Origin of the sequence: Blastococcus sp. KM273129 (genome assembly GCF_021698995.1) — a bacterium.
Lineage (GTDB): Bacteria > Actinomycetota > Actinomycetes > Mycobacteriales > Geodermatophilaceae > Blastococcus.
Genome location: NZ_SSXB01000028.1, coordinates 1 through 43966 on the forward strand (window position 1 = coordinate 1; position 43966 = coordinate 43966).

The 43966-nt window shown below is 72.4% G+C and carries 42 protein-coding genes and 1 pseudogene; 30 read left to right on the top strand and 13 right to left on the bottom strand.

Translation table 11 applies throughout. The annotated features are described in order from the left end of the window. Positions 1–86: 86 nt before the first annotated feature. The 5 genes from E9565_RS10215 to E9565_RS10235 all read right to left on the bottom strand — a co-directional run bounded on the left by E9565_RS10215 (position 87) and on the right by E9565_RS10235 (position 4557). Positions 87–1151 carry a CpaF family protein gene (locus E9565_RS10215; RefSeq protein ID WP_236834906.1) on the bottom strand — a complete coding sequence of 355 codons (1065 nt, stop codon included), beginning with the start codon at positions 1149–1151 and terminating at the stop codon, positions 87–89. After that, a complete protein-coding gene (locus E9565_RS10220) occupies positions 1141–1905 on the bottom strand; it encodes a hypothetical protein (RefSeq protein WP_236834908.1) in 765 nt (254 codons plus the stop codon). The genes E9565_RS10215 and E9565_RS10220 overlap by 11 nt, the downstream gene beginning before the upstream one ends. A gap of 54 nt (positions 1906–1959) precedes the next feature. Continuing rightward, positions 1960–2643 carry an SAF domain-containing protein gene (locus tag E9565_RS10225; RefSeq protein ID WP_236834910.1) on the bottom strand — a complete coding sequence of 228 codons (684 nt, stop codon included), beginning with the start codon at positions 2641–2643 and terminating at the stop codon, positions 1960–1962. Next, positions 2640–3248, bottom strand: coding sequence for a hypothetical protein (locus E9565_RS10230; RefSeq protein WP_236834912.1), 609 nt, complete (start codon positions 3246–3248; stop codon positions 2640–2642). The genes E9565_RS10225 and E9565_RS10230 overlap by 4 nt, the downstream gene beginning before the upstream one ends. 856 nt (positions 3249–4104) lie before the next feature. Continuing rightward, positions 4105–4557 (bottom strand): helix-turn-helix domain-containing protein, encoded by a 453-nt coding sequence (locus E9565_RS10235; RefSeq protein ID WP_236834914.1) that lies wholly within the window; start codon positions 4555–4557, stop codon positions 4105–4107. Between the two features lie 563 nt (positions 4558–5120). Here E9565_RS10235 and E9565_RS10240 point away from each other — a divergent pair. Together E9565_RS10240 and xerC are read left to right on the top strand one after the other, a co-directional pair. Next, complete coding sequence (locus E9565_RS10240) at positions 5121–5318, top strand: excisionase family DNA-binding protein (RefSeq protein WP_236834916.1); 198 nt, start codon at positions 5121–5123, stop codon at positions 5316–5318. Between the two features lie 312 nt (positions 5319–5630). Then, positions 5631–6764: a tyrosine-type recombinase/integrase gene (xerC, locus tag E9565_RS10245; RefSeq protein WP_236834918.1), complete on the top strand. Its 1134-nt coding sequence runs from the start codon at positions 5631–5633 to the stop codon at positions 6762–6764. Positions 6765–6870: 106 nt separating this feature from the next. Here xerC and E9565_RS10250 read toward each other — a convergent pair whose 3' ends face one another. From E9565_RS10250 to E9565_RS10260, 3 genes are read right to left on the bottom strand one after another with little or no spacing between them, the layout of a single operon-like run. Next, entirely contained in the window at positions 6871–8109 is a 1239-nt protein-coding gene (locus E9565_RS10250; protein ID WP_236834920.1) for a nucleoside phosphorylase, read from the bottom strand. Beyond that, on the bottom strand, positions 8106–9476 hold the full coding sequence (locus tag E9565_RS10255; protein ID WP_236834922.1) for an MFS transporter: 1371 nt from the start codon (positions 9474–9476) through the stop codon (positions 8106–8108). Before E9565_RS10255 ends, E9565_RS10250 begins: the two co-directional genes overlap by 4 nt. Beyond that, a complete protein-coding gene (locus tag E9565_RS10260) occupies positions 9473–10141 on the bottom strand; it encodes a metalloregulator ArsR/SmtB family transcription factor (protein WP_236834924.1) in 669 nt (222 codons plus the stop codon). The genes E9565_RS10255 and E9565_RS10260 overlap by 4 nt, the downstream gene beginning before the upstream one ends. An 83-nt stretch (positions 10142–10224) precedes the next feature. On the opposite strand from E9565_RS10260, the gene E9565_RS10265 reads away from it, so the two are divergent. The 3 genes from E9565_RS10265 to E9565_RS10275 all read left to right on the top strand — a co-directional run bounded on the left by E9565_RS10265 (position 10225) and on the right by E9565_RS10275 (position 13275). Continuing rightward, positions 10225–11589 carry a rhodanese-like domain-containing protein gene (locus E9565_RS10265; protein WP_236834926.1) on the top strand — a complete coding sequence of 455 codons (1365 nt, stop codon included), beginning with the start codon at positions 10225–10227 and terminating at the stop codon, positions 11587–11589. Further along, on the top strand, positions 11586–12848 hold the full coding sequence (locus E9565_RS10270; RefSeq protein WP_236834928.1) for an MFS transporter: 1263 nt from the start codon (positions 11586–11588) through the stop codon (positions 12846–12848). The genes E9565_RS10265 and E9565_RS10270 overlap by 4 nt, the downstream gene beginning before the upstream one ends. A gap of 73 nt (positions 12849–12921) precedes the next feature. Then, the gene (locus tag E9565_RS10275) at positions 12922–13275 is read left to right on the top strand and encodes a DsrE/DsrF/TusD sulfur relay family protein (RefSeq protein ID WP_236834930.1); all 354 of its coding nucleotides are present in this window, start codon (positions 12922–12924) and stop codon (positions 13273–13275) included. A gap of 537 nt (positions 13276–13812) precedes the next feature. On the opposite strand, the gene E9565_RS10280 is transcribed toward E9565_RS10275, so the two are convergent. The 3 genes from E9565_RS10280 to E9565_RS10290 all read right to left on the bottom strand — a co-directional run bounded on the left by E9565_RS10280 (position 13813) and on the right by E9565_RS10290 (position 18152). Then, positions 13813–14910, bottom strand: a complete 1098-nt coding sequence (locus E9565_RS10280; RefSeq protein ID WP_236834931.1) for an acetate/propionate family kinase — start codon at positions 14908–14910, stop codon at positions 13813–13815. Continuing rightward, complete coding sequence (locus E9565_RS10285) at positions 14907–17348, bottom strand: phosphoketolase (protein ID WP_236834933.1); 2442 nt, start codon at positions 17346–17348, stop codon at positions 14907–14909. The genes E9565_RS10280 and E9565_RS10285 overlap by 4 nt, the downstream gene beginning before the upstream one ends. A gap of 102 nt (positions 17349–17450) precedes the next feature. Further along, on the bottom strand, positions 17451–18152 hold the full coding sequence (locus E9565_RS10290; RefSeq protein ID WP_236834935.1) for a universal stress protein: 702 nt from the start codon (positions 18150–18152) through the stop codon (positions 17451–17453). Between the two features lie 215 nt (positions 18153–18367). Between E9565_RS10290 and E9565_RS10295 the strand changes: the two genes are divergently transcribed. From E9565_RS10295 to E9565_RS10360, 15 genes and pseudogenes are all read left to right on the top strand, one after another. Beyond that, the gene (locus tag E9565_RS10295) at positions 18368–19393 is read left to right on the top strand and encodes an HAD-IC family P-type ATPase (RefSeq protein WP_255725928.1); all 1026 of its coding nucleotides are present in this window, start codon (positions 18368–18370) and stop codon (positions 19391–19393) included. Continuing rightward, positions 19330–19734 carry a hypothetical protein gene (locus E9565_RS10300; RefSeq protein ID WP_236834939.1) on the top strand — a complete coding sequence of 135 codons (405 nt, stop codon included), beginning with the start codon at positions 19330–19332 and terminating at the stop codon, positions 19732–19734. The genes E9565_RS10295 and E9565_RS10300 overlap by 64 nt, the downstream gene beginning before the upstream one ends. 102 nt (positions 19735–19836) lie before the next feature. Then, on the top strand, positions 19837–20910 hold the full coding sequence (locus tag E9565_RS10305; protein WP_236834940.1) for a cation:proton antiporter: 1074 nt from the start codon (positions 19837–19839) through the stop codon (positions 20908–20910). A gap of 92 nt (positions 20911–21002) precedes the next feature. Further along, positions 21003–21500, top strand: coding sequence for an NAD(P)-binding protein (locus tag E9565_RS10310; protein WP_236834942.1), 498 nt, complete (start codon positions 21003–21005; stop codon positions 21498–21500). Positions 21501–22699: 1199 nt separating this feature from the next. Beyond that, entirely contained in the window at positions 22700–22933 is a 234-nt protein-coding gene (locus tag E9565_RS10315; protein WP_236834944.1) for a transcriptional regulator, read from the top strand. A 163-nt stretch (positions 22934–23096) separates the two neighbouring features. Next, entirely contained in the window at positions 23097–23750 is a 654-nt protein-coding gene (locus tag E9565_RS10320) for a V-type ATP synthase subunit D (protein ID WP_236834946.1), read from the top strand. After that, on the top strand, positions 23747–24127 hold the full coding sequence (locus E9565_RS10325) for a hypothetical protein (protein ID WP_236834947.1): 381 nt from the start codon (positions 23747–23749) through the stop codon (positions 24125–24127). The genes E9565_RS10320 and E9565_RS10325 overlap by 4 nt, the downstream gene beginning before the upstream one ends. A gap of 1 nt (position 24128) precedes the next feature. After that, positions 24129–26180, top strand: a complete 2052-nt coding sequence (locus E9565_RS10330; protein WP_236834949.1) for a V-type ATP synthase subunit I — start codon at positions 24129–24131, stop codon at positions 26178–26180. 14 nt (positions 26181–26194) lie between these two features. Further along, on the top strand, positions 26195–26416 hold the full coding sequence (locus E9565_RS10335; protein WP_236834951.1) for a F0F1 ATP synthase subunit C: 222 nt from the start codon (positions 26195–26197) through the stop codon (positions 26414–26416). A 1-nt stretch (position 26417) separates the two neighbouring features. Then, complete coding sequence (locus E9565_RS10340; RefSeq protein WP_236834953.1) at positions 26418–27035, top strand: V-type ATP synthase subunit E; 618 nt, start codon at positions 26418–26420, stop codon at positions 27033–27035. Next, positions 27032–28447 (top strand): V-type ATPase subunit, encoded by a 1416-nt coding sequence (locus E9565_RS10345; protein ID WP_236834955.1) that lies wholly within the window; start codon positions 27032–27034, stop codon positions 28445–28447. The genes E9565_RS10340 and E9565_RS10345 overlap by 4 nt, the downstream gene beginning before the upstream one ends. Next, a complete protein-coding gene (locus E9565_RS10350; RefSeq protein ID WP_236834956.1) occupies positions 28444–30246 on the top strand; it encodes a V-type ATP synthase subunit A in 1803 nt (600 codons plus the stop codon). The genes E9565_RS10345 and E9565_RS10350 overlap by 4 nt, the downstream gene beginning before the upstream one ends. Then, positions 30243–31664, top strand: coding sequence for a V-type ATP synthase subunit B (locus tag E9565_RS10355; protein ID WP_236834957.1), 1422 nt, complete (start codon positions 30243–30245; stop codon positions 31662–31664). Before E9565_RS10350 ends, E9565_RS10355 begins: the two co-directional genes overlap by 4 nt. 12 nt (positions 31665–31676) lie before the next feature. Then, a pseudogene (locus E9565_RS23530) lies at positions 31677–32057 on the top strand (sodium:calcium antiporter); the annotation flags it as partial. 13 nt (positions 32058–32070) lie between these two features. Beyond that, a complete protein-coding gene (locus E9565_RS10360) occupies positions 32071–32619 on the top strand; it encodes a hypothetical protein (RefSeq protein ID WP_236834958.1) in 549 nt (182 codons plus the stop codon). 191 nt (positions 32620–32810) lie between these two features. Here E9565_RS10360 and E9565_RS10365 read toward each other — a convergent pair whose 3' ends face one another. Beyond that, positions 32811–33662: a GreA/GreB family elongation factor gene (locus tag E9565_RS10365; RefSeq protein ID WP_236834959.1), complete on the bottom strand. Its 852-nt coding sequence runs from the start codon at positions 33660–33662 to the stop codon at positions 32811–32813. Positions 33663–34158: 496 nt separating this feature from the next. Here E9565_RS10365 and E9565_RS10370 point away from each other — a divergent pair, with 496 nt between their 5' ends. The 6 genes from E9565_RS10370 to E9565_RS10395 all read left to right on the top strand — a co-directional run bounded on the left by E9565_RS10370 (position 34159) and on the right by E9565_RS10395 (position 40714). Beyond that, positions 34159–35154, top strand: a complete 996-nt coding sequence (locus E9565_RS10370) for a carbamate kinase (RefSeq protein ID WP_236834960.1) — start codon at positions 34159–34161, stop codon at positions 35152–35154. 17 nt (positions 35155–35171) lie between these two features. After that, positions 35172–35861 carry a cysteine hydrolase family protein gene (locus tag E9565_RS10375; protein ID WP_236834961.1) on the top strand — a complete coding sequence of 230 codons (690 nt, stop codon included), beginning with the start codon at positions 35172–35174 and terminating at the stop codon, positions 35859–35861. After that, entirely contained in the window at positions 35861–37816 is a 1956-nt protein-coding gene (locus tag E9565_RS10380) for a gamma-glutamylcyclotransferase (RefSeq protein ID WP_236834962.1), read from the top strand. The genes E9565_RS10375 and E9565_RS10380 overlap by 1 nt, the downstream gene beginning before the upstream one ends. A 315-nt stretch (positions 37817–38131) precedes the next feature. Then, complete coding sequence (locus E9565_RS10385; RefSeq protein ID WP_236834963.1) at positions 38132–39640, top strand: NADP-dependent isocitrate dehydrogenase; 1509 nt, start codon at positions 38132–38134, stop codon at positions 39638–39640. Beyond that, positions 39637–40113 (top strand): hypothetical protein, encoded by a 477-nt coding sequence (locus tag E9565_RS10390; RefSeq protein ID WP_236834964.1) that lies wholly within the window; start codon positions 39637–39639, stop codon positions 40111–40113. The genes E9565_RS10385 and E9565_RS10390 overlap by 4 nt, the downstream gene beginning before the upstream one ends. A gap of 13 nt (positions 40114–40126) precedes the next feature. After that, on the top strand, positions 40127–40714 hold the full coding sequence (locus tag E9565_RS10395; protein ID WP_236834965.1) for a copper chaperone PCu(A)C: 588 nt from the start codon (positions 40127–40129) through the stop codon (positions 40712–40714). A gap of 213 nt (positions 40715–40927) precedes the next feature. Here E9565_RS10395 and E9565_RS10400 read toward each other — a convergent pair whose 3' ends face one another. Then, positions 40928–42046, bottom strand: coding sequence for a calcium/sodium antiporter (locus tag E9565_RS10400; RefSeq protein ID WP_236834966.1), 1119 nt, complete (start codon positions 42044–42046; stop codon positions 40928–40930). A 61-nt stretch (positions 42047–42107) separates the two neighbouring features. Here E9565_RS10400 and E9565_RS10405 point away from each other — a divergent pair, with 61 nt between their 5' ends. The 4 genes from E9565_RS10405 to E9565_RS10425 form a co-directional block, all read left to right on the top strand. Then, positions 42108–42428: a monovalent cation/H+ antiporter complex subunit F gene (locus E9565_RS10405; RefSeq protein ID WP_236834968.1), complete on the top strand. Its 321-nt coding sequence runs from the start codon at positions 42108–42110 to the stop codon at positions 42426–42428. Beyond that, positions 42425–42700, top strand: a complete 276-nt coding sequence (locus tag E9565_RS10410; protein ID WP_236834970.1) for a monovalent cation/H(+) antiporter subunit G — start codon at positions 42425–42427, stop codon at positions 42698–42700. Before E9565_RS10405 ends, E9565_RS10410 begins: the two co-directional genes overlap by 4 nt. Beyond that, on the top strand, positions 42697–43662 hold the full coding sequence (locus E9565_RS22945) for a DUF4040 domain-containing protein (protein ID WP_304505903.1): 966 nt from the start codon (positions 42697–42699) through the stop codon (positions 43660–43662). The genes E9565_RS10410 and E9565_RS22945 overlap by 4 nt, the downstream gene beginning before the upstream one ends. Then, on the top strand, positions 43659–43966 hold a 308-nt coding region (locus E9565_RS10425; RefSeq protein ID WP_236834972.1), incomplete at its 3' end, for an NADH-quinone oxidoreductase subunit K. The genes E9565_RS22945 and E9565_RS10425, both read left to right, overlap by 4 nt.

Here is a 43966-nt window from a genome sequence, read left to right on the forward strand (position 1 = left end):
ACCCAGGTCCCGGCCCACGCACGCCCACCCACCGAAACCAAGATCAAGAAACCGTCCCCTGCACTACCGACTCCGAATCGGTGGATTCAGGCTGAGCGGGCGTGCAGGGTGCAGGCCGAGCCGCCCTCCCCCGCCTCCATCACCTCGATCAGCGGCCACGCCTCCTCGCCGCGGACCTCGCCCAGCCACACGCGGCTGACGTTCATGACCAGCGCCTGCTCGACCAGCTCGGTCAGCGTCACCTCGCCGAGGCGGCGGCCGTCGGGGCCGCGCTCGCCGGTGCCCTCCCGGGCCTCGAACGGCACCACCCGCGGATGCCGGTCGGGCAGCTCGTGCAGCAGCAGCTCGAAATGCTTCTCGATCGTGGCCAGGTGCTCCTCGACCGGCAGCTCGTTGGCCAGCGCCCGCAGCATCAGCGTCTTGCCAGCAGCCTGGGCGCCGGTGACGACGATGTTCTTGCGCGCCCGCACCGCCGCCCGCAGGAACTCGGCCAGCGGCCGGTCGATCGCCCGCAGACTCACCATGTCGTCGAGGTCGACGTTCCGGATCCGGTGTCGGCGGATCACCAGCTGGGGTCGCGGCACCGTCTCGATGACTGCGGCCAACCGGGACCCGTCGGGCAGGCGCATGGTGAGCAGCGGGCTGGCTGTGGTCAGCGTCCGCTCCGCGCGGCCCAGCCGAGCGGCGATGTGCTGCAGCTGCCGCACCAACTCCTCGTCCGAGTCGGCGATTGGGTCGACGCGGACGTCCCGGCCGTCGGCGTAACCGATCCACACGTTGTCGTACCCGTGAACCTCGATGTTCTCCACCAGCGGGTCGTCCACGTAGGGCTGCAGCCGGCCCAACCCGAACTGGGCGGCGAACACCGCCTCGGCGATCACCCGCTCCTCGGTCGGCGTGGGAACCACCTGCCCGGCGCGCATCCGCTGCCGGACCAACTCGTCGACGCCTTCCTGGACGAGCGTGCGGGCCAGCTCCTGCTGCGCCATCGTGCTGAGCGTCGGGCGACGCTTGAGCTCCTCGGCCAGGGCCGTCGCCGTTGCCTCGTGCAGCCGACGCACCAGCGTCCAGTCCACTGCCACCGGTGATGCGTCGGCTTGTCGAGGCACGGTGCCGGCGCTGAGCAGGTCGGTGGTGAGGTCAGCGGACACGGCTGCCCCCGAACGTGGTCGCGGCCGCAGGCACGGGCGCCGGCGGTGGTGTCAACCTGGATTCGTGCGCCGTGGCCAACTCGACCAACCGGGTCGCGACCGTCCGCGCGGCTCGTAGCAGCGGCGACTGGGTGAACAGCCGGCCCGACGGCGCGCCGTCGCTGAGCACTGCGGCCGCCTTCGGATCCCGCGGCAGCGAACCGACCGAGGGAACGCCGAGTGCCTCGCTGATCTCTCGCTCGCCGTACGGCTCCCCCGGCCCGATCACCAGCGCGCCCAGCATGCCGGGGCACGCCTCCCGCCCTCGGAGTTCGGCAATCGCCTGCGTCGCCGCACGCACGGCGCGAAGCGTCGAGCCGGTGGCCAGCACGACGGCGGCGGCCCGTTCGACCACGGCGGCCGGGAAGTGCTCAGCGCGCCGCCGCCCGCAGTCGGCCACCACGTCCACGGCGCCGTCCTCCACCGCCGCCAGCACGGAGGCCAGGCGATTCCAGTCCACATGTCGGGCGCCGGCCGGGTCTGCCAGGCCGGGTAGGAGCCGCACACGCCCCTCGGGGTCGAGCCGCAGCAGCTGGCTGTCCAGATGCCGGGCCGGCCCGCCGCGCCTCGCAGCGAGCTCCAGGTCGGCGAGCCCGCCCGCGAACGGTTCGCCTCGGCCGTACCCCGGCAATACATCCCCGCCGGCCGGATCCAGCTCGGCCAGGACCACGGGGCGAGGCCAGGACAGCGCCAGCGCCAGCCCGCTGGTGGTCACCCCGGGTGCTCCCTTGGCCGAGCAAAGCGCAATCAACACGGCAGCCGTCCCGCCCTACTCGCCGGCCACCACGACGATGGCGATCAGGCCGGCAGCGGCGCGGGCGGCAACGTCCGGCCCGTCGGCCGCGTCGACGAGCACGTCGACGACCCGCAGCCCGTCCGTTCCGGGAGGGCCGGACTTCACCACGGTCGCTTCCACCACGCTCGGTACTCCTTCGGTTGTGGCTGGAGCGCCGCCTGCGGCCACGGGCACCAGGAGGACGTCGTCGCCCGGGCGCAGCGGGGTCGTCGGTAGCTGCACGAGGGACACGCCGACCCCGATGAGCTGCTGGCCGGGCGCCGGGAGGCGCTGATCGGTCAGGGCGTTGCGGGTGAGCAACGACCCCGGCCTCAGGGTGGTCGCCGCGACCAGGCCGATCACCTGGTCACGGTCGACGTACGGAATGGGCTCCAACGCCGGATCGGCCGAGATCCTTGCTTCTACGAGGTCGGCAGCGGTGAGGGTCTGCCCCCAGGGCACCTCGCGCCCGATCGCGATCACGGCGGTCGTCTGACCCAGCGACGTCGCCAGATAGGTCGCCCCAAGGGCACCGAGCACCACCATGCTCACGGCCAATGCCAGGAGAGCCGGACGGCGCCGGCGACGAGGTGGCGGCAGCACTGGCGCACGAGGCAAGCCATGCACTTCCGCCGGAGAGGGCGCTGCGCCGGTCGTCGGCGGCTGGGTCCGGGTCATCGGCTTCCCTCGTCCTGATTGAGGACGTGCAATTCACCGACGAACAACTCCGCCGAAGAGGACAACTCCAGCGTCTCGGTGCCCGACAACCCACCACCGGACCAGGTGATCGCCCACGTGCTCGTCGCGGTGATAGGCCACGGGCCACCGCCGGGCATGTGTCGACTGGACGCCTGCGCATACACGTGGCCGCAGTCCGGAGATGCGCCTTCGGTGCCCTGCACATATGGCGTCCCGAGCCCGCAGGTGACGATGCGCCCGTCGCCCATGTTCCAGACAACCTGGCTGACCCGAGCCTCGGCGGTCACCGTCACGCCCCCTGCCGAGGCAGAGGCCCCGACAGGGCCAGTCGTCTCTGCGGCGCGTTCGACCCACATCCACACCGGTAGTCCGACCAGCCCGCCGGCGGAGGTCGGCGGCGGCGCCATCCCGATGTCCGGCGCCTTCAGGTTCATGGACGCGATCGCCTGCTGCGCGAGGAGGCGAGGGTCCACCGTCGGGGCGCCGGGCGCTCCGGCCCCATTCGACAGAAAGATCAGGCCCGTCCACAGGCCGGATCCCAAGCCCGCCGGCCGGGTGCCCAATCCAGGGCTGAGGATCTGCAACCGCTCTCGTGCAACTCGGCGGGGACGTCTGTCCGACCGTCGGCTGCTCGCGGCCAGGGCTGCCGTCGTTGTCCCCACCGGGGCCTTGTCCGGGGGACGTCGCCTGGGCCTCGTAGCGCGTGACAGTGATGTCCCAGACGTACCGCGGCGGAGTCCCGGGGGGCACGACCTCCCCCGTCTCGACCCTGACCACGCGCGTGCTCTCGCTGTCGTAGCAGCCGGTGATCCTGACGGTGGGCCCCTCGGGAGCCGTCAGGTCGACGTCGGCGACCTCCAGGTCGACGGCGGTGTCGCCTTCCTGGCGGAGCCCGAGCGCTGCGTAGTCCCGTACCGCCGTGACGGCGAGCAACGCGGCCGGGTCACCCGAGAATCGCCGGATCTCCGGCTCCCAGTCCCTGGCGCCTGGGTCCTTCTTGGCCGCGTCCGTGACGCGCAGCATCTCGTTGACGACCACGGTGGCAGCTGTTGCCGCCTCGTCTTCGGGGGGCGGCGCGTTGCTCGTGGCAGGTGCGGTCGTCGAAGTCTGCGCGGACGAGGACGCCGTTGCGCTCGGCGCCGAGCCCTCGGAACCGGCCTCGCCCGCCGTGCATGCGACGAGGGGCAGCAGCGCAAGGAGCGCCCCAGCCGCCCATCGCCGCCGCCTGGTCATCGCGACTGTCCTCGCCGGGTCGGCAGACCACGCTTTGGCAGGAGGATGACTGCCAGCGGTCGGCGACCGAGTCCTGAGGGCACGCCGTCCCATGCCGCACCCGTCTTCGTCGTGCGGGCCATGGACACCTCCCCCGGGCAACGTGCGCGGGAAATTACCACCGAGCACGTCCGGGGAGGCAGGCTCTTTCTCCAGTAATTCTCCAGTTCAGCCCTGGAAAGTCGCCGTGGCCGCGTGGTCTCTACGAGAGCGGCGGACGGCCGCCTCCAGGCGCGGGATGTCCACCCCGAGAACCTGGCTGATGGCGGCGAACACCTTGGGCGAGGGATCCACTCCGGGGCGGCCGTCCTCCAGACGCACGTACGTCATGACCGACAAGCCGGGTCCAGTCACCTCGTTCGTGGCAAGTCCGGCCGCCAACCGCAGAGCTGCCAAAGGCGGGTCGTCCCGCTCAACGTCGAGGAGATACAAGGCGTCGACGCCCAGCGCGGCCGCCAGCCGCGGTACGAAGCGGGGTCGCGGACGCTCGAGTCCCGCCTCCCAGACCCGGATGCGCACCGGACTGGAGAGCTCCAGTTTCGTGGCCAGTTCTTCTCTGGTGAGGCCGACGGCCTCACGGGCAGCCTGCAGGCGGTCGCCTCGAAGCAGCGGCCGCGCCACGGCAGCTCCCCATCACCCGATCAGTGGACACCCGCCCCGTGGCGCCGAACCCTAAAGCCCGGTGCCCGCCTCGATGCGACAAGCGCCTCGTCACCGGCGCGGCGCGGCCGTGCGTCGCTGTGCGACCCGGACCCGGACCCGCAGAGGGATGTGCATCAGCCGTGGTCGGAGACCCGGTGTCGGATCCTCCCGTTGTCCAACGCGGCTCTCGTCCAACTGGAGGACTTCTGCAGAGATCCCGACAGACTGCGCAGTTGCCTCCGAAACGGACTAGGGACGAACTGGAGGACGGCGTGATCGACGGTGCCGACACTCACGAGACGGCTGTGCGCAGCGCCTGCCCCGTCACGCCGAGGCACCAAGCCGAGGTACCAGGACTGCAGGAAAACCGGAACCGTCCACCGAAGACTCTCGGCCATGAAAGCCGCAGCGCAGCCGCAGCCGCGGCGGCATCCGTGCCGGCCTCGGGGTACGAGGGTCGGTGACGCCGGCCGCAGCATCCGCGGACGTCCCCTTCTCGGTCAGCAGGTCGGTTCCTGATGCCTGGGACGACCTCGAAACGAGTGGCGTCGCCTGAACAGCACAATCAGCTGCTGACCGTCGCCCAGGCCGGGGACTACCTGGGAACAGGCGAGCGCTTCATCCGCCGGCTGATCGCTCAACGGCGGATCACCTACGTCAAGCTCGGCAAGTACGTCCGGCTCCAGCGCTCGATCCTCGACGAGTTCATCGAGGCCGGACGTGTCACGAGTGAGGACTAGCTGGACTCGTGCCGCACACCGGCAGCGACCGTGGGGGGCGCGCCTATGCCGGGCCGAAATTCTCGGCGGTCACCACGCCACTTGGGCGCCTGTCCCTGCCGTCGGCAACCACGGCGTGGGGGTGGCGATTCTGCGGCCCCTCCACCGACCTCGCTCCCACCGCCCGCTATTGCCGCGGCGAGCACGTCGTCCTAAGTACGTCAAGCCCCCCGATGAGACTCGTGGAAGGCCATCGGTCGATCGGCGTCGCCGCCTCAACTCGGTCGGCAATCGCCCGACAGTCGCCTCAACCGAAGGCACGGGGAGGCTGACGTGAGCCGAAGGACCTGGGGCACGGTTCGTCGGCTCCGCTCGGGGCGCTATCAGGCCCGCTACACAGATCACACGGGCAGGCAAGTCTCGGCGCCGTCCACGTTCGCGACCAAGGCCGACGGCTACAGATGGCTCGCCAAGACGCAGACCGAGCTGGACTCGGGCCGCTGGATCGACCCGAAGGCGGGCAAGGAGCCGCTCAAGGTCTATGCCGAGCACTGGGTGGAGACCCGCCTCGTCCGTGGCCGGCCACTGGCCCCTCGCACGGCCGAGCTCTACCGAGCACAGCTCAGGAACCACATCGTCCCGGCCCTGGGATCGACGCCCCTTCGCCAGCTGGAGGCCTCTTCTGTCCGGGCCTGGTACGGGAAGCTCAGCGGCCCCGCCGGACCGGGTCAGGTCACAGCGGCCAAGTGCTACCGACTGCTGCGCGCCATCTGCACTACGGCTGTCGACGACAATCTCATCGCTCGGAACCCGTGCTCCATCCGTGGAGCAGGGCAGGAACGCTCCAGCGAGCGACCGATGTTCACGCTCGCTCAAGTCCAGGCGCTCGTCGATGCCGTCGAGGATCGCTGGCGAGCGCTGATCCTCCTGGCCGCGTGGACAGGCCTCCGCATCGGGGAGCTGTCGGCGCTACGCCGGGAGCACCTCGACCTGGAGACAGGCACCGTGAGCGTGAAGGCCGCCGTCGTCGACGTGATCGGACAGGGACGCTCCTACGGCCCGCCGAAGTCGGCCGCTGGCCGCCGAGCGGTGGCGATTCCGCCGCACATCATCGGCGATCTGGAGCACCACCTCTCGAGGTACGCCCAGCCCGGCCCGCACGGGCTGGTCTTCGTGGGGCCGAAGGGCGGACCGATCCGGCGCAACAACTTCGCCTCACGGGTGTGGGCTCCCGCAGCAGAGGCGGCCGGACTCCCGGCCGGCTCGCACCTGCACGACCTGCGCGGATGGGGCGCCACCATCGCCGCCCGGCATGGAGCCACCACCAAGGAGTTGATGCACAGGCTCGGGCACGCCTCCCCCGCGGCCGCGCTGCGCTACCAGCGCGCCGAGCAAGAGCGAGACGCTGCTCTGGCCGCTGCGATGAGCGCAGCAGTCCGGCAATCCGGAGAAGCCTCCTCCTCCTGACTGCCATCAAGCTCGAGTCACGGAAGGTCGCAACACCGTCCAGCCGACGGCAGGGTCGGTCCGGAGGCGAGCGTCACTTGGGGTGTTCAGAAGGCGACGGGGAGTTCTACGACGCCGTAGATAAAGGGAGAGTCGCCGCCAGGCGAGCTGATCCTCCGGGACGGTCCGGGAACCGTCGGAAGAGCACGGGGAGGACGATGCGCAGTTCCAGACGGGCGCGTTCAGCGCCGACACAGCGGTGCATGCCGTGACCGATTGCCAGGTGTCCGCCGCCGGTTGGGGACCGGGTCGGGTTGAATCGATCGGGCTCGAGGCCGGCCCAGCGGGGTCGCGGTCGGCGCCGCTGAGGGACACCGATGAGCGGCCGCCAGCACGCGGCCGGGCATCGGTACCGGCGCGCACCGCCCAGAGAACCCTTTCGGCCGAGGGACACGTCAGGCGAGGACGGCGCGGCAGGTTGAGCGTCCGCTCCGGTCAGCTCGCCGCGTGATCCGCCTCGGTGGTCGTGGTCAGATGCCACGCGAGCAGAGGCGACCCGGAGCGAGGCCAGGGCGCCGTCGGCTTCCCCCTTGTCGAAGTCGTCGCCGCTGACGGCCATCGTGTTGGTGACGTGGGCGAGGCAGATGACGGCGCGATGCCGGGCGGCGGCATAGGCGTACAGCGCCGCCGCCTCCATCTCCACGCACACGCAGCCGGCTTTACGGGCCCGGGCCAGATCGGCAGCGGTCTCCCGGTAGGGCGCGTCGGTAGTCCACGACGTGCCGGTGAACACCCGCTGGTCGGACCTCGTCAGCGCGCCGGATGCCGCTCGAGCGAGGTGCTGCGGCAGGTGACTCCATTCCCCCGGGGGCTGGTAGTGCGTGCTGGTGCCCTCGTCGCGGCGGGCGCGGTCGATGAGGACGAAGTAGGGCGGGTCGGCCAGCGGCGTCAGCTGCCCAGCAGAGGTGATGCTCAGGACCAGATCGGCGCCGCTGGCGTGGAGTTGTTCTGCGACCAGCACCGCGAACGGCGCGCCCACGGCCATGCCAACGACGCCGAGGTCGCCGTCGACGTCGCCGTGGCGGCCGGCACCTTGGAGCTCGGTGACCCACATGTCGGTGTGGTAGCAGGCCCAGCCGGGGTGCCGGCGGCCGGCGCCGGTGGCAGCCAGGTGGCGGACGATGTCGCCGTCGGGGTCGAGCAGGCAGACCCGCGGGACCGGGAGGTCCGGCAGCTGCTTCTGCCGTCGGGCCTCGCGCAGGAGGTTGGCCGGCTGGAACACCGAGGGCTGGTCGTAGGCGGTGTGCTGCAGGAGCGGCAGGTCGCCGTCTCCGTTCCCGGCCGCGGACTGGTGGCTCCTGCTCATCGCCGCGGCACCGGGTGCGCCGCCATGTCGGACGCAAGCGGCTGCACGCGGGCCCTCGGCTGTGCATGGCGCGCCGGCCGTGCGGGGCGGAGTGCGACCAGGACCACGACGAGGGCCAACGCCGCGCCGACGAGGCTCAAGGTGGCGTAGCTGGTCGCTGCGGTGACCATGCCGCTGGCCATGCCTCCCGTGGCGCCGGCGAGGGCGACGGCGAGGTCGACCCGCCCCTGGGTGCGTGCGCGGAACGCCAACGGGACGGCGGCGGTGACCAGCGTGGTGCCGCCGAGCAGGCCGAGGTTCCAGCCCAGCCCCAGCAACGCCAGGGCCAGCGCGAGCACCGCGGCCGACCCGCCGGGCGCGCCGGCGGCCAGCCCACCGGCGGCGAGCAGGGCCAGGCCGCCGGCGGCGAGCACGGGACGGGCACCGTAGCGGTCGGCGAGGCGACCGGTGACCGGGGAGGGCAGGTACATGGCGCCGATGTGCACGGCGATGACCAGGCCGGTGGCGGCCAGGCCGTGGTGGTGGTCCCGCATGTGGATGGGGGTCATCGTCATGACGGCGACCATGACGACCTGGGTGAGGACCATCGCGGTCGTACCCAGCCGCAGGCCCGCGGTGTCCCAGCGACTGGCCGCCGCCACCGCTGCGGCGGCTCCGGGCGTGTCGTCGGCGGGCCGGTCGGCGCGTGCCCCGGCCAGCGCCTGGGCAGCGAGCAGCGGATCGGGGCGCAGCCAGATCAGCAGCACCAAGCCGGCGGCGGCGTAGGCGACGGCGGCCAGCAGGAACGGTCCGCTCAGCGCCGGCAGGCCGAGCGAGGTGGCCAGGTCGCCGGTCGGTCCGACGAGGTTGGGTCCCGCGACCGCGCCGACGGTGGTGGCCACCAGGATGCTGCTCATCGAGGCACCGCGGCGCTCGGCCGGGGCGAGGTCGGCGCCGGCGTAGCGGGCCTGCAGGTTGGTGGCGGTGCCGGCGCCGTAGACGAGCAGGCTGGCCAGCAGCAGCCAGATGCTGCCCAGCGCGGCGGCGGCGACCACGCCGGCGCCACCCAGGGCGCCGGCCAGGTAGCCGGCGGCCAGGCCGGGGCGGCGGCCCGAGCGCTGGCTGAGCTGCCCGACCAGCAGCGCCGCGCCCGCCGAGCCAAGGGTGAACAGCCCGGCGGGCAGGCCGGACAGGCGGGTGGAGCCGAGCATGTCCTCGGCCAGCAGCGCACCGACGGTCACCCCGGCGGCCAGCCCGGCGCCGCCGAGCAGCTGAGAAACCATGAGCACGCGCAGGCTGCGGCGGTGCAGCGCCGCCACCTCGACCGAGGCAACGTCGACGGTCACCCCGCCGCGGACCGCGTCGCTGGTGGAGTCGCCGGCGGTCATGCCGACGCACCGACGACGGGCAGGCCTGCGGCAGCCCACTCGGGCAGCCCGTCGACCAGCCGCAGCGCCGGCCGGCCGGCCGCGGTGAGGGCGCGGACGGCGGTGTCGGCGTAGGCGCACAGCGGCCCGCGGCAGTAGGCGACGACCGGCTGCCCGGCGGGCAGGTCGGCCAGCCGGGCCTCGAGCTCGTCGGGAGGCACGTTGACCGCGTCCGGCAGGTGGCCGGCGGCGTACTCGGCCGGCGGGCGCACGTCGAGGACCACGACCTCCCCGGCGCGCATCCGCGCCAGCAGCTCCTCGCGGCTGATCTCGGCCAGCTGCGAGCGGTCCCCGAGGTAGGCCGCGGCGAGCTCGTCGATCCGGGCGACGTGCCCGCCGGCGACCTCCCGCATCGACCGCCACAGCGCACCGACCGCCTCAGTGGCCAGCGAGTAGTACACGCGGGCCCCGTCCCTGCGGGTGCGGACCAGCCCGGCGCGCAGCAGGACCTGAAGGTGCTGGCTGGTGTTGGCCACCGACTGGCCGATCTCGGCCGCGAGCTCCTCCACACTGCGCTCGCCCTGGGCGAGCACGTCAACGAGCTCGGCGCGGCGACCGTTGCCCAGTGCCTTCGCCACCGATGCGAGCGCGTCGTAGAGCGCGTCCTTCGCCTGGCGGTTCCCCATGCCACCCCTTCGTTCAAGTTATCGCTTGACACTCTACGCGGATGGCGGGACAGTTCAAGCCATCACTTGAATGAGGAGGCGGCATGGCTCCGGAACTGGTTCCGGTCGTGGACGGCGGGCTGGGCAACACCACGTGGATGGTCGACCTCGGCGACGGCCGCGCCCTGGTCGTCGACGCGTCCCGCGACCTGCGCGCGGTGCACGCCGCGGCGCACGAGCGCGGGCTGACCGTCGCCTACGCCGCGGACACCCATCTGCACGCCGACTTCCTCACCGGGGCGGTGCAGCTGGCTGCCGACGCGGGCGCGCAGGTGCTCGCTTCGGCCGCCGGGCACCGCGAGTTCCCGCACCGCGGGCTGGCCGACGGCGACGAGGTCGACCTGGGCGGGCTGACACTGCGGGCGCTGGGCACGCCCGGGCACACCGACGAGCACGTGTCCTACCTGCTGGCCGACGGCCGGACGCCGGTCGGGGTGTTCACCGGCGGGTCGCTGATCGTCGGCTCCGCCGCCCGCACCGACCTGGTGCACCCCGACCGCACCCAGGAACTGGCCCGCGCCCAGTACGCCTCGATGCGCCGGCTGGCCGAGCTACCCGACGAGGTGGCCGTGTGGCCCACCCACGGCGCCGGCTCGTTCTGCTCCGCTCCACCCGGGGCGGCGCGCAGCAGCACCATCGGCCAGGAGAAGGCGACCAACCCGCTGCTGGTCGCCGCGGACGAGGATGCCTTCGTCGCCCAGCTGTTGGGCTCGTTGGGCAGCTACCCGGCCTACTTCGCACGCCTGGGGGAGATCAACCGCCGCGGGCCGGCCGTCCTCGACACCGCATCGGTCGGCAGGCTGGCGCCGTTGCCGGTGAACGACGTCGACCGGCTGCGCCGCGACGGGGCCGTGGTGGTCGACATCCGCCCGGTGCCTGACTACGCCGCCGGGCACGTGCCCGGGGCGCTGTCGATCCCGCTGCGCGACCAGTTCGCCAGCTGGCTGGGCTGGCTGGCCGACCCCGACCGGCCGGTGGTCCTGGTCGCCGCCCCCGAGCAGGACCTCGCCGACGCGGTCTGGCAGGCGGTGAAGATCGGCTACGAGCAACTGGTCGGCGTGCTCGACGGCGGCATGGAGGCCTGGGCCGCCGCGGGGCTGCCGGTGGCTCGCACCGAGCTGGTGGGGCCGGACCGGCTGGCCGGGCGCCGGATCCTCGACATCCGGCAGGACGCCGAGTTCGCCGCCGGCCACGTCCCCGGCGCCGAGCACGTCGAGCTCGGCGCGCTCTCCGCCGTCGCGGACCGGCTCGAGAACGGACCCACCGTGGTGATGTGCGGCCATGGGGAGCGCGCCGCCGGCGCGGCCAGCCTGCTCGAGCGCGCCGGCCACCGGGATCTCGCCGTGCTGGTCGGCGGACCCGAGGACTGGGCCCGCAGCAGCGGCCGGATGCTGGCCGTGGGTTCGTGACCGCCGGCACGTCGGCACCGATCCGGCTCGGGCTGCGTGAGAACGCTGCCCAGTTCGCGCTGCTGGTCGCCGTCAACGCCCTGGTCGGCGGCATGGTCGGCCAGCAGCAGACGGTGCTGCCACTGCTCGCCGCCGACGAGTTCGGGCTGACCGGCTACACGTTCATCTTCACCTACGTCGCCGCGTTCGGGATCACGAAGGCGGCGGCCAACTGGTTCGCCGGCACTCTGTCGGACCGCTACGGCCGCAAGCCCGCGCTGCTGGTGGGCTGGCTGTTCGCCGTCCCCGTGCCGCTGATGCTGATCGCAGCCCCGAACTGGGGCTGGGTCATCGCCGCGAACGTGCTGCTGGGTATCAACCAGGGGCTGACCTGGTCCACGACCGTGGTGATGAAGATCGACCTGGTCGGTCCGAAACAGCGCGGCCTGGCGATGGGGCTCAACGAGGCCGCCGGCTACGGCGCCGTGGCCGTCACCTCCCTGGTCGCCGGCTACCTGGCCGAGCAGTTCGGCCTGCGCCCCGCGCCGTTCCTGCTCGGCCTGGCCTACACCGCCCTGGCGCTGCTGCTGTCCGGCGTGTTCATCAAGGAGACCCGCGGCCACGCCCGCCTCGAGGCCGGCCAGCACAGGCCCCGGGCCGACGGGATCCACGACCACCTGCACGGGGGCCTCACCGACCGGCAGATCTGGGCCCAGACCAGCCTGAAGGAGCCCGCGCTGTCCTCGGCCAGCCAGGCCGGTCTGGTGAACAACCTGAACTTCGGCCTGTCCTGGGGTCTGTTCCCGCTGCTGTTCGCCACCGCCGACCTGCCGATCGGCCAGATCGGCCTGCTCTTCGCCCTCTATCCCGGGGTGTGGGGCGCCGGGCAACTGATCACCGGCGCCCTGTCCGACCGGATCGGGCGCAAGCACCTGATCACCGCGGGCATGACCACCCAGGCCGCCGCGCTGGCGGTCATCGCCGCCTCCGACGGATTCGCCGGCTGGGCCATCGGCACCGTGCTGCTCGGGGCCGGCACCGCGATGGTCTACCCCACCCTCCTGGCGGTGATAGGCGACGTCGCGCACCCGGCCTGGCGCGGCCGCGCCGTCGGCGTCTACCGCGTCTGGCGCGATCTGGGCTACGCCGTCGGCGCGGTCCTCGGCGGCATCGTCGCCGACCTCGTGAGCCTGCACGCCGCCGTCTGGACCGCCGCCGCCGTCAGCGCCGTCTCCGCCCTCGTCGTCGCCACGCGCATGTACGAGACCCACCACCGGTGACCGGCGATCGTCCCTCCCGACCCGGGGCCCCTGCCCCTGCCCGCCGACGGGCCCGACCCCGGAGGCTGGCCGCATGACCCGCGTCCTGCTCATCGTCAACGGCCCCGCATACGGCGCCGACGAGACCTACAACGCCCTGCGCCTGGCCATCGCCCTCGCCGAACGGGACGACACCGAACCGACCGTCTTCCTCATGGGCGACGCCGTCACCTGCGCGATCTCCGGCCAACACACCCCCGACGGCTACTACAAGCTCGACCGCATGCTGCACAACTTCGTCCGCAAGGGCGGCGCTCTGCTCTGCTGCGGCACCTGCCTGGACGCCCGCGGCCTCACCCCCGACCGGCTCATCGCAGAGGCCAAGCGCTCCACCATGGCCGAGCTCGCCGCCTTCACCGTCGAGGCCGACCGGGTGCTCACCTTCTGACAAGCTGGGCACCACATCGCTGGTGAGCAACCCGGCGCAACAGACGAGGGGGGGCGACCGCACGGTCCCCCCGGATGGGCAGAGGTCCCCGCTCGCCGGGCCGAGGACACAGTGATCCCCTAGTGGGGACTGCCGCGGCCACGGAGGAGCTGGGGCCCTTGCCCCCCGCTGATGAGGCGGCGCAAAGGCATTCTCAAGGCACGGCCGGTGACCTATCGGGGACTCGCCAGCGAGAACGCCGCCAAAGGGACACAGCCTTCCTAGCTGGCCATGCCGGTTCGATCCCGGTCACCCGCTCCAGGATCTGACCAGCTCGTATGCCCGTCTGCGCAGCTCGGGCGCGCAGCGCCGCTCCCTCCGTGCCTCAGCGGTGCTCCCCCCTGTTGACCGCTGACCACCGGCTTTGGCCGGTGCTTACGTCGTCGATCCGCAGTCGTTCGGCCCGGGCATCGAGGGAGCGGTCGACCGCTACGTCGCGATGACGCGGGCGACCCAGCGCCTCGTCGTCCTGACCAGTGACCGACGGGGTGGCCGGGGTCAGCTGCCCAGGACGGCCAGCACCTGACGGCGGATCTCGACGTCCTCCCGCGCGGTGACGACGACGGTGCGCGCGGCGGCGCCCGGCGCGCTGATGTCCCCGTCGGTGGTCGTGGCCCGGTTGAGATCGGGGTCGACGGCGAGCCCGAGGTGGCCCAGCTCCGCGGCGACCGCCTCCCGCACCTGCCAGGAGTGCTCACCGACGCCGCCGGTCATCACCAGCAGGTCCAGGCCGCCGGCGGCCGCGGTCATCGCCGCGGTCTCCCGCACCAGGCGGTGCAGGTAGACGTCGAAGGCCAGCGCGCAGTCGGCGTCCCCGGTTGCCCGGCCGGCCAGCACGTCGCGGAGATCGCCACCCGTGCCGGACAGGCCCTTGAGGCCGGCGTGGTGCTCGAGGACGTCGGCCAACTCCAGCTCGGGGACCTGCCCGTGCTGGAGCAGCCACAGGATCAACCCCGGGTCGACGGTGCCCGGGCGGGTGTTCATGACCAGTCCCGCCAGCGGGGTGAACCCCATGGTGGTGTCGACCGAGACGCCACCGCGGACGGCGGACAGCGACGCCCCGGCACCCAGGTGCGCCGAGACGATCCGCAGCTCCCCGTTCGGGCGGCCGACGATCTCCGCCGCCCGGCGCACGGCGTAGGCGTGTGACAGGCCGTGGAAGCCGTACCGCCGCAGCCCCCAGCGCTGGTTCCACTCGCGGGGCAGCGCGTACGTGCGCGCGGCCGGCGGCAGGGTGGCGTGAAACCCGGTGTCGAAGGCGGCCACCGACGGGATCTCGGGCAGGAGGTCGCGCACCGCGCGGATCCCGGCCAGGGCGCGCGGGTTGTGCAGCGGCGCCAGATGGCTGATCGAGTACAGGTAGGCCACGAGCAGGTCGTCGATCGGCGTTGCCTCGCTGTGCCGCGGCCCGCCGTGCACCATCCGGTGCCCGACGGCGTCGACCGGACCACAGCCGCCGAGGAACTCCGCCAGCGGCTCGAGGTCCCCCTCCCCCTGCCAGTTCTCGACGGTGGTGCTCGCGGTGACGGCCCCACCGGTGTCCAGCCGGGCGAGCTTCAGGCTGCTGGACCCGGTGTTGACGACGAGGACCCTCACGCCTCGGGCTCCCGCAGCGGGCCCGGCCCGCGGGTCGTCGGTCCGGCCTGGGCCGACCACGCCCAGTCCCGGATCTCGGGCAGGTCCTGGCCGTGGATGCGCACGTACTGCCGGTGCTCGGTGATCATGTCGCGCAGCCGGTCGCGGGCGTGGGCCCCGACGGCGCGCAGCCGCGGGACGCGGTCGATGACGTCGATGGCCAGGTTGTAGCGGTCCATCCGGTTCATGACGCAGATGTCGAAGGGCGTCGTCGTCGTGCCCTCCTCCACGTAGCCGCGCACGTGGAAGTTGTCGTGGTTGGTCCGCCGGTAGGTGAGCCGGTGGATCAGCCACGGGTAGCCGTGGTAGGCGAAGATCACCGGCTTGTCGCGGGTGAAGTAGGCGTCGAACTCCCGGTCCGACAGCCCGTGCGGGTGCTCGCGGTCGTCCTGCAGCCGCATCAGGTCCACGACGTTCACGACCCGGATGCGCAGGTCCGGGAACCAGCCGCGGAGGATCTCCACCGCGGCGAGGGTCTCCATGGTCGGCACGTCACCGGCGCAGCCGAGCACGACGTCGGGCTCGGCGCCGGCGTCGGTGCTGGCCCACGGCCAGATCCCGATGCCCTTGGTGCAGTGCTCGACCGCGGAGTCGATGTCGAGGTACTGCAGCGCGGGCTGCTTGCCGGCCACGATCACGTTCACGTACTGCTGGGTGCGCAGGCAGTGGTCGGCCACCGAGAGCAGCGTGTTCGCGTCCGGCGGCAAATAGACCCGGATGACGTCGGCCTTCTTGTTGACCACGTGATCGATGAAGCCCGGGTCCTGGTGGGAGAACCCGTTGTGGTCCTGCCGCCACACGTGCGAGGTCAGCAGGTAGTTCAGCGACGCGATCGGCCGCCGCCACGGGATGCCGTTCGTCGTCTTCAGCCACTTGGCGTGCTGGTTGAACATCGAGTCGACGATGTGGATGAACGCCTCGTAGCAGGAGAAGAAGCCGTGCCGGCCGGTGAGCAGGTAGCCCTCCAGCCAGCCCTGGCAGATGTGCTCGGAGAGCACCTCCATGACCCGCCCGTCCGGCGCGAGGGAGTCGTCGCCGGGCAGCCGCTGCGCCATCCAGGCGCGGTCGGTGACCTCGAGGACGGCGCCGAGCCGGTTGGAGTTGTTCTCGTCGGGGGCGAAGACGCGGAAGGTCGTCATGTTCGCCCGCATCACCTCCCGCAGGAACTCACCGAGCACCCGGGTCGACTCCACCGCGCCCGTACCGCGCGCCTCGACCGGCACCGCGTGCTCGCGGAAATCGGGCATCCGCAGCGGCTGCAGCAGCTTCCCGCCGTTGGCGTGCGGGTTGGCGCTCATCCGCCGGTCGTGGGCGGGATGCAGGTCCCGGACGGCGGGCACGGGGACGCCGTCGTCGTCGAACAACTCCTCGGGCCGGTAGCTGCGCAGCCACTCCTCGAGGACGGCGCGGTGGGCGTCGTCCTCCCGGGCGTTCTTGAACGGCACCTGGTGCGAACGCCAACTGCCCTGCACCTGCACACCGTCGACGACGTCCGGGCCGGTCCAGCCCTTGGGCGAGGCCAGCACGATCATCGGCCAGCGCGGACGCTCGGTCGCGCCCTCCTCGCGGGCCCGGCGCTGGATCTCGGCGATCTCGTCCAGGCAGCGGTCGAGGGTCGCGGCGAAGCGCTGGTGCATGTCGGCCGGGTCGTCGCCCTCGACCAGGTAGGGCGCGTGGCCGTAACCGCGCATCAGCTCCAGCAGCTCCTCCCGCGGGATGCGGGCCAGCACGGTGGGGTTGGCGATCTTGTAACCGTTGAGGTGCAGGATCGGCAGCACCGCGCCGTCGGTGACCGGGTCGGCGAACTTGTTGGCGTGCCAGCTGGCCGCCAGCGGGCCGGTCTCGGCCTCGCCGTCGCCGACGATCGCCCCCACGACCAGGTCGGGGTTGTCGAAGGCGGCGCCGTAGGCGTGCGTGAGCGCGTACCCCAGCTCGCCGCCCTCGTGGATCGACCCCGGCGTCTCCGGCGCGACGTGGCTCGGGATGCCACCGGGGAAGGAGAACTGGGTGAACAGCCGCCGCATGCCCGTCTCGTCCTGGGAGACGTCCGGGTAGTAGTGGCTGTAGGTGCCCTCCAGCCACGCGGCCGCGACCGGGCCCGGCCCGCCGTGCCCCGGGCCCATCACGTAGATCATGTCCAGGTCGCGGGCGGTGATCGCCCGGTTCAGGTGCGCGTAGACGAAGTTCAGCCCCGGCGTCGTCCCCCAGTGACCCAGCAGCCGGGGCTTGATGTGCTCCGGCCGCAGCGGCTCGCGCAGCAGCGGGTTGCCCATCAGGTAGATCTGGCCCACCGACAGGTAGTTCGCCGCCCGCCACCACGCATCCAGCGCGGCCAGTTCGTCGCCGGAAAGCGGATCCACCGACTCAGAGGCCCGGAAGACCTTCGTCACCTCAGTCACCACCCGGCGCAGGCTAGCCGTTGTCCGTCGCATGCCACCCAACAACGTCGCGCATCCGTCCCCGGGGTGACCGAACGGCAGACTCTGCTCGTGGCGTCATGATCAGTTCGCCTCGGCGACTCCCCAGCGCGCTGGTCCATGGGCAGTGCCCGCGCGTCGGGACGCCGGTCCGGCGAGAAGCACCGGGATCGTCGCGCGTCGCGTCAGTGATTCCGCCACGCTGCCCAGTAGCCGGTGGGACAGGCCCCGGCCGCGGCGGCCGATGACGAGGGCATCAGCCTTCTCGGCCTCGGCGGCTTCGAGCAGCACGAGGTCCGGTTGGCCGCAGAGGACCTCGAGCACGGGTGCGGGTCCGTCCGGCGGGAGCCACCCGGCCCGATCCGCCAGCAGGTCGTGCCACTTCTGCTGGGCGTCGCCACCGAACTCTCCGATGCTCGGGTCGGCGACGGCTGCCAGGACGATGCGCGCACGTGCCGGTCCGAACAGCGCCGCCACGTCGCGCACGGCCCGGTCGGACTCCGCCGAGCCGTCGACACCCACGAGAACGACCACCTGGCCCGCGGGAACCGCACCCTCGACCTGACCCGCGGGAAGCGTGCCCGCGACGGACGTGCGCTCGAGCACCCGGCTGCCCCGACGGCCACGCTCGATCGCGATGGGCACGAACAGCGGCCCGAGTACGGCTCCGAGGAAGTACCAGGCGCCATCGCGGTATCCGTGCCGGCCGAGAAACACGAGCGCAGCCCCGAGCCCGACCATCGACCAGAGCCGCACGACGAGGATCGCGAACAGCACGGTGGGCATCTGCGCGTCCTCCCGAGGTGGACAGGTCGCATCCACCCTTGTCCGCCGGCCACCAGCCGCCCAGGGTCGACGGTCGCCGAACCGCGGGACGATCGCCCGACCTGTTCCCGGTGACGGCGATCGAACACCTGATGGTCGGAGGACCCTGCGTTCGGTCCTGAGCTCCGGGACGAAGGTCCCTCCCCCGGCGCAGCGGCTGCCGACGAGGCTGCAGCATGGCTTCGCCGGAACGGACGCTCCTCACGCCCCCGCGCGGCGACCACCACGAGCTGCCGGTGCACGAGGTCGTGCTGCTGCTCGAGACCGACCACGAGCGCGGTCTGGGTCTCGACGAGGCCGCGCTGCGGCTGAAGCTGGAAGGCCCGAACGCGCTGCCACGGGTCGACCGGCGGGGTCCGCTGGTCCGCTTCCTCGTGCAGTTCCACCATCCGCTGATCTACGTGCTGCTGGCCGCCGCGGTCGCGACGCTGCTGCTGGGAAAGGTGGTCGACGCCGGCGTCATCCTCGCCGTGGTGCTGATCAACGCGGGAATCGGCTTCGTGCAGGAGGCGCGTGCGGAGCAGGCCCTGAGCGCCCTGATGGCGATGGTGCGCACCCAGGCCACTGTGGTGCGGGACGGGGTGCGGCACCGCATCTCCTCCGAGGACCTCGTCCCGGGGGACGTGGTGGTCCTGGAGACGGGCGACCGGGTGCCCGCGGATCTGCGGTTCGTCACCGCACACGAGCTGCAGATCGACGAGTCCGCGCTGACCGGTGAGTCTGTGCCGGTGGAGAAGGTCCCGGTGGCGCTGCCCGCCGAGACCGCGCTGGCCGATCGGGCCAACATGGCGTACTCGGGTGGCCTGGTCACCCGCGGTCGCGGCCACGGGATCGTGGTGGCCACCGGTGCCGACACCGAGATCGGGCGCATCCATCGGCTCGTCGGTGAGGCGGAGGTGCTGCAGACCCCGCTGACCCGCACGATTCGGCATCATCGTGTTCACGGTCGTCGAGGTCGAGAAGTGGCTGCGCCGTCCGCGGCACGCGCGGCGCGCGGCACCCGCCCGCCCGCACCGCCCGCCGGCACCGGCGGAACCAGGAGGGCGCCATGCCTGACGTACGCGTGCATGCTGAGCGACTGCAGGGGATCGGCTGGCGCTACAGCCTGCCGGCGGACCAGGGCAGACAGGTCGTGGTCGTGCTGGAGGACCGAGGTCCCACGCACCTCGTCCTCGTCGACCCCCGGCTGGACGAACCGCTGACGACCGTCCGGCTACCCGCCGAGCACGCGTCCGTCCTGGCTGCCCTGCTCACCGGAGCGCGCTTCACCCTCGAGACCGCCGAGGCCGTTCCCACGACGACGCAGGACGAGGCGGAGGTCGTCGTCGAGACGGTGACGATCGCCAGCGGCTCCCCGGCGCTGGGCCTGGCTCCCGACGACATCGTGAGGCGGCTGGGCCCGGACGCAGCTCTGCTCGGTGTGATCTGCGATGCGACCCCGCAACTGGTCGAGAACGACGAAGGCCGAAGCGTCCAGGCCGGCGACAAGCTCGTCGTCGCCGCCCGCCGCAGCCGTCTGGACCGACTCCGGGACGCCGTGTGAGCCTCGGCGCTCGCAGGCGTCGCACGGACACCGTCCCCGTCGGCCGCCAGGACCGTTGCCCCCCGCCCACCAGCGACGGTCGAACGGCCGAGGAGGCCACCCGTGTTCGAACACGAGTTCCACGTCATCGCCGCACTCCTGGCGGTGGCCGCGGTGGTCGCCGCGGCCGCGGTCAAGCTCCGCCAGCCGCTGATCATCAGCTTCATCGCCGTGGGCATCCTCGTCGGCCCGGTCGGTCTGGGCTGGGTGGATGGTAACGACCAGGTCGCATTGCTGGCCGAGCTGGGCATCGCCCTGCTGTTGTTCCTGGTGGGGCTCAAGCTCGACCCGCACCTCATCCGCACCACCGGGCCGGTCGCCGTCGCCACCGGTCTCGGCCAGATCGCGTTCACGTCGATCATCGGGTTCGGGCTCGGGCTGATGCTGGGGCTCTCTCCGGTCGAGGCGCTCTACGTCGCCGTCGCCCTGACGTTCTCCAGCACGATCATCATCGTCAAGCTGCTGTCCGACAAACGCGAGATCGACCAGTTGCACGGCCGCATCGCCATCGGCTTCCTCATCGTCCAGGACATCGTCGTCGTCCTCGTGATGATCCTGCTGACCGCCTTCGGCACCGCGGAGCAGGGCGATAACCTGGTCGCCGATCTGGCGCTGGTCCTCGGCAAGGGTGTGCTGTTCGTCGGCGGCATCCTTCTCGCGATGCGGTACCTGCTGCGGCCGGCGTTGGGCTGGATGGCCCGGTCGAAGGAGCTGCTGGTCCTCTTCGCCCTCGCGTGGGGCGTCGCGCTGGCCGGCCTCGGCGACTGGCTGGGCTTCAGCATCGAGGTCGGGGCCTTCCTCGGCGGCATCTCCCTGGCCGCCACCCCCTACCGAGAGGCGATCGGCTCCCGGTTGATCAGCCTCCGGGACTTCCTGTTGCTGTTCTTCTTCATCGACCTCGGATCCCGGCTGGACTTCACCGACGCCGCCAGCCAGCTGATGGCCGCCACCGTGCTGTCGCTGTTCGTGCTGATCGGCAACCCGCTGATCGTCCTGGTGATCATGGGGCTGATGGGCTACCGGAAGAGAACCAGCTTCCTCGCCGGACTCACCTCGCCCAGATCAGCGAGTTCTCTCTGGTCCTGGCGGCTCTCGGGCTCAGCCTGGGGCACATCACCGCGGACACCGTTCGGCTGATCACTGTCGTCGGGATCGTCACGATCGCCCTGTCGACGTACATGATCCTGTACTCGGCACCACTCTTCGCACGCCTGGCGCCGATGCTGTCCGTGTTCGAACGCAGTCGGCCGCGGCACGGGGAGGACTCCGGCGAGGGCGCCGCCGCCGTCGATCTGGTGGTGGTCGGGGCCGGCCGCTACGGAGGCCGGCTCGTGCGGCAGCTGCTCGCTCGTGATGTCCGTGTCCTCGTCGTCGACACCGACCCGCAGGTCCTGGAGGACATCAGTGAGGAGGGTGCCCAGACCCTGTACGGCGATGCCGAGGAGCCAGAGCTGATCTACGCGCTGCCGCTGCACGGCACATCCTGGGTGGTCAGCACCGTGCCCGACCGGTCGGTCAGCCTGGCACTGCTGCACGGGCTCGAGCACGCCGACTACGCCGGCTCGGTCGCGCTCACCGCGCACAACGACCACGATGCCGAGCGGCTCGAGGCCGCCGGGGTGGACGTCGTGCTACGACCGTTCCACGCGGCCGCCGACAGCGGTGCGGCCATCCTTCTCGACAAGGCCGGGAGACGGGCGGGCCGGGACGTCAGCGAGGCCGAGTGACGCACCGGCTCCTTCCACGCATGGCCCCGGAACAGCGGCCCTCCGCACGACAGCCCGGGGCCTCTGGTCCCACTCCTGGCTCGATGAGATGACGTCCCAGTCAACCGTGGTGTAGCGCGCTCACCGGATCGGTCATCGGTGGAGGAGCAATGCCGTGGGCAGGGCCGGCGTCGGCAGCGAAGCGGTGAGCGCGGGCAGAGGAGGCATGGTGCGCACCGCGCCACCCGGCGAGCACGCCGATGATGGCCAGGTCACAGCGGCGTCTTCAGCTCGACGCCCAGACGTCGAACAGCGATGGTGGTCGCATTCGGCTCGACGTAGGCGCGCACATGACGGTGTCGTGGCCGCGTTCGACGACGTTCACGACGCGGACCCCGGGTCGCGAGAGCGTCCACCCAGGATCTGCCCCGCCGCCTGGAGCCCTGCGCGTGCCCTCGGGCCGCTGGCCGGCGACATGCGGCGCCAGGACGTGCACGGACCCGCCGGCCGGGAGGCAAGGATCCGGCCACGCGTGGCCTCGGGTCTCCCCCTGCTGGGCGGACGGCCGGAACGCGCGAGCGTTCACGGCCCTCGGGCGGTACTCCTGCCCAGCGGGCGACTGCCGCGATGAGCAGGACGGCGAGCACGAGCCAGATCAGCACGGAGAGCGCCGTGGCCAGGTCGGCGGTGCCGCCGGGGATCGGCGTCGAAAGGTCGATCATCGCCGGCCTCCTCGCACCCGTGGGCTTTCGGCAGGAGCCGGAGCACGCTGACGGCGATGGTCGTCGCGGATGTGGAGTTCGAGCATCGTTCGGTGACCGAAGCGGAGTCCACACAAGGGACACTGGTAGGCCATCGCGCAACCACCTCTCTGCGGGGAGATGGACGATACTAGCGAAATGTTAATCGCGTAACAACTTGCACATATGGTTTATTCGGGCCACACTTCCCTTGCTCGCCCGCAAGCACCGGCCGTCACCTCATCCGCGTGAGGCCTTGGCCGCCCCGCGGCCTTCCGACGGCGGGCGTCGGACAAGCCCTCCACGGGGACAGACCGCGCCAGCGCCAACAGCGCACCGGGAGGCCCGACCATGACGGAGACTCAACAGGGGCCGGCGCAGCGCGATGCCGAGCAAGCACACGGGGCCGCCGGCCGACCGGACCGCCCGTCGGCTCGGTCATGGACCTTGTTGACGCATCACGCCCGCCTCCTACTGGCCGTGGCCGAACGACCGGACGCGCGCGTCCAGGATCTGGCCGGCGTCGTGGGGGTGACGCCTCGCGCTGCCCTCACCCTGCTCCGAGACCTCGAGGACGCCGACCTTCTTCACCGCGTGCGAGTGGGTCGTCGGAATCGCTACACCATCCACCCCGACGCCCGCGTAGGTAGCGAGGCGTGCGATGTGCGCACCGTGCGCCAGTTCCTGGCGGCGTTCAGCAGCGACGAGGCGTAGACCTCCACCGAGTCGAAGCCCTTGACAGACGAAGCGTGTTTCGTGTTTGATGGATCGCATACCCCGCTGACCGATCGGCTCCACTCCAAGCTCCGATGCTGCTCTCGATGAGTGTCAGGAGCAGCGGCACCTGGAGCCAGCACTCGACCCACCTGGAGGCCCCGTGGACGCACCGAGTGCCACCCGCAGCGAGCTGTTGGCCCGCCGCCGTCGGGCCAACCTGGCCGTCCAGGGCCGTGACCTGCTGCAGGACAAGCGCACGGCGCTCGTGCGCGCCTTTCAGGCACGGAGCACGTCACTGCTGCAGCGCCTGGAAGAGCTGGCCCGCGATGCCGCGCAGGCGCACCGCCGGCTCGACCGGGCACGCGCCGAACTCGGGACTGGGGCCGTCGAGTCGGCGTCCTTCGCGGCCGCCGGCCGAATCGGGGTGCGGCTGACCGACTCCGCTGTCGCCGGCGTCGTGGTCGTCGATGCCGAGCACGCCGAGGTGCGGCGGGCGCCCGGCGCCCGAGGCTACGAGACCACGCTCGTCGACCCGCACGTCGACGCGGCTGCCGACGCCTTCGAGGAGGAGGTCGATGCGCTGCTCGACCTCGCCGCGCTGGAGCTGACCGTGCGCCGGCTGGCCGGGGAGATCGCCCGCACCACACGGCAGGTCAACGGCTTGGAGCACGTGGTCATCCCGCGGCTGCGCGGCGAGGCCCGCCGTATCGCGTTGGCGCTCGACGAACGTGAGCGCGAGGAGATCGCTCGCCTCAAGCGCGCCCGGACGCAGGCGCGACGGCGGGGCCAGGCGCGCTCGAGGAGCAGTCGATGAGTACCGAGTCTCTCCGAGCCGTCCGGGAGCTCGAGCGCGAGATCGGCGAGCGGCTGTCCGCCGCCCGCGCCTCCTCCGAGTTGGCCGACCGGGCCGCCGCCGAGGCGCGGATTCTGCGCGAGTCGGCGACCGCCGAGGCCGAAGAACTTGCGCAGCGCCGGGTGACCGAGTTGGTCGCCGCGGCCGAGCAGGAGGCCCTTGCCGTGCGGGCCGCGGGTGAGCGCGCCGCGGCGCTGCTGCGCGAGGTAGCCGCTTCCCGGCTGGACGCGGACGTGGCCGACCTGCTCGCCAGGGTCGCTCCGGGTTCGCTCGAGGACCGTCTTCCGGCGGAATCCCCGACGTCCGACGCGCTCACTCGCCATCCTCGAAAGGATTGACGTGCTCGTACCCATGATCCAGCTGGAGATCCTCGGCCACCGGGAGCAGCTGGACGACGTCCTGCGCCGGCTGCAGCACCTGCGCGTCGCCGAGGTGAGCGAGGCCCCCGAATCACCGAGCGCACGGTTCGAGGCACCCGATCCAGCGGCCGGGGCGGATGCCGAGCCGCGCGAGCTAGCCGGCCTGCTGGACCGCGTGGAGCGGCTGCTCACCCTGGCGGAACCGGTCGATCCGTCGCCGCTGCTCAACGCTCCCGACGCCGTCGAGCCGTCCACCGTGGAGCTGGCCGAACTCGTCCTCCGCGAGGAGAACCGGCTGGCCGCGGGCCTGTCGACGCTGGAGGAGCTGCAGATGGAAGCGGACGCGCTGCCGCGCAGCGCAGCGTCCCTCACCGCTCTGCTGCCCCTCGTGCCAGAGTTGGCCGAGCTCTCCGACACCGAGCTCGCCGAACTGCACCTGACCACCATCGCGCTGATGCTCGACGACCCCGGCAGGTCCCTCACCGGCGAGCTGCGCGCCGAGCTGGAAAGCACCCTCGGCCGGACGTTCCTGCTCGTAGCCGCGCCGGTCGACGACACCACCGTCGGCTGCCTCCTGCTCGTGCCCAGCAGCGCCACCGCCGAAGTGGAGACCCTGCTCGGTCGCGACCACATCGCCCGGCTGAGCCTGCCGGGGGCCTACCCCCTCCGGTCCCTCGCCTCGACTGTGGCAGCGATGCAGGAACGCCTCGCCGCGCTCCCCGCGGAGCTGGCGGCCGCCGAGCGGTCCATCCGCGAGACGCTGGCACCCAGGGTGCGAGAACTGCGTCTGGCGCGCGGCACGCTGACCGCGCGCCTGGAGCGGCTGGGAGCCGCCGGCCAGGCCGACGTTGGCGCCCGGACGTTCGCGCTCCGCGCGTGGATTCCGAGGTCCCGGTCCGCCGCGGTGGCCGGTGCCCTCTCCGGGACCGACCGGCCGGTCGTGGTGAGCGAGCTCCGCGCCAGGGACCGCGCCGGAACACCGCCGACACTGCTGCGCAACATTCGAATCTTCCGGCCGTTCGAGCGGCTCGTCGGGTTCCTCTCGTGGCCGGCCCAGGGCGGACTGGACCCCACCGGCCTCATGGCGGTGGTCCTCCCGCTGCTCTTCGGAATGATGGTCGGGGACATCGGCTACGGCCTCCTGCTCGTCGCCGCCGGATGGGGCATCCGCCGCCGCTGGGGGACCCGCAGCGGGCCCGCCGACGACGCCGGTCGCATCCTGGTGGCCGGCGGGTGGTGGTCGACGATCTTCGGCGCCCTGTTCGGGGAGCTCTTCGGCGACTTCGGCCGTTCTGCGCTCGGCATGCCGGCGTTGTGGTTCTACCGCGGCGGCCCGGACGCTCTCGAGCCCCTGCTGCTGTTCGTGCTCGGCGTCGGGGCCGCCCATGTCGTTCTCGGCCTGCTGCTCGGCCTGTGGACGGCGGTCCGAGCAAGGCACGCGGGTCATGCCGTCGAACGGCTGGGCACCCTGATGGTGCTCTTCGGCCTCTTCGCCGTCGCCGGCGTCGTCGTGGGGTTCCTGCCGGGTGGCCTGATGACCCCGGCCGTGGCCGCAGTGGTGGTCGGCATCGTGCTCGCCTCGGTGGTGCACGGGACCCTGGGGTTCTTGCTCGGCCCGCTCGAGATCATCGGCACGATCGGCAACATCCTTTCCTACCTTCGGCTGGCCGCAGTCGGCCTGGCTTCGGTGTACCTGGCCATCGTGGCCAACGAGCTGGCCCGTCAGGCGCCGATCGTCCTGGGGCTGCTGATCGCGGTCTTCTTCCACACGCTCAACCTGGCGCTGGCCGCCTTCAGCCCGATGGTCCAGGCGCTGCGGCTGCACTACGTGGAGTTCTTCAGCAAGTTCTACGAGGGCAACGGTCGCCCGTTCTCGCCGCTTGGTGCCGGGCTGCCCGCCCCTCCGGCGAGCACGCCGCCCCCCCCTTCGACCGGCGGAGGCGGAACCGCCCGCGCCTCCGCCGATCCCGGCACCGGCGCAGCCGGTCGCCGGTGCCGCAGCCGAACCAGCCCGGTCCTGACCAACCCCTAGAACAGGAGATCACCATGGAAATCGGACTGCTCGCCATCGGCGCCGGCCTCGCCGTCGGGCTCGCCGCCCTGGCCGCCGGCATCGCCCAGGCCCGCATCGGCGCCGCGGCGATGGGGGCCATCGCGGAGAAACCGGAACTGACCGGCCGGGCGATCCTGTTCGTCGCGCTGCCCGAGACCACGGTCATCCTGGGCTTCGCCGTCGCCGCGATGATCATCCTGCTGCTCGGCGGCTGACGTGAGCCTGACCGATCTGCTCCGCTCCCTCGACGGGGACGCTGCGGCCGAACTCGACCGGGTACGTCGAGCGGCCGAGGACGAGGCCCGCCGCATCACCGGCGAGGCGCGGGCCGACGCGGACGCAGTTCGGGCCGCGGCCCTCGCCGACGCCCAGGCACGAGGCACGCGGACCGCGAACCGCGTGCTCGCCGAAGCTCGGGCCGAGGCGGCCGCGCACCTGCGTACCGCCCGGGAGCAGGCCCTGCACCAGGTACTCGAGCGAACGCAGGACCGGTTGGCCGTGGTGCGGGAGAGCCCCGGCTACGGCGGGCTGCTGACCCGGTGCCTCACCGAGGCTCTCGATGCCCTTGCCGCGCCGGTCACCGTACGGGTGGACCCCCGGGACGGCGATCTCGCCCGGGAGCTAGCCGCCAGACAGCGGGGCGGGCTGGAGGTGCGACCGGACCTCGAGACCTGGGGCGGCTGCATGGTGACCGACGCCGGTGGCCGGTTCATCGACAACACCCTCGAGGCGCGGCTGCAGGCCGCCTGGCCCGGCCAGCGGGCGGCCATCGCCGCGCACTGGTCCCGCCCCGCCACAGCCGACGGCGGACCTCCGACACGAGGTCGGCGATGAGGCGTCCGGATTTCGTCATGGGCAACACCCGGCTCCGGGCCCGCCGGGCAGCCCTGCTCGACCGCGAGCAGGTCGCCCGGCTGGCCGGAGAGGACCTCACCGGCCTAGCGGCACACCTACGGGCCACGGTGTACGGGCCCCTCCTCGCCCCCGGCCCGGTCAGCCGCCAGGCGCTACTGGCCGCAGTCGAAGAACGTCGACGGCACGCGCTGCGAGGCGTGGGCGACGTGTACCGCGGTGAGGCCGGGCAAGTGGTCGGCGCGCTGCTGGCCCGCTACGACCTGGCCGACACCCTGACGCTGCTCCGCGGGGCGGCGCACGACCTGCCCGACGACGAGGTGCTGGCCGCCCTGCACGGTGTCGGCGCTCTGACCCCGGCAGCCGCCCGACACGTCGTGGCCGAGGAAGCTGAGGCGGTCGTGCACCGGCTGGCCGCCGCGCGGTTGCCCGATCCGGAAACCGCCACGGCGGCACAGCAGGCTTGGGACCGCTACCTGCTGCACGACGATCTCGCCGAGTTGGAGGCGGCGGTCGCCCGGGTCGCCATGGCCCGGAGCGAGCGGTTGCTGTCCGAGGCTGGTCTGCCGGTGGCCCCGCTGCGTCGATTTCTTGCCGCGGAGCGGGACGCGGCCAACCTGCTGGCGGCGCTGCGCGTGAGCCAGAACGGCTCCGACCCAGCCGACATGCGGGCACACCTGCTTCCTCCCGGGGCCATTCCGACTCGGACCCTGGTGGCCGTCGGCGGCGGCAGCGACCCGATTGCTGCCGCGCCGCCGGCCTGGCGGTCCGAACTCACCCGGGCCGTCAACACCGGCGACCTGACCGGACTCGGCCAGGGGCTCGAACGACTCCTGCTCGCGGAGGCCGTGCTCGGATTCCGCACCGGAGACCCCCTCGGCGTGGCGATCCCCCTGGCTTACGTCGCCGCGGTCGAGGAGGAGGCCCTCGCCCTCCGCCGGCTGGTGACCCAGGCTCCCGCCGGCGAACCGGCGCCCCCATCGGTTCCCTCCGTCGGGGCTGGAACGGGCAGGAGCGCTCCGGTGCCGGCGTCCGCGCCGCCGGAGGGGTGGCCCGGCGACTTGCTGGCGATCGTCCCGGACGAGACCGCGGCCGGTTTCCGGCTGGCCGGCACCCGGACCGTCGCCGAGCGCGATCCCGCCGTCGTCCGAGAACTGGTCGACGCCGAGCTCACCGGCGGTTTCGGCGGGGTGATCGCCGTCGCGGAACGGACCTGGGCCGCGCTCCCGGCATCCGTCCGCACGGAGTGGGCAGCCAGCACCGTCCCCCTGATCATCCCACTACCCGTCGAGGACGACACCGCGGCCGGGTCACGGCGGGCGCGCATGCAGGAGCTACTGGCCCGCTCCGTGGGCTACGAGATCACGTTCACGCCCGAAGGAGACCGGACATGACCGCCGACATCGCACCGGCAATCGAAGAGGTTCGGGCGCACCTCGGCCGACTGGAACGCATCTCCGGTCCCGTCGTCACCGCCGTCGGGCTGCCCGGCGTCCGGCTCTTCGACGTGGTGCGTGTCGGCTCCGAGGGGCTGCCCGGAGAGGCGATCCGCATCGACGGCGACGCGGTCACCGTGCAGGTGTTCGAGGACACCACCGGACTGAAGGTGGGCGACCCCGTGGTGTCCACCGGTGCCCCACTGCTGGCCGAGCTGGGGCCGGGGCTGCTCGGCAGCATCGTGGACGGCACCGGCCGGCCGCTGACCGAGCTGGCCGGCGCCGGCCCGGACGGCGGCGTCGCGCGGCCGTTCATCGCGCGGGGCGCCGACCCGCCGCGCCTGGATCGCACGCGGCACTGGGACTTCCGCCCGGCGGTGACCCCGGGTCAGCGGGTCGGTCCGGGCGACGTGCTGGGCACCGTGGCGGAGACACCGGCACTGGAGCACCGGGTACTCGTCCCGCCCGGGGCGGGGGGCGTGGTCACCGCCGTGCAGGCAGGTCCGGCCACGGTCACCGACGCAGTGGTGCACATCGACGGGCGACCGCTGCCCATGCTGCGGCGGTGGCCCGTGCGCGACCCGCGGCCGGTGCGCGCACGGCTTTCCCTGGACCGGCCCCTGGTGACCGGGCAGCGGGTGCTCGACGTGCTGTTCCCGGTGGCCGCCGGCGGTAGCGCGATCATTCCCGGCGGGTTCGGCACCGGGAAGACGATGACCGAGCAGGCGCTGGCCAAGCACGCATCGGCCGATGTCGTCGTCTACGTCGGCTGCGGCGAGCGGGGCAACGAGCTGACCGAGGTACTCCAGGAGTTCCCCGAGCTGGTCGACCCCCGCAGCGGGGCGCCGCTGATGCAGCGGACGGTGCTCGTCGCCAACACCAGCAACATGCCCGTTGCCGCCCGCGAGGCCAGCATCTACATCGGCATCACCTACGCCGAGTATTTCCGCGACCAGGGCTACGACGTGGCCCTCATGGCCGACAGCACCAGCCGATGGGGCGAGGCGCTGCGGGAGGTGTCGACCCGGCTGGAGGAGATCCCCGCCGAGGACGGCTACCCCGCCTACCTGGCCTCCCGGCTGGCCAGCTTCTACGAGCGCTCCGGGCGGGTGGTGTGCCTGGGCGGCTCCGGCGATGACGGTGACCGCACCGGCTCGGTGACCGTCATCGGCGCGGTGTCCCCGGCCGGAGGCGACTTCTCCGAGCCGATCACCCAGAACAGCCTGCGGCTGGCCGGCGCCTTCTGGGGCCTGGACACCGCCCTGGCCCGCCAGCGGCACTACCCGGCCGTCAACTGGACCCGCAGCTTCTCCCAGTACGACGTCGTCGGCTGGTTCGACCGCGAGGTGGCCCCCGACTGGTCGCAGCTGCGCGCGTGGGCCCTCGCGCTGCTCCAGCAGGAAGGCTCCCTGCAGGACGTCGTCCAGCTGCTCGGCGTGGAGGCGCTGGCCCCCGAGCAACGCGTGGTGCTGCGCACCGGCCGGCTGCTCAGGGAGGCCTTCCTGCAGCAGTCGTCCTTCGACGAGCGTGACGCCAGCTGCCCGCCGGCCAAGTCGGCGGCCATGCTTCGGGCGCTGCGCGTCGCCCACACGGCCATGACCGTGGCCCTCGCCCGCGGCGCGGACCCGGCTGCGCTGGTCGCATCGCCGGCGCTCGGGCAACTCACCGGCATGAAGCAGTGGACGGCCGAGGAGGCCGTCACCGAGGCACCCATGCTCGCCGCCCGGGTGCGGACCGCTCTGGAGGCAACACGATGACCGCCTTTCCCGCCGCCCCGACCGAGCCGCTCCACACGATCGGCCACACCATGGTCGCGCGCATCACCGGCCCACTGCTGGTGATCGACAGCGCCGACGACCTGGCCTACGGCGAATTCGTGGAGGTGGAGGCGGCCGGCGACACGAACGGCGCGCCTGTCACACGTCGCGGTCAGGTCCTCGAGGTCGACGGCTCGCGCGCCGTCGTGCAGGTCTTCGGTGGCACCGCGGGAATCGGCCGCGAGGGCACCACGGTGCTGTCCCGCGGCCGGCCGGCCCGCACCGGCGTCGGCCGCGACTACCTCGGCCGCATCCTCGACGGCGCCGGCCGCCCGCGCGACGGCGGCCCCGAGCCGATCCCCGAGGACGAACGGGACGTCGGCGGGATGCCGCTGAACCCGGTGGCCCGCGACCACCCCGACGAGTTCATCGAAACCGGCGTCTCGGCCATCGACGGACTGCTCACCCTGGTGCGCGGGCAGAAGCTGCCGGTCTTCTCCGGCTACGGCCTGCCCGCCGACGAGCTGGCCGCCCGCATCGCCACCGAGGCGCGCGTGCCCGGCGACGACGCCGGCTTCGCGGTGGTGTTCGCCGCGATGGGGGTCACCCGGCGCACCGCGGACTTCTTCACCGAGCAGCTGGCGGCGACCGGCGCGCTGGAGCGCTCGGTGCTGCTGCTCAACCTCGCCGACGACCCGACCGTCGAGCGGATCCTCACCCCCCGGGTGGCGCTCACCATCGCCGAGCACCTGGCCTACGAGCACGCGCTCCACGTCCTGGTGGTGCTCACCGACATGACCAGCTACTGCGAGGCGCTGCGCGAGATCTCCGCCGCCCGCGAGGAGCTGCCCGGCCGCCGCGGCTACCCCGGCTACATGTACACCGACCTGGCCACGCTGTACGAGCGAGCGGGCCGGGTGCGCGGGCGGGCCGGTTCGGTCACCCAGCTGCCCATCCTGTCGATGCCCGACGACGACATCACCCACCCGGTGCCGGACCTGACCGGCTACATCACCGAAGGGCAGGTGGTGCTCTCCCGCGAGCTGCACCGCACCGGGGTCACCCCGCCCATCGACGTCCTGCCCTCACTGTCCCGGCTCATGAACGCCGGCATCGGCGGGGGCAAGACCCGAGAGGACCACCGCGCGGTGGCCGACCAGCTCTACGCCTGCCACGCCCGCGGAATCGAGGTGCGCCGGCTGCTGTCCATCGTCGGCGAGGGGGCGCTCGCCGACGACGACCGCCGCTTCCTGGCGTTCTCCGACGCCTTCGAGGCCGAGTTCGTCGGTCAGGGCGCCGGGCGACGCAGTATCACCGAGACCCTCGACGCCGCCTGGCAGCTACTGGCCGACTTCCCGGACGACGAGTTGACCCGCATCCCCGCGGGGCTGCTCGCCCGATACCGCCCCCCCACCTGACCCTGCGGGCCGATGGCGGCGAGCGACCTCCTGGCCCTCCTCGCCGGGCTCGCGCTGGCTGCCACGGGCGGGGAACTGTTCGTGCGCGGGGCCGTCGGGCTGGCGGCCTGGGCACGGGTACCCGCGGCCGTCATCGCGACCACGGTCGCCGCCTTCACCACCTCCAGTCCAGAGATTTCGGTGGCGGTGGCCGCGGCCACGGCCGGGCGGCCGGAACTGGCATTCGGCGACGCGCTCGGCGCCAACGTCGCCAACCTCGGCCTGGTCTTGGGCGCTACCGCGGCGATCGCGTCCTTGGCCGTGCCGCGCCGCGCCGTGCGGCGTGACCTGACGGCGGCGCTCATCGCTCCCCTGCTCACCGCAGTGCTGGCCGCCCTCGGGCGGCTGGACCGGGGCGACGGACTTAGTGCTGCTGGTCGCCTTCGGCGGATGGTTGGGCCTGGTGCTGCACCAGACGCTGCGCACCAGGCGCGCCGACGACACCCCGCGCCGGGCGCGCGGACTTCCCGCCGGGGCCGCCGCCGTGGCGGGCCTCGGCCTTCTGATGGCCTCCGCTGCCCTGGTCGTCGCGGCCGCCCGCGGCATCGGCGCCTGGCTGGGCATGGACGACTTCGTCGTCGGGGCGACGCTGGTCGCGATCGGCACGTGCACGCCGGAGTTGGTGACCGCCGTGGTGGCGGCGCGGCGAGGTCAGGGCGGGATGGGGTTCGGCCTTGTGCTGGGCAGCCTGCTGTTCAACGGGCTGGTCGCCGTCGCCGTCGCCGCGCTGCTCGCTCCGATCGAGGTGCCACGCGCCGAGGCCGCGGTCGGCCTGGCGTCCGGCGTCGGGTTGCTGGCGCTGGCGACGCCCGGCCGGTCCGGGCGGCTCGGCCGCGGCCGAGGGGCGCTCCTGTTGGCCGGCTACGCCGCGTTCGTCGCCGTGCTTCTGCGTTTTCCTCCGGCGCCGGCAGGCTGACGCTTGCATCGAAGCTCTCGCGCAATTCGCGGGCTCACGTCCGGCGCAATGCCTCGTCGGGTGGCACGCGGATCACCTGCGACGCCTGGGGTGTCGGGGTCCGCTGATGCGACCGGCCCTTCGCGAATGCGCGGCTGAAGCGACGAAGACAGGAGGTCGGGTAGCCCCACTCGGTGCCTGCGCCAAGCCCCTCACCGGCTGACGGGGTCGAGAGCGCGACCACGCCTTCTCGCGGTCGACTCGCCGGCGCCCACGGCCAGGATTCGGGCGGGGTAGTGACCGCGTGGCGCTGCCACCTCGACCGTGTCGCCGGCGCGGCGACCGAGGAGGGCCTGGGCCAAGGGACTGAGGCTCGAGATGCGCTCCGCGTCCAAGACTGCCTCGATCGGATGAACGATCCGAACCGACTCCTCACCTTCTGGCGTCTCCACCCGAACGTGACTGCCCAGCTCGACCCACGGGAGGGTGCCGCGGTCAGTGAGGATCTCGGAGGAACGGAGTACCGCCTCCAGGCCTCGCAGTTCCTCCCAGATGCGCGTCGTGATCTCGAGTGCCCCGCCTCCATGCCCGCCCGTGACGAGCGCGGCAAGCTCCGTGCGGCAGCGCTCGAGGCGTTGCTCCAGCAGCGCGGCGCCCGCCGGCGTGAGGAACGGATGATCTGGCTCCAGCCCGACGGACGCTCCGGACACCAGGTCCCCTTGCAGCCGTGCCGCCGTCCGGGCCGCCACCTCGGCCGCATACTTCCGCTGGTGGACGGGGTAGACGGAGGCATGGAGGATGGCGAGGCTGGTCCTCGCTGACACGCCTGTCAGCTGAAGGGTCTTGTGCACACGAGCGGCTGCCGCCGCGGCCGGCGTCTGGCTGTCCTGCTGCCCACGCGCGTGGCTGACGCGTCGGCTCGGCTGGCCCAGTGCCAAGATGAGGAGCAACGGCAGACCCGCGCGATCGGCCCGCCGCGCCGCAATCGTGAGGACCGGGGTGTCCGAAGGCTCATCCCGCAGGAGGGCGATGACCGTCGAGGTCGCCTGTCTCGGTCCGCCCACGGGCGAGGACCCGCCCGTGGAGCCGGCTTCACGGAAGCCTCCCTCCTGGCGAGTGGAGTACGGAAAGCCAGCGCGGGCCGTACCCGCGGGACTGACGGTGATGCAGGTGCTTGTCATGACGATCGCCTCTCTTCCGGTCTGAGCCCAGCAAATACCGAAGTGTGGATCGTGTAAACCTTTTCACCAAAGTGAATCGGCAGGCTCATCGTCACCCCGCGCGCCACCCACAGTGGACCGCTGCGTTACTACATCGTGTAACGATGCTGCTGAGTGTGGCGATGGCGCAGCGCAGGCTTACATGCGTTTCTCTTTTCGCGTAAAATCTTGCGATCTGGTCCACCTCACGCCGAAGGAGGGCGGGCCCCATGACCAGGACTCCGACGGCGCGGCGACCCGCCGCAGCAGCCTCGAGCCCGGCGGCCGGCCCCAGCCATCTCGCCACGATGACCGCGGCAGAACGGTGCCCGGATGCCGCGATAGGCGCGGAGAACTCCCGGTGAGCCGCACCGCGCTGGTCGCCATCGGCGGCAACGCCCTGGTCCTCGACGGCGAGGCCGGCTCCATACCGCGCCAACAGGAGCGGGCCGCGGCCTTCGCCGAACAGGTGGCCGATCTGGCCGCCGACGGCTGGGCGGTGCTGGTCACGCACGGCAACGGCCCTCAGGTCGGCTTCATCCTCCGCCGCGGGGAGCTGGTCGCGGCTGAGGCCGGCATCGAAGGCCTGCCGGAGCTGCCGCTGTGGTTGGCCGTCGCCGACTCGCAGGGCGGCATCGGCCACATCCTCGCCGTGGCCATCGACAGCGCCCTGGAGCGGCGGGGGCTTGCAGCCCGGGCGGTGGCCGTGCTCACCCACGCCGAGGTGGCCGCCGACGACCCGGCGTTCACAGAACCGACCAAGCCGATCGGCTCTCAGATGACCGCCGACGTGGCCCGGATGCGGGTGGCCGAGGACGGGTGGACGGTCGCCGAGACGTCCGCAGGCGTCTTCCGCCGGGTGGTGGCCAGCCCGCGCCCGATGCGGATCGTCGAGGCCGAACAGATCCAGGTCCTGGTCGACGCCGGCGCCGTCGTCGTCGCCGCCGGCGGCGGCGGCATCCCTGTCCTGCGCGAGGACGGCGAATGGCGCAGCGTCGACGCGGTCATCGACAAGGACCGCGCCTCCGCCCTGCTGGCCGTCACGGCCGCCGTCGACACCCTGGTGCTGGTCACGGGAGTCGACCACGTGTACGTCGGCTTCGGCACCCCCGGGCAGCGGGCGCTGGCCGAGGTCGACCCCGGCGAGGTGCGTGCGCTGCTCGAAGCCGGTGAGTTTCCCGCCGGGTCGATGGGTCCCAAGGTCGAGTCGGCGCTGTCCTTCCTGGCCGGCGGCGGGCGCCGCGCGGTCATCACCTCGCTGCCCCGGCTGCGTGACGCCCTCGCCGGCCGGGCCGGCACCTCCATCACGTCGCCGGACCACCCCGGGCCGGCGCTGTCACCCAGCGCCTCGCGCTGAGGCATCAGGAGAGCACGATGATCACCGTTCCAGCGCAACCCTTCCCGCACTCCTTCGATCCGGCTCACGTCGCGCTGCTGTGCATCGACTTCCAGCGGGACTTCGTCGAACCCGGCGGCTTCGGCGAGTCACTCGGCAACGACGTCTCACGGCTGCGCACCGCCGTCGGGCCCACCAGGGCCGTCCTTGCCGCCTTCCGCGAGCGCGGCTGGCCGGTCATCCACACCCGCGAGGGCCACCGGCCAGATCTGACCGACCTGTTCCCCGCCAAACGCGACCGGGGCAACCCGTCGCTGCGCATCGGCGAGGAGGGCCCGATGGGCCGGCTGCTCGTCCGCGGCTCGAAGGGCCACGACATCGTTCCCGAGCTCGCCCCGCTGCCTGGCGAGGTGGTGGTCGACAAGCCCGGGAAGGGCTCGTTCTACGCCACCGACCTGGAGACCGTGCTACGGGCGCGGAGCATCACCTCGCTGGTCGTGACCGGCGTCACCACCGAGGTGTGCGTCCAGTCGACCGTGCGGGAGGCCAACGACCGCGGCTTCGAGGCGCTGATCCTCTCCGACTGCACCGGCTCGTACTTCCCGGAGTTCCACGAGTCGGCGCTGGCCATGTTCGCCGCGCAGGGCGCCATCGTCGGCTGGGTCGCCACCTCCACCGACCTGCTCGGCGCGATCGACTCGAGCCCAGTACCCGCGAAGGACATGTGATGAGCACGCCCACCACTCCCGCTGTCGGGCGGGCCGCCGGACCCAGATGGTGGGTCAAGGGCGACTGGAACGGCCTCTTCGGCCTGGGCACGAACGTGCTGCTCAACGTCATCGTGCTGACCGGGCTCTGCCTGGTCGTGGTGAACATCCCGAGCGAGACCGTGTACGGCCGGATCCTGCCGGCGCTGGGCATCGCCCTACCGCTGGGCAACATCTGGTACGCGTTCCTCGCACGCAGTCTGGCCAAGCGCGAGGGCCGCTCCGACGTGACCGCGCTGCCCTTCGGGCCGAGCGTGCCGCACACCTTCATCGTGGTCTTCGTCGTCATGCTGCCGGTGGCCCTCGCGACCGGTGACACCCTCGCCGCCTGGCGGGCCGGCCTGGCGTGGGCGTGCATCATCGGCTGCATCGTGCTGCTCGGCGCCGTGTTTGGCCCCTGGATCCGCAAGTGGACTCCTCGGGCGGCGCTGCTCGGCGCGCTGGCCGGGATCTCGATCACGTTCATCTCGATGAGCCCGGCCGCGCAGATGTGGCAGGCCCCATGGATCGCGTTCATCGCGTTCGCGTTCATCCTGATCGGCTGGCTGGGGGGACGGAAACTGCCCGGCGACGCGCCGGTCGGTCTGGTCGCCGTGTTGCTGGCGACGGCGGTGGCCTGGATCGCGGTGCTGGCCGGGTGGAGCGGCATCCTCGAGCCCAGCGCGGTGGGCGAGTCGATCACCAACCTGGCGGTGAGCCTGCCCTTCCCGACCGGTGACGTCCTCACCGGCCTGAGCGACATCGCTCCGCTGTTGGCCTCGGCCATCCCGCTGGGCATCTACAACTTCACCGAGGGCATGACCAACGTGGAGTCCGCCGCGGCGGCCGGCGACCGGTACTCGGTTCGCCAGGTGCTCTCCGCCGACGGCCTCGGCGCGATCATCGGCTCGTTCCTCGGCTCGCCGTTCCCGCCGGCGGTCTACATCGGCCACCCGGGGTGGAAAGCGGTCGGTGGCCGGATCGGCTACTCGTTGGGCACCGGCGTCGTGGTCGCCGTCGTCTGCTTCACCGGGCTGGTCGGCACCTTCCTGGCCCTCTTCCCGATGCAGGCACTGGTACCGGTGCTGCTCTTCATCGGTCTGGTGATCGGCGCCCAGGCGTTCAACGTCAGCGCCCGTCGTTACGCGCCGGCGATCGTGCTGGCGATGATCCCGAGCCTGGCCGAGTGGGCCACCGGGCTGATCGACAACTCCCTCGCCGCGGCCGGGACATCCGTACGTGAAGTGGGTGTGGCCAACCTCGTCGCCAGCGGCGTGGTGTACGACGGGCTCAAGCTGCTGGGCCAGGGCGCGGTGCTCGTGGGCATCGTGCTGGGCGCCATCGCCTGCTTCGTCATCGATCGGCGGATGTACGCCGCCGCCATCACCGCGGGCATCGGCGCGGCGCTGTCGTTCGTCGGGCTGATCAACGCGCTCGAGGTCGGCTGGAACGCCTCCCCCGGCGTCAGCCTCGGCTACGCCTTCCTCGCGCTGCTGCTGGCCGGCTTCGGCTGGTACTCGCGGCGGGAGATCGACATGGCGCTGGACGACGAGCTGCTGTTCGTCAACGGGACCCTGATGCGCGGACTGGAGCTGCACGGCAATCTCGCCGGCGCCGAGCTCCTCGAAGAAACCGCCACCGCGCCGCGGTACCGACTGCACAGCATCGGCGACGTCCACCCCGGCATGTACGAGGTCGGCGAGGACGAGGAGGGCGCGTCGATCTCCGGCGAGCTCTACCAGGTGCCCACGGACGTGCTGCTCAAGGTGGTCGAGAACGAGCCGGCCGGCCTGTACCGGGGTCCGGTGCAGCTGGCCGACGGCCGGCTGGTTCCCGGGATCCTCTACGGCCGGGAACTGGCCGAGCAGCACCCGGACATCACGGTCCACGGCGGCTGGCGCCAGTACCGCGTCACCGTGGCCCCCGCGTCGGACTGAGCACGGGCGACCGCGCCACCGGGCGGGCTCCGGGTGGCGGCGGGCCCGCCCAGGCGGGGCCGGTGACCGGCAGGTGCCGGTCACCGGCGCCGCCCGCGCCGGGTCCGACGGTCACCAGGCTCGCGTTGCGACTCCCGGCGAGGGACAGAGCCCGTCAACCCTTCCTGGTCTGGTCAATCCGGTCGGCGTGGCAGACCCCTCTTCGGCGCGCTCGCCCCGGCCGCCGGCGAGTCTCCGCTACACCGGTCTTTACACGAGATCTGTTTCGCGTAATACTTTGCGGTATACGCAGTCCGGACCAAGGAGAGTGACCCGATGACCGGGACCCCGACGGCTCAGCGATACGCAGCGGCGGCATCGGACGAGCGACGACGCGAGGCGGCGGCCGGTGTCCCGGTCACCGTGGCCCGTGGGGACGGCATCGGCCCGGAGATCATGGACGCGACCCTGCGGATCCTCGACGCGGCCGGTGCCAGGCTCGCGCTGGAGGAGATCGAGATCGGCGAGGCGGTCTACCGGCGGGGGCACAGCGCCGGCATCGAGCCCTCGGCGTGGGAGTCGCTGCGGCGGACCCAGGTGTTCCTCAAGGCACCGATCACCACGCCGCAGGGCGGCGGGTTCAAGTCCCTCAACGTGACCGTGCGCAAGACGCTGGGCCTGTACGCCAACGTGCGCCCGTGCGTGGCCTACGCGCCGTTCGTCCCCACCCGGCACCCGGGGATGGACGTCGTGGTCATCCGGGAGAACGAGGAGGACCTCTACGCCGGCATCGAGCACCGCCAGACCGACGAGGTCACCCAGTGCCTGAAGCTGATCAGCCGGCCCGGCTGCGAGCGGATCGTCCGGTACGCCTTCGAGCACGCCCGCCGGCACGGCCGTCGGAAGGTCACCTGCTTCACCAAGGACAACATCATGAAGCTGACCGACGGGCTCTTCCACCGGGTCTTCGACGAGATCGCCGCCGAGTACCCCGACCTGGAGAACGAGCACTGGATCGTCGACATCGGGGCCGCCAAGCTGGCCGACACCCCGGAGGCCTTCGATGTCGTGGTCACCCCGAACCTCTACGGCGACATCCTCTCCGACGTCGCCGCGCAGATAGCCGGCTCGGTCGGCCTGGCCGGCTCGGCCAACATCGGCGACCAGGTCGCGATGTTCGAGGCCATCCACGGTTCGGCTCCGCGCCGCGCTGGCCAGGACGTCGCCAACCCCTCGGGTCTGCTCATGGGAGCGGTCATGATGCTCGTCCACGTCGGGCAGGCCGAGGTCGCCGAGCGGGTGCACAACGCATGGCTCGCGACGCTCGAGGCCGGCGCGGCCACGTATGACATCGCCCCCGCTGGGCGCGCGCCGCTCGGGACGCAGGCCTTTGCCGACGCGATCGTCGCCCGACTGGGCGACCGCCCCCGCACTCTCAACCCCGTGCGCTACGCCGCGCTCCCACCGGCGGTGCCGCGTCAGAAGCCCGCACCGCGCACGCCCGAGCGCAAGACCATGGACGGCGTCGACATCTTCGTCCACGACGCCGGGACCTCCCCCGACGCACTCGCTGCCATCCTGCGGGAGGCGTCCAGGGACTCCTACCTGAAGCTCCAGATGATCTCCAACCGGGGAGTCAAGGTCTGGCCCGACGGGCTGCCGGAGACGTTCTGCACCGACCACTGGCGGGCTCGCTTCATCGCCCCGGCACCCGGCTGCGCCCACCACAAGCACGTGCTGCAGCTGCTGTACTTCCTGGAGCGGGCCGGGGTCGACTTCATCAAGACCGAGGGCCTCCACCGGTTCGGCGGGCAGCCCGGCTATTCGCTGGGACAAGGGCAGTGACCGCCACGGTGGCGCAGCAGCGCCGTGCCGCTGGATCCGGTGGTTCGCTGTGCGCCTACTGCCCCGATCCCGCGACCTTCCCGCCGCCGCCGTGCTGGATCGTCCAGGCGCCGCAGCGAGCCCGCCTCGAGCTGGCGGCCGCCGTCCTCCGGCGGCACGGCATCCTGGCGACTCCGGCCCCCGGCCGCGATCCGGAACGGACACGCCGCCAGTTGGAGGAGGAACTCGGCCGCCGCTTCCCGGACGGCGCCCGGTCCTACCTCTTCTGGACGGTGCCGGACGACGAGCGCTGCTTCGACGATAGCGGCGACCTGGTCGAGGACCTTCCCCTGTACCACCCGACACACCTCGCCGCGGCAGTGGCCGCCGTGCTGGAGCAGGTGGGCATGTCGGCGTCGCAACTGCCGGACGGTCGAACGACGGTCGCCTGTCGCCTCGCGAGACCACCGGCGTGCCCGCGCCGCGACCGGTGAGGAGGACCACTCGATGACGCGCACCCGACGAGCCGGCACCGTGGCAGTGCTGCTGCTGACATCCGTAGCACTGAGCGCCTGCGGCGCCGGCCAGGTGACGCAGACCGCGACGCAGGACCGCGACCGGACCGGCGGCCACGGCCGGATCGGGGACATCACCATCCGCGCCGTCCAACTGGCGTACCCGGCCGATGGCGTGCACGACCCGGGCGACCCCGTCGAGCTCACGATGGCGATCGTCAACAGCGGGCGGGTAGCCGACGAGCTGATCGGCGTCACCGGTGACCCGTTCACCGGCGCGACGGTCAGCGCAACGGGGACGTCGGCGGGAGCCGACGGGACGCCTGCCGACGGCCCGGAGGCGCCTCCGCCGGAGCAGTCGGCGGTGAGCATCCCTCTGCCGGCCGACGAGATCGTGCACGTGGGCGCGCCGGACGACCCCATCCTCCTCACCGGACTGACCGAGCCGCTGGGATCAGCCCACTCCGTGCCGCTGCGGCTCGTCTTCGCTCGGGCGGGCGAGCTCACCGTCCTCGCGATCACCGAGCCCGCGCCGGCTCGCCCGCGCAGTCCCGCCTTCGATTTCCACGTACCCGAGTGAAGACCCGGGCAGCCCTGCTGTCGAACCGATCAGAGGAACTCACGTGGACCGGATCGCCCCCACCAGCGGCTCGTGGGTCGCCCCCCTGGCCGCCTGTCTGCGCGAAGACCTCCACCTGGCACCGCGGATGACCGGGTGCCGATACCCCGCTGTCCGGCCTACGCCTGTCGTGGCGTTCGGCGCGTGAGCTCGGCCGCGTCGGAGATTCGTTCGCTAGGAACCGTCGCCGCCGTCATCGTGCCGCGCGACGGCCGTACCGCGGTGGCGGCGCCACTCGTACAAGACGAGGGTCAGCAGGCCCAGGCCCGTCAGCGGGAGCACGAAGCCGATCATCGTGGCGCTGAACGCCGGCAAGGCGTCGTGGCCGCTGGCGTCCAGCAGCAGGTAGCCCACGTAGGCGCCGTAGTAGGCGACGAGGAGTGCGCCCTCCCAGCGGCGGAGCACGAACCCGGTGAAGGCCACGGGAAGCAGGGCCACCGCCACCGCCAGCGCCACGGGGAGGTCGAAGCGGACCACGCTCGCCGCGACCGGCACGCCACCGTCGCTGACCACGGCGGCGACGCCCAGGACCGCGCCGATGTTGAAGATGTTGCTGCCCACGATGTTGCCCACGGCGATGTCCCGTTCGCCGCGCAGCGCCGCGATCACCGACGTCGCCAGCTCGGGCAGCGACGTTCCCGCCGCCACGACGGTCAGGCCGATCACGAGGTCGCTCACGCCCAGCGCGCCGGCGACAGTGACGGCGGCCTCGACCAGCCATCGTGCTCCGACGACGAGCAGCGCGACGCCGACGGCGATCAATCCCACGCTGGCCAGCACCGCTTTCCCGCGTGGTGCGTCGGCGGGATCTCCGGACCGAGGACCCTCCGCCGCCTCCTCGCTACGGCGGCCGATGCGCAGGATCCAGCCGGTGTAGGCGACCAGCAGCAGCAGCAGCAGCGCGCCGTCCAGGACGGAGACCGCGCCGTCGAGGGCGAGCGCGAGCAGCACCACGGTGATGCCGATCATCGCCGGGATGTCCAGGCGGACCAGCTGGGACCGCACGATCAGCGGGGCGGCCAGGGCCGAGGCGCCGAGGATCAAGAGCACGTTGAAAATGTTGCTGCCGACGACGTTGCCGACGGCGAGGCCGGGGTTGTCGGCCAGGCTGGCGGCCACGGTCACCGCCATCTCGGGAGCCGACGTGCAGGCGGCGACGATCGTCAGGCCGATGACCAGCCGGGACAGCCCGACCGCGCGGCCGAGGTTGCTCCCGCCCCGGACGAGCAGCTCGCCGCCGAGGACGAGGACGGCGAACCCGCCCACCATCAGCACGATCGTCCCCGCTGTCACCCGGCGACCCTAGCGGCAGTCCCCCTTGCGGGGCAAGGACGAGCGCGCGAGGATGCGCGGTGTGGAGTCCGCCGTGCTCGCCGCCGCGGTCCTCCTGTTCGCCAGCACGGCGGTCGCCGTGGTCCGCGTCGTCCGCGGCCCCACCGACACCGACCGGATCGCGGGGGTGTACCTGCTGAGCACCGGTGGCGGCGCGACGCTGGCGGTGCTCGCCGACGTGGCCGGGGAGCGGGCCTACCGGGACGCGGCCCTCGTGCTGGTGCTGCTGTCGTGCGTGCTGTCCGCGGCCTTCGCCGCGCGGGAACGCCGGCACGGCGTCGCGACGGCCGCGGCGGAGGGCCCGTCCGCGACCGGCGGGCACGACGAGGCAGGTGGCGGGTGATCCCGTTCCTCTCCGTCGCCCTGCTCCTGGGTGGCGGGCTCGTCGTGGCCGCGGCCGCGGTGGGCCTGCTGCGCTTTCCGGACGCCACCGCCCGCCTGCACGCGCTGACCACCGCGGAGAACCTCGGCCTCGGGCTGGTCCTGACCGGCCTGGCGCTGCGGGCGGACTCGGTAGCGGCCGCGCTCAAACTCCTTCTGATCTGGGTGGTCGTCCTGGCCACGTCGGCGACCACCGCCCAGCTGGTGGCCGGCCGCGCCCGCGGCGCTCGATGAGCGGCGATGCCGTCGGGACGGTGCTCGACGGGTCGCTCGCGACCGCCGCCGTCGCGCTGGCCCTGTCCTCGCTGCTGGCGCGGGGCCGCTTCCCCGCCGTCGGGTTGTTCATCGGCTTCGGCGTGGTGGTGGGCTTGATCTACGCCCGGTTGGCCGCTCCGGACCTCGCCATGGCCGAGGTCGCCATCGGAGCGGCGGCGACCGGCGCGCTGCTGCTCCGGACGGTGTCGGCAGCCCCCGGAGAGGTCGCGGCGAGGACGTCGCCGGGCAGCGCTGGCCGCTCGGGGGCACCGCGAGTCGCCGCGGTGGTGGCCGGAGCGCTCGCCTCGGCGGCCGTGCTGGGCGTCGCGCTGGCCGCCGTGCTGTCCGTACCGCCCCGTACGAGGCTGCCCGCCCTGGTCACGGAGCGGGTGCCCGACAGCGGCGTGGAGCATCCGGTGACCGCCGTGCTGCTGGCCTTCCGGGCATTCGACACGCTCCTGGAGGTGGTGGTCGTGCTGGTCGCGGCCGTGGCGTGCCTGGCGCTCGCCCCGACACCGCAGGCCGGCCTGGCGCCCGTGCCACCGGCCGCGGCGGCTCCGCTGTCGTTCCTGGTGCGGGCCGCGGTACCGGCTGGGATCGTCGTCGCCGGCTGGGTGCTGTACATCGGCACGTACGCGCCGGGAGGCGCCTTCCACGGCGGAGCGGTGCTCGGGGGCCTGCTGCTGCTGCTCGTGCTCACCGGACGGCAGCCCCCCGTGCTGGGGCCACGGGTCCTCCCGTCCGGGCTCGTCCTGGGCGCGACGGTGTTCCTGGCCGTGGGGATCGTCGGCCTGCTCACCGGCGGGGCACTGCTGGATTACGGCAACCACGCAACCGTCGCCATCGTCACCATCGAGTCCTCGATCGCCGTGTCGGTCGGAGTCACCCTCGCCGCGTTCTACCTCGCCCTGGCTCCCGGCCCGCACGGCGCGCTCCGGTGACCCGGGCCGTCCTGTTCGTCGCGACCGGCGGAGTTCTCACGATCGTCGGGCTGGTGGGTCTGGTCGCTGTCGGTGACCTGGTACGGCGGATCGTCGCGGTGAACGTCATGGGCACCGGCGTGTTCGTGGTGCTCGCCGGCCTCGCCTGGCGTGCCGACCCCGAGAACCCCGATCCGCTACCGCACGCCCTGGTGCTCACCGGCATCGTGGTGACGGTCAGCATCACCGCGATCGCGCTCGCCCTGGTGCAGCGGGTCGAGGCCCTCGAGCGGCAACCCGACCCGCCCCCGCAGGACCCCGGGCC

Bases quoted from the DNA above. Each gene is read 5' to 3' on its own strand.
- E9565_RS10225 (WP_236834910.1), bottom strand. From the start codon at position 2,643: ATGACCCGGACCCAGCCGCCGACGACCGGCGCAGCGCCCTCTCCGGCG.
- E9565_RS10250 (WP_236834920.1), bottom strand. From the start codon at position 8,109: ATGAGCAGGAGCCACCAGTCCGCGGCCGGGAACGGAGACGGCGACCTG.
- E9565_RS10255 (WP_236834922.1), bottom strand. From the start codon at position 9,476: ATGACCGCCGGCGACTCCACCAGCGACGCGGTCCGCGGCGGGGTGACC.
- E9565_RS10260 (WP_236834924.1), bottom strand. From the start codon at position 10,141: ATGGGGAACCGCCAGGCGAAGGACGCGCTCTACGACGCGCTCGCATCG.
- E9565_RS10265 (WP_236834926.1), top strand. From the start codon at position 10,225: ATGGCTCCGGAACTGGTTCCGGTCGTGGACGGCGGGCTGGGCAACACC.
- E9565_RS10275 (WP_236834930.1), top strand. From the start codon at position 12,922: ATGACCCGCGTCCTGCTCATCGTCAACGGCCCCGCATACGGCGCCGAC.
- E9565_RS10290 (WP_236834935.1), bottom strand. From the start codon at position 18,152: ATGCCCACCGTGCTGTTCGCGATCCTCGTCGTGCGGCTCTGGTCGATG.
- E9565_RS10295 (WP_255725928.1), top strand. From the start codon at position 18,368: ATGGCTTCGCCGGAACGGACGCTCCTCACGCCCCCGCGCGGCGACCAC.
- E9565_RS10325 (WP_236834947.1), top strand. From the start codon at position 23,747: ATGAGTACCGAGTCTCTCCGAGCCGTCCGGGAGCTCGAGCGCGAGATC.
- E9565_RS10335 (WP_236834951.1), top strand. From the start codon at position 26,195: ATGGAAATCGGACTGCTCGCCATCGGCGCCGGCCTCGCCGTCGGGCTC.
- E9565_RS10345 (WP_236834955.1), top strand. From the start codon at position 27,032: ATGAGGCGTCCGGATTTCGTCATGGGCAACACCCGGCTCCGGGCCCGC.
- E9565_RS10350 (WP_236834956.1), top strand. From the start codon at position 28,444: ATGACCGCCGACATCGCACCGGCAATCGAAGAGGTTCGGGCGCACCTC.
- E9565_RS10355 (WP_236834957.1), top strand. From the start codon at position 30,243: ATGACCGCCTTTCCCGCCGCCCCGACCGAGCCGCTCCACACGATCGGC.
- E9565_RS10375 (WP_236834961.1), top strand. From the start codon at position 35,172: ATGATCACCGTTCCAGCGCAACCCTTCCCGCACTCCTTCGATCCGGCT.
- E9565_RS10380 (WP_236834962.1), top strand. From the start codon at position 35,861: ATGAGCACGCCCACCACTCCCGCTGTCGGGCGGGCCGCCGGACCCAGA.
- E9565_RS10385 (WP_236834963.1), top strand. From the start codon at position 38,132: ATGACCGGGACCCCGACGGCTCAGCGATACGCAGCGGCGGCATCGGAC.
- E9565_RS10395 (WP_236834965.1), top strand. From the start codon at position 40,127: ATGACGCGCACCCGACGAGCCGGCACCGTGGCAGTGCTGCTGCTGACA.
- E9565_RS22945 (WP_304505903.1), top strand. From the start codon at position 42,697: ATGAGCGGCGATGCCGTCGGGACGGTGCTCGACGGGTCGCTCGCGACC.